The organism is Streptomyces sp. NPDC026515 (assembly GCF_055567595.1).
On the sequence record NZ_JBVHQD010000017.1, the window covers coordinates 114939 to 172609 of the forward strand.

Here is a 57671-nt window from a genome sequence, read left to right on the forward strand (position 1 = left end):
GGGACTGGGGTCCGGGGCGGCCGGCCACCAGCTTGTCGACGGCGACCGCGCCGAGCAGCGACTGCACGCTGCACACCAGCGTGGTGGTGAGCACGGCGGCGACGACGCCGAGCACCGGCCCCTTTGGCAGCCCCGCCAGGGCGTGGCTGCTCCAGGACGGCAGGTCGACCCGGGGCAGGGCGAGTCCGGTGAGCGAGGCGGTCACGGTGGCACCGGCGACGGCCACCAGGGCCGCCGGGACCGTCCGCAACAGGCGGCCGGCTCTGCCGGGGATCCGGGGCCAGCCGAACAGCAGGGCCAGGGTCAGCATGCTCATCGCCACGGCGGCCGGATGCAGGTGCGCCAACTGGGCGGGCAGCGCGCGGACGTTGGCCAGGACCGAACTCTGCGGATTGCCGCCGAGCACGATGTGCAGCTGGGCGACGGCGATGGTGACGCCGATGCCGGCCAGCATGCCGTGCACCACGGCCGGGCTGACCGCGAGCGCGGTGCGTGCCACACGCAGGCAGCCGAGGCCCAGTTGGGCCAGTCCGGCGAGGACGGTGATGCCGCAGGTGGCCTGCCAGCCGTACCGGTGGATCAGATCGGCGGTGACCACGGTCAGGCCGGCGGCCGGGCCGCTGACCTGGAGCGGGCAGCCGCCGAGCCGCCCGACGACCAGTCCGCCGACGGCCGCCGCGACCAGCCCGGCCTGGAGCGGGGCGCCGGTGGCGAGGGCGATGCCGAGGGAGAGCGGCAGCGCGATCAGGAAGACCGAGACGGACGCGGACAGGTCGGCGCCCGCGATCCGCAGGTGGCGGCGCGGGGGCACCGGCGAGCTCGGCGGCCGGTCGGTGCCCTTGGTGGGCTGGGGACTTGTGGCTTCGGCCCGGACTCCGAACCGGGCCGGGCCGAGGTTCTCGGGGTGGGTGGGTACGCAGGCGGATGACATGTTTCCCGTCTCCTCCGGGGCAGCGCGGTCGCGGAACAGGGGGGTCCCCTCGCCAGCGGGCCGGGACATGGCCGCGGTCGTGGGTCACGGCGTGCAGGGGCGGGATGAATCAACACTCGGTAAATGAATCGTAATGCAGAGTAAAGGTCAGGCATGGATTTTCTACGCAAATGGGGCACTTCTTCACCTCCATGGGTGAAGTGAGCAGTTCATCGGCTTGTCGTATTAATCCCTCTCTCGGTCCTATGCGACCTTGACGGCGCTGTCGGCACATATCCGGCACATCGCCATAGAACGCCGTGATCGGCGTTCTGCCGAGAGAAGGAAGAAGGTGGGCGGAATTGGCCGCCACCCAGAGGATCGCCGTCGGCGCCGTGGCCGCGGCCTGTGCCGCGTCGCTGGCGGGTTGCGCGACCGGCACCAACACCAAGGAAGGGGCGCCGGGGCCGCAGAAGGGAGCACCGGCGCCCCAGAGCGTGGTCCGTCTGATCGGTGACGGTTCCACCGCGTACACCGGGGCGCAGCCCCATCTGCCCCGGCCGGAGAAGCTCCAGCCGGGCGAGAAGCCCCCGCAGTTCGTGGTGTTCTCCTGGGACGGCGCGGGCGAGGACAGCCAGAAGCTGTTCTCGCACTTCCGCAAGATCTCCAAGGAGAACAACGCGACCATGACGTACTTCCTCAGCGGCGTCTACATGCTGCCCGAGGAGAAACGTGACCTCTACCGGCCCCCGCAGCACTCGCCCGGCCGTTCCGAGATCGGCTTCAACGACGAGCAGGGCATCACCGACACCGTCAAGCAGCTGCGGCTGGCCTGGCTGGAGGGCAACGAGATCGGCACCCACTTCAACGGGCACTTCTGCGGCCCCGACGGAGGGGTCGGCGAGTGGTCGGTGGCCGAGTGGAAGAGCGAGATCGCCCAGGCCAAGCGGTTCGTGAAGAACTGGAAGACCAACACGGGCATGAAGGACGCGGCGCCTTTGCCCTTCGACTACGACAAGGAGCTCATCGGCGGCCGCACCCCCTGCCTGGAGGGGCAGAAGAACTTCGTGAAGGCGGCGAGCCAGCTGGGCTTCCGCTACGACACCAGCGGTGTCAACGACCAGGTCTGGCCCAAGAAGAAGGAAGGGCTGTGGGACCTGTCGATGCAGCTCGTCCCCTTCCCCGGTCACTCCTTCGAGCAGCTGACCATGGACTACAACTTCATGGTCAACCAGTCCGGCACCTCGACCCAGGGCGATCCCGACAAGTACGACTACTGGGGCGACCAGATGCGTGACGGTCTGATCCAGGGCTTCAACCGGGCCTACAACGGCAACCGCGCGCCGCTCGTCATGGGCAACCACTTCGAGTCCTGGAACGGCGGCACCTACATGCGGGCCATCGACGAGGTCGTCGAGAACGTCTGCAACAAGCCCGAGGTGCGCTGTGTCTCCTTCCGCGAGCTGGCCGACTGGCTGGACGCCCAGGACCCGAAGGTCCTGGCGAGGCTGCGCACTCTGAACGTGGGCGAGGCCCCGCGGCAGGGCTGGGCGTCCTTCCTCTCCGGTCGTCCCGCCCCGGCGCCCAAGGGGGTGCCCGGGGCGCCGGCGGTCAAGCAGTAGGCGGGGACCGGCGCCCTGCCGGCGGAGTGCCCACCTCCGTCAGACGGCAGCCGCCACTCCCTCGCCGAGGACGAAGCCGGGGTCGATCTGCGCCGCCAGGTCGACCCCGGTGCGCTCGTTGCCCCACGACTGGGCGTTCTTCAGGTGGAAGTGCACCATCTGCCGGGTGTAGCGCTCCCAGTCCCGCAGGTCGTACGTGGCGTCAGTGGCGACCTTGAGGGTGCGCAGGGCGCGGGAGTTGGCGTCCTCCAGGAGCTCGAACCGGGGCGGGCGGCCCTTCTCCATGGCGCGCACCCAGTCCGAGTGCCCCACCGTGACCAGCAGGTCGTCCCCGACCTCCGCGCGGAGGAAGTCGATGTCGTCCTGTCCCCGCACCTTGTTGCCGACGACCTTCAGCACGACGCCGAAGTCCCGGGCGTACTCCTTGTACTGGCGGTAGACGGAGACGCCTTTGCGGGTCGGCTCGGCGACGAGGAAGGTGATGTCGAAGCGGGTGAACATGCCGGAGGCGAAGGAGTCCGAACCCGCCGTCATGTCGACCACGACGTACTCGTCGGGGCCGTCGACGAGGTGGTTCAGGAACAGCTCCACCGCTCCGGTCTTGGAGTGGTAGCAGGAGACGCCCAGGTCGGAGTCCGTGAAGGACCCGGTGACCATCAAACGGACGGCGCCGCCGTCGAGTTCCACCGGGCGCGCACAGGCGTCGTACACCGGGTTGGGTTCCCGTACCCGGACCAGCCGCGAACCCTCGCCGGGCGGGGTGGTCTTGATCATCGTCGCGGCGGAGGCGATGCGCGGGTTGTTGCCGCGCAGGTAGTCCTTGATCACGGAGAGCTGTTCGCCCATCGCGGGCAGCGCGGCCGACTGCGACTCGTCGAGGCCGAGCGCGGGACCCAGGTGCTGGTTGATGTCGGCGTCGACGGCGACGACCGGAGCGCCGGCGGCCGCGAGGTGGCGGATGAACAGGGAGGAGAGCGTGGTCTTGCCGCTGCCGCCCTTCCCGACGAAAGCAATTTTCATGTTCACGAAGGGTAGTCGGCTGGTGGCTCTACGTGTCTGGCGAAGTGAAGAAGACCACTCCTTCGTGGAGTGGCGGGCAGTGGGTGCGTAGGGTCGTACTCATGAGTACGACACGTGCGACCGCCGATCCGCTCGCGGCCCTGGGCTCGCTGCCCGGTGTGGCCGAGTCCGTGGAGTCCGTGCGCAAGGCCGTGGACCGGGTGTACGGGCACCGGGTCATGCGGCGCCGCAGCAACGCCGTCACGTCCGAGGCCGCGCTGCGTGGCGCCCGGGGCAGTGCGGCGCTGTCCGGCGCCGACTGGGCGCTGGAGGAGGTCCGGCGGCGTTCCGACTTCGGTGCCGGCGACGCGCGCGTGGTGGGCGCGGCCCTGCGGCTGACCGCCGAGGCGGGCCAACTGCTCTCCATCTGGCGGCAGTCGCCGCTGCGGGTGCTGGCCCGGCTGCACCTGGTGGCGGCCGCGACCGGGGACGACGGGGTGGGCCGGCCGCGCCGGGCCGGTGAGATCGTCGACGAGCCGCTGATCGAGCTGCCGCTGCCGGACGCCGACGAGGTGTCGGGGCGTCTCGACGGCCTCTCCGAGCTGATCATCGCGGGGAGTTCCGCGCCGGCGCTGGTGACGGCCGCCGTGGTGCACGGGGAGTTGCTCGCGCTGCGGCCCTTCACCTCGCACAACGGGCTGATCGCGCGCGCTGCCGAGCGGATCGTGCTGATCGGCAGCGGCCTCGACCCCAAATCGGTCTGCCCCGCCGAGGTCGGCCACGCCGAACTGGGCCGAGCGTCCTATGCGGCGGCCCTCAGCGGCTATGTCTCGGGCACTCCGGACGGCATGGCGGCCTGGATCAAGCACTGCGGGCGGGCGGTCGAGCTCGGCGTCCGGGAGTCGACCGCGGTGTGCGAGGCGCTGCAGCGCGGCGCGGCGTAACGGCGGTGGCGGCCCGGGGAGTCCGCCGCAACGGGTTGCGGCGGTACGAGTTCTCGTACCGCCGCTGGCATGTACACCGGGTTACCAAGCGTCCTCGAAATGTCGCCCATCAGGTCGGGTACTTTGCCCGTCACCTGGTGCGGCTGGCCCGTAATCGACGGGTCGACGTCGCGTGGGTGCTCGGTGTCCATGCTGGGTCCGTGGGGCCAAATGCGTTTTAAAAGGTGATCCTCACGGATGTCCTTCGGTCTCGCGGGCCGCTAACCCCTTTGTACTGCAAGCCCGGAGCAAGCGGAACCCCTGCCTGTAGTTCTTTACTTTTGGGTTCAAAGAGGAACTAAGGATTACTAAAGGGGCACCGATCGGCTGAACGGGCGAAAAAGGAGCTGCTGCGCCGGTTCAGGCGACCGGGTTCCGGCGCCTGCTCGCGTACCAGACCAGACCCGCGGTGGCCGCCGCCGCTCCTATCGCGGCCGCGGCGACCAGCGCCGGACGCGGAGGCGCGGAGATCCGCTGCTTGAGCCGGACCGGGCGGTGGAAGTCCAGGATCGGCCAGCCGCGTGCGAGTGCCTCGCGGCGCAGCGCCCGGTCCGCGTTGACCGCGTGCGGGTGCCCGACCGCCTGGAGCATCGGCAGGTCGGTCGCCGAGTCGCTGTACGCGTAGCTTCGGTCGAGGTCGTACCCCTCGGAGGCGGCCAGTTCCCGGACCGCCTCGGCCTTCGTCGGACCGTAGGCGTAGTACTCCACCTCGCCGGTGTAGCAGCCGTCGTCCCCGACGACCATGCGGGTGGCCACCACCCGGTCGGCGCCCAGCAGTTCGCCGATGGGCTCGACCACCTCGGCGCCCGAGGTGGAGACGATGACGACGTCCCGGCCGGCCCGGTGGTGGGACTCGATGAGGGAGGCGGCCTCGTCGTAGATGATCGGGTCGATCAGGTCGTGCAGGGTCTCGGCGACGATCTCCTTGACCTGCTGGACATTCCAGCCACGGACCAGACCGGACAGGTAGGCGCGGGTGCGCTCCATCTGGTCGTGGTCCATACCGCCGACCAGGAACACGAACTGGGAGTACGCGTTGCGCAGCGCGGCCCTGCGGGTGATCAGACCGCCTTGGTAGAACGACTTGCTGAAGGTGAGCGTGCTCGACTTCGCAATGACCGTCTTGTCCAGGTCAAAGAAGGCCGCTGTGCGGGGCAAGGAGTGGTTTTCCACGTCCCCGAGCATAGGCGCCCACCATTCGGCGTAAGGTGTGGCGCGTGGGTTTGCCTGAGAGGGCTCTCGGGTACACCATGGAAGTCACGGATCGTTCGCGACCGTGCTAACCCGGTCCGGCTCCTCCCCCCCGAGTCGGCCGTGGAGACGACCCCCACTCTCCCCCCCGGTGGGGGTCGTCGCATGTCCGGACGGGTTTTTCCCCTCCTCTCCAGATTCCTCTCCTGGCCCTGAGGCCTTGCCGGGCGGCTGCTGCCGCCCCTTCCGCACACCCATGATCCGTCACGCCGGGTAGCCGTTTCGCTGCTCTGTGGAACTCGCACAGAGCGCAGAACAGGCCTCACCGGTATGGGTGACAGCGATATTCACAGCCGCCGAGTTGTCCACAGTTTTGGACCAAGATCCACACGATTTCCGGGTTCGCTGCACCGTGATTCCAGCGCGCTCCGGCGGCGGCGAGTTCATGGCCGGTTCCGATTGCCGGACGCCAATGGCCGGTTTCTGTCGGCCGCGCATATGGAGGCCGCTCGCCGGTTCTTCACAGGTATGGGAATCGCGTGGCCCCGGAGGCCGCGCGTGAGAACGCAGCCAAGGGGGAAGCTCACGTGGCCGGAACTGTCACCCACGAACCACCGTCCGCCGCCCCGGGACGGCCCGGACGCCCGATGATCGTCACCGAGGACGCCGGACTCCTCGACGACCTGCTGCGCCTGTGCGCGGCGGCCGGTGCCAAACCCGAGGTCCACCACGGGGTACCGGAACGCGGCGGGGGCTGGGAGTCGGCCCCGCTCGTCCTGGTCGGCGACGACGCCGCACGCCGGGTGCGCGGGGCCGCGCGCCGACGCGGGGTGGTGCTGGTCGGACAGGACCAGGACGACCCCGATGTGTGGAAACGGGCCGTGGAGATCGGCGCCGACCACGTCCTGATGCTCCCCGACGGCGAACAGTGGCTCGTGGACCGGATCGCCGACGTCGTCGAGGGCGTGGGCCGCCCGGCCCTCACCGTCGGGGTGATCGGCGGCCGCGGCGGGGCCGGCGCTTCCACGCTGGCCTGCGCGCTCGCCGTCACCTCCGCGCGGGAGGGAGTGCGCACCCTTCTCGTGGACGCGGATCCACTGGGCGGCGGAATCGACGTCCTCCTCGGCGCCGAGTCGGCCGAGGGCCTGCGCTGGCCCGCGTTCGCCGCCTCCCGCGGCCGCCTCGGCAGCGGTGCCCTGGAGGAGTCGCTGCCGGCACTGCACTCGCTGCGGATCCTCAGCTGGGACCGGGGGGACAGTGTGGCGATCCCGCCGCCCGCCGTGCGCGCGGTGCTCGCCGCCGTCCGCAGGCGGGGCGGCACGGTCGTCGTCGACCTGCCGCGCCGCCTGGACGACGAGGTCGCCGAGGTCCTCACCCAGCTGGATCTCGCCGTGCTGGTGGTCCCGGCCGAACTCCGCGCGATCGCGGCGGCGGGCCGGGTCGCGGCCACCGTCGGCATGGTCGTGCGCGATCTGCGGGTGGCGGTGCGGGGCCCGTACGCGCCGGGACTGGACGACCGCGAGGTGGCCCGGCTGCTCGGCCTGCCGCTGGCCGGCGAGGTGCCCGCCGAACCGGGCCTGTCCCGACCGAACCGGAAACCCCCGGGGTCCGCCGCACGCGGACCGTTGGCCCGCTTCTGCAAGGATTTCTGGGAGCGCACGCTCGTCGAGGCGGGTGGCACATGAGGCCCGGCCCCGGGGAGGCGGACGGCCCGGCCCTGCTCGACGGGGTCCGGCGCTGGCTCGCCGAGAGCGGTGCCGAACCGACCCCCGCGCGCGTGGCACAGGCGCTGCGCGCACAGGGCCGGGTGCTCGGCGACGCCGAGGTCCTCGGCGCGGCCGAGCGACTGCGCTCCGAACTGGTCGGCAGCGGCCCCCTGGAACCCCTGCTCGCCGACCCCACGGTCACCGACGTCCTGGTGTCCGCCCCGGACCGGGTCTGGGTGGACCGCGGCGGCGGACTGGAACTGACCCCGGTCGCCTTCCCGGACGCGGCGGCCGTACGACGGCTCGCGCAGCGGCTGGCCGCGGTGGCCGGCCGGCGCCTGGACGACGCCCGGCCCTGGGCGGACGCCCGGCTGCCCGACGGCACCCGCCTGCACGCGGTGCTGCCCCCGGTGGCGGTGGGCTGCACCTGCCTGTCCCTGCGGGTGGTGCGACCGCGGGCGTTCACGCTCGACGAACTGGTGGCGGCCGGGACCGTGCCACCGGGCGGTGACCGGATCCTGCACGCGCTGCTGACGGCCCGGCTCTCGTTCCTCGTCAGCGGCGGCACCGGGACCGGCAAGACGACCCTGCTGAGCGCGCTGCTCGGCCTGGTGGGCGCGGGGGAGCGGATCGTGCTCGCCGAGGACTCGGCGGAGCTCAGGCCCGAACACCCGCACGTCGTGCGGCTGGAGACCAGACCCGCCAACCAGGAGGGCGCCGGCCTGGTCACCCTGGAGGACCTGGTCAGGCAGGCGCTGCGGATGCGCCCCGACCGGCTGGTCGTCGGCGAGGTGCGCGGACCCGAGGTCGTGCACCTGCTGGCCGCGCTCAACACCGGGCACGAGGGCGGCTGCGGCACGGTGCACGCCAACGCGGCGGCGGACGTCCCCGCCCGTCTGGAGGCACTCGGCACGGCCGCCGGGCTCGACCGGGCTGCCCTGCACAGTCAGTTGGCGGCCGCGCTGTCGGTGGTGCTGCACCTCGTACGGGACCGCGCGGGGCGGCGGCGGATCGCCGAGGTGCATGTGCTGGAGCGGGATCCCTCGGGCCTGGTCCGGACGGTACCGGCACTGCGCTGGGGCGCGGAGGCCTTCGTGCGCGAACCGGGGTGGGAGCGGCTGCGGGGACTGCTGCCAAGTGGCGTACGTGATCTGTGAGTCGAAAGGGGTTTGTGTGATGGGTGAGACGACGATCGGCGCGGCCGTGGTGTGCGGCGGGGTCGTGGCGTGGCTCCTCGCGGAACGGCAGCGCGAGGTCCGGCGGGCCCGGCTGTTGCTCGCCGGGGGCGGGGCGGTGTCGGCCGGACCGCTCTCCTGGGAGCGGACGGTCGGGGAGCTGCGGCGGCTGCGCGGCCGTTGGCGGGGCGAGTGGTGGGCCCTGGCCGTCGGCATCGTGCTGGCCCTCGCCGCCGCCTCGGTGCTTCCGGTTCTCGCCGGTGCGGCCGGAGTGCCGGCGCTGCGCCGGCTGCGGCTGGCCCGGCAGGCGGGCCGGGTCCGGCAGGCGCGTGCCGACGCGGTGATCACGTTGTGCGGGGTGCTCGCGGGTGAGGTGCGCGCGGGACGGCAGCCCGGCGAGGCGCTGCTGCGGGCCGCGCGGGACTCCGGCGGACTCGGCGAGGCCCGGGCGGCGGTGGTGGCGGCGGCACGCTTCGGCGGGGACGTGCCCGGCGCGCTCGCGACGGCCGCGGGCCGGCCGGGCGCCGAAGGCCTGCTGGGGCTCGCGGCGTGCTGGCGGGTGGCCGTCGACCAGGGCGCCGGGCTCGCGGCCGGCCTCGACCGCCTGGACGCGGCGCTGCGCGCCGAACGGGACCAGCGGGCCGACCTGCGTGCTCAGTTGTCCGGCGCGCGGGCCACCGCGGTGCTGCTGGCCGCGCTGCCCGCCCTCGGCCTCCTGCTCGGCTCGGCCATGGGCGCCGACCCGCTGCGCGTGCTGCTGCACACCGGGGCCGGACTGGGCTGCCTGGTCGTCGGAGCGGTGTTCGAGGCCGCCGGGGTGTGGTGGGCGGCCCGGATCGTCCGGGGAGCTGAGGCGGCGTGAACGCGGAACTCGTCCACAGGCTGGGGGTGGCGGTCGTGGCGCTGTCGGCCCTGGGGTGGTCGGCGTGGCGGCTGTGGACCGCCCGGCGCAGGCGCTGGGCCCGGCGCAAGGTGGCCGAACTGCTGGGCCTGGAGATGCCGGAGCGGCGGTCCGGCGTCGGTGTGGCCGTCCGCGGTTGGCTGCCGGTGGCCGGCGTGGTGTGCGGCGTTTGGGTGCTGGCCGGTGGGGCCGTTGGAGTGCTGCTGGGCCTGGGCGTCACCGCGGGGCTGTGGCAGTGGCGGCGCCGGGAGGGGGACGCGGGACGGGCGGCGCAGGACGAGGCGTCCCGTGCCGCCCGCCAACTCCCGCTCGCCTCCGAATTGCTGGCCGCCTGCATCGCCGCAGGAGCGGGCCCGGTGGTCGCCGCCCAGGCCGTGGGAGAGGCGCTCGGCGGGCCGGTCGGGGAGGGGCTCGCACGGGGTGCGGCGGAGGTCCGGCTGGGCGGTGAACCGGCCGCCGCCTGGCGGCGGTTGGCGGCACTGCCGGGGGCCGCCGCCCTCGCCCGGCTGCTGGCGCGCGCGGACGAGTCCGGGCTGCCGGCGGCCGCACCGGTCGCACGGCTGGCCGGGGACGCCCGCGCGGAGTGGGCGAGAAACGCGACCGCACGGGCGCGGCGGGCGGCCGTGCTGATCTCCGCGCCGGTGGGGCTGTGTTTCCTGCCCGCCTTCATCGCGGTCGGAGTGCTGCCCGTGGTGATCGGGCTGGCGGGCGGGGTGATGCGAGGGGGTGGTGGATGAAAGCGGCCATACGGGCAGTCGGCGGGATCAGATCACCGGATTCGGAATTCAGAGGAGTCGAGATGTGCGGGAAAATGCGGAAACTGCTGCGCCGGGACGCGGGAATGGTCACGTCCGAGTACGCGATGGGGATCATCGCCGCCGTCGGGTTCGCGGCGGTTCTCTACGCGGTCGTGACGAGCGGGCAGGTCAGTGCGGAGCTCCAGGACATCGTGAAACGAGCCCTCAGTGCGGGTATGTGAACGGCGGCGCGGGGCGGACCACGGGTTCGTGACGGCGGAGGCGGCCGTGGTGCTGCCGGTGCTGGTGACGTTCACGATGGCACTGGTGTGGGGGCTGCTCGTGGTGGCCGACCAGATCCGGTGCGTGGACGCGGCCCGCGCCGGGGCCCGGGCCGCTGCCCGGCAGGACGCCGAGGGCGCGGTGGTCGCCGTGACGGAGGCGGTGGCGCCGGACGGGGCGACGGTCACCGTCGGCCGGGAGGGTGACCAGGTCCGGGTGACGGTGGTGGCGAGGCCGCCGGTGCTCGGCGCGTTGCCGTTCGAGGTGCGGGAGTCGGCGGTGGCGCTGGCGGAGGAGGCGGGGCCGTGAGGAGCCGGTACGCGGATCGGGGGTCGGCCACCGTCTGGAGCCTCGGAGCGATCGCCGTCCTGTGCGTGGTGTTCGGCGTGGTGCTCGGGCTGGGGCAGGCGGTGGTGGTCCGGCACCGTGCGGCCGGCGGCGCCGACATGGCCGCGCTCGCGGCGGCGGACCACTGGGCCGAAGGGGCTGCGGGAGCCTGTGCCCGGGCCGGCCGGGTGGCACGGGCACAGGGTGCGCGGCTGACGCGGTGCGTGATCGTGGGAGACGTCTCGGACGTGTCGGCGGCCTCGGGCGGCGGGCCGTTCACGGCAGAGGTCCGGGCAAGAGCCGGCCCCCGCTGCGTCGTCCTCCCCGGGGACGCGGGGGAGTGCGCGACCGGCCCCCCGGCCGCCCCCGGGCGACCGTCTAGTCCGGTGCCTGGTCGGGTGCCCCCTTCAGCAGCACCGTGAGCAGCCGTACCGCGCCCCGTTTGTGCAAGGGATCGTTCCCGTTCCCGCACTTGGGCGACTGGATGCAGGACGGGCACCCGGCCTCGCACTCGCACGCGGAGATCGCCTCGCGGGTGGCCGTGAGCCACGCGCGGGCCGTGTGGAAGGCGCGCTCCGCGAAGCCGGCGCCGCCCGGGTGGCCGTCGTAGACGAAGACCGTCGGCAGCAGCGTGTCGGGGTGCAGGGGGACCGACACGCCGCCGATGTCCCAGCGGTCGCAGGTCGCGAAGAGCGGCAGCAGGCCGATGGAGGCGTGTTCGGCGGCGTGCAGGGCGCCGCCGAGGATCTCCGGGATGATCCGGGCCTCGTCGAGCTGGTCCTCGGTGACGGTCCACCACACCGCGCGGGTCCGCAGTGTCCGAGGCGGAAGGTCGAGTTTCGTCTCACCCAGTACCTCGCCGGTGATGAGCCGGCGGCGGAGGAAGGAGACCACCTGGTTGGTGACCTCGACGGAGCCGTAGCAGAGGCGGCCGTCGCCCCAGGGGATCTCGGTGTCGGTCTCCAGGACGGAGACGGCCGTGGTGTCGCGGGCGACCGTGGAGTACGGCGGCTCGGCCTGTTCGACCAGGGCGACCGAGTCCTCCAGGTCCAGGGAGCGCACCAGGTAGGTGCGGCCCTGGTGCAGATGGACCGCGCCCTCGTGGACCGTGGAGTGCGCGGCGCTCGCGTCCACCGTGCCCAGCAGCCGCCCCGTGCCCGCCTCGACGATCTGCACCGGGCGGCCGCCCTCGCCGCGGATGTCGGTCAGGTCGGCGGCCCGTTCCCGGCGGGTCCAGTGCCAGGCCCTGGTACGGCGGCGCAGCAGCTTCGCGGCCTCCAGCTGCGGCAGCAGCTCCTCGCACGCGGGACCGAACAGGACGAGGTCGTCCTCGGTGAGCGGGATCTCGGCCGCGGCGGCACACAGATGCGGTGCCAGGACGTACGGATTGTCCGGGTCGAGGACCGTCGACTCCACCGGTTGGTCGAACAGGGCCTCGGGATGATGGACGAGGAACGTGTCCAGCGGGTCGTCGCGTGCCACCAGGACCGCGAGGGCGCCCTGACCGGAGCGGCCCGCGCGGCCCGCCTGCTGCCACACAGAGGCCCTCGTACCCGGATACCCGGCGATCAGTACGGCATCCAGCCCGGAGACGTCCACGCCCAGTTCCAGGGCCGTCGTGGCGGCAAGCCCGAGGAGCTCCCCGGAGTGCAGGGCACGTTCCAGGGCGCGCCGCTCCTCGGGGAGATAGCCGCCGCGGTAGGCCGCGACACGCCGGGCCAGGGAGCGGTCCACCTCGGCCAGCCGTTCCTGGGCGATGAGGGCGATCAGCTCGGCGCCACGCCGGGAGCGGACGAAGGCCACCGAGCGCACGCCCTGCACGGCGAGGTCGGTCAGCAGGTCGGCGGTCTCGGCGGTGGCGGTGCGGCGGACCGGGGCGCCCTTCTCGCCGTGCAGCTCGGTCAGCGGCGGTTCCCAGAGGGCGAAGACCAGCTCGCCGCGCGGGGAGGCGTCGTCAGCGATCTCCACGACCGGCAGGCCGGTGAGCCGGCGGGCGGCGACGGCCGGCTCGGCGGCGGTCGCGGATGCCAGCAGGAAGACCGGGGAGGCGCCGTAGCGGGTGCACAGGCGGCGCAGCCGGCGCAGTACCTGGGCGACGTGAGAGCCGAAGACGCCCCGGTAGGTGTGGCATTCGTCGATGACGACGTACTTCAGCGACCTCAGGAAGGAGGACCAGCGGGCGTGCCCGGGAAGTATCCCGCGGTGCAGCATGTCCGGGTTGGTGAGCACGTAGTTGGCGTACTGGCGGACCCACTCCCGTTCCTCGTACGGGGTGTCGCCGTCGTACACGGCGGGCCGTACGGCGTTGCCCAGCGGTTGTGAAAGTTCCTTCACCGATCGGCACTGATCCGCCGCCAGCGCCTTGGTGGGTGCCAGGTAGAGAGCGGTGGCTCCGCGGCCGTTGGGCGCCTCGGAGCCGTCCAGGAGTGTGGAGAGGACCGGTACCAGATAGGCCAGCGACTTGCCCGAGGCGGTGCCGGTGGCGACCACCACCGAGTCGCCGTCCAGGGCGTGCTCGGCGGCCAGGGCCTGGTGCTCCCACGGATGGTCGATGCCGCATGCCTGAACGGCCGCGACCACCTCTGAGCGAATCCGGTCAGGCCAGACGGCATGCCGACCCGCTCGCGGGGGCAAGTGCTCCGTATGAGTGATGCGCGAAGCCCGGCTCGGCCCGGAGGCGAGCCGGTCCAGGACCGTGCCCGGAGAGAACCCGGACGCGGCCGGAACCGAGGGTCGATCGGATCGGTGATTTATGGCCATCGGGACCGAGTGTGTCACCGGCGTGACGGACAATGGGGCCAAGGCGTCGTGCACGCCTGCCGGTAAGTGATTGAATGCCATCGCGGCTGGCGTACCGTCCCGGGGGCCGCAGGCCGAGGTGTCCCAAGGGGCGACCCGCTCGATAGCAAGGTGCTGGAGGATCCGTGGACCTGTCCCTGTCGACCCGTACCGTCGGCGATCGCACGGTCGTTGAGGTCGGTGGCGAAATCGACGTATATACCGCGCCCAAGCTGCGCGAGCAGCTGGTCGAGCTGGTGAACGACGGGAATTTCCACCTCGTCGTCGACATGGAGGGCGTGGACTTCCTCGACTCCACCGGACTCGGCGTGCTGGTCGGAGGCCTGAAGCGGGTGCGTGCCCATGAGGGCTCGCTGCGCCTGGTCTGCAACCAGGAGCGCATTCTGAAGATCTTCCGTATCACCGGCCTCACCAAGGTGTTCCCGATTCACACCTCGGTCGAGGAAGCGGTGGCGGCCACCGACTGACCCGGGCCGGCCGACGGCTTCCGGACCGCCGATCGGTCCGCGCCGTCCGGTCGGCCTCCGACACGGGCTCGTACGAAGCCGTACGCAAGCCCGTGTCGCCCCCGCCCGCTCGGGCTCGCACAGCCCGTGTCGGCAGCCGCTCACGGGTCGCAGGCCCGGGGCGGACGCAATTCATCGGGGGGCCGGGTTTTCGGCGATCCGGCCCCCTACCGCACGCCTGTAGTTCCGAGGGGGACGTATGGCCACCGTTGAACTCCGCTTCAGCGCGCTGCCCGAGCACGTCCGCACCGCCCGACTGGTGGCGGCGGCGGTGGCACGCAGGGCCGGAGTGGACGAGGCCGTCCTGGACGAGGTCCGGCTGGCCGTCGGCGAGGCCTGTTCCCGCGCTGTCGGACTGCACCAGAGCGTCGGCATCAACGAGCCGGTGCGGGTGGCGCTGATCGAGGACGAGAAACAGTTCTCCATCGAGGTCGGCGACGAGGCACCGCGATCCGTTCCCGTCGACCGGGCGACCGGTGCGGCGCCGGACGCGGACGTGGAGGCAGAGGAGGACGAGATGGGCCTCGCGGTCATCAGCGGTCTCGTCGACGACGTGGAGGTCACCGCCGGAGAGCACGGCGGCCTGATCCGCATGACCTGGCCCACCACCCCGCCCGGGGTCGCGCTCACCTGAGAGTCACCCGATCATGAGAAGGGCCCTGCTCAGCAGGGCCCTTCTTGTTATTTTCCGGCCAATGTCATCCGGTCGCCGAATTCGTGAAAGAATTCACGATCAATGCGCCGGCGGGTCGCCCGATAATTTGATCAAGTGCCGAATAGGCCAGTGGTGATCGTCAATGCTTTTAGGGCGTTACCACTTTCGGGTTCGCCGCCGTGACCTCGATCATTTGCTGAAGAGCACGAGAAGGTCAATTCCGCTTACCGTCCCCTGTTTAGATCACTCGCGGGTACCTAGAATCCGTCCACATCTTGAGCTCAGCCCAAGCGTCAAGGAGGACGAATGGCGGGGCTTCCTACCCCTCATCAGTTCGGTCACCCAACAACCCTCGCGGCCGCGGTCCTGACCGACGACAACCGGGTCCTGGTAGCGGTGATCGCCGTCGTGGCGCTGGCCGCGCTCGTGGTCGCCTGGATCCTGGTGCGCCAGGTACTCGCGGCCGGCGAAGGCACCGACAGCATGAAGAAGATCGCGGCGGCGGTCCAGGAAGGCGCGAACGCCTATCTGGCCCGGCAGCTGCGCACCCTCGGCGTATTCGCCGTCGTGGTGTTCTTCCTGCTTCTGCTGCTGCCCGCGGACGACTGGAACCAACGCGCCGGCCGATCGATCTTCTTCCTGATCGGCGCGGCCTTCTCGGCGGCCACCGGCTATATCGGCATGTGGCTCGCCGTACGCAGCAATGTCCGCGTCGCCGCGGCCGCCCGGGAAGCCACCCCGGCGGAAGGCGAACCGGAAAAGGATCTCACCGCCGTCTCGCACAAAGCCATGAAGATCGCTTTCCGCACGGGCGGCGTGGTCGGCATGTTCACGGTGGGGCTCGGCCTGCTCGGCGCCTCCTGTGTGGTGCTGGTGTACGCGGCCGACGCGCCGAAGGTGCTCGAAGGTTTCGGCCTGGGCGCCGCGCTGATCGCCATGTTCATGCGTGTCGGCGGCGGCATCTTCACCAAGGCCGCCGACGTCGGCGCCGACCTGGTCGGCAAGGTCGAACAGGGCATTCCGGAGGACGACCCGCGCAATGCCGCGACCATCGCCGACAATGTGGGCGACAACGTCGGCGACTGCGCGGGCATGGCGGCCGACCTCTTCGAGTCCTACGCGGTGACCCTGGTCGCCGCGCTGATCCTCGGCAAGGCGGCCTTCGGGGACGCGGGTCTCGCCTTCCCGCTCCTGGTACCGGCCATCGGTGTGCTCACCGCCATGATCGGCATCTTCGCGGTCGCCCCGCGCCGCAGCGACCGCAGCGGCATGAGCGCCATCAACCGCGGCTTCTTCATCTCCGCGGTGATCTCGCTCGCGCTGGTCGCGGTCGCGGTCTTCGTATACCTGCCGGGCACGTACGCCGACCTCGACGGCATCTCCGACGCCGCCATCAAGGCCAAGGACGGCGATCCGCGGATCCTCGCGCTGGTCGCGGTCGCCATCGGCATCCTGCTGGCGGCCGTCATCCAGCAGCTGACCGGCTACTTCACCGAGACCAACCGGCGTCCGGTCATGGACATCGGCAAGTCCTCGCTGACCGGCCCGGCCACCGTGGTCCTCGCGGGGATCTCGGTCGGTCTCGAATCGGCCGTCTACACCGCACTTTTGATCGGCCTCGGCGTCTACGGGGCGTTCCTGCTCGGTGGCACGTCGATCATGCTGGCGCTGTTCGCGGTGGCGCTGGCCGGCACCGGCCTGCTCACCACGGTCGGTGTGATCGTCGCCATGGACACCTTCGGGCCGGTCTCCGACAACGCCCAGGGCATCGCCGAGATGTCCGGCGACGTCGAGGGCGCGGGCGCGCAGGTGCTCACCAACCTGGACGCCGTCGGCAACACCACCAAGGCGATCACCAAGGGCATCGCCATCGCCACCGCCGTGCTGGCGGCGTCGGCGCTCTTCGGGTCGTACCGGGACGCGATCACCACGAACGTGCGGGACGTGGGAGCGAAACTGACCGGCACGGGCGCGCCGTTGACCCTGTCGATGGACATCTCGCAGCCCAACAACCTCGTCGGCCTCATCGCCGGCGCGGCGGTCGTCTTCCTCTTCTCCGGGCTTGCCATCAACGCGGTGTCGAGGTCGGCGGGTTCGGTGGTCTACGAGGTGCGGCGGCAGTTCCGCGAGCACCCCGGGATCATGGACTACACGGAGACGCCCGAGTACGGCAAGGTCGTCGACATCTGCACCAAGGACGCCCTGCGGGAGCTGGCCACGCCGGGACTGCTCGCCGTGATGGCGCCCATCTTCGTCGGGTTCACGCTCGGTGTCGGGGCCCTCGGCTCCTACCTCGCCGGTGCGATCGGCGCGGGCACCCTGATGGCCGTGTTCCTGGCCAACTCCGGCGGCGCCTGGGACAACGCCAAGAAACTCGTCGAGGACGGCCATTACGGCGGCAAGGGCAGTGACGCCCACGCCGCCACGGTGATCGGCGACACGGTCGGCGACCCCTTCAAGGACACCGCGGGACCTGCGATCAACCCGCTGCTCAAGGTCATGAACCTGGTCTCGCTGCTCATCGCACCGGCGGTGATCAAGTTCTCGTACGGTCATGACAAGAGCATCGGCATCCGGATCCTGATCTCGGTCCTCGCCCTGGTCGTGATCGTCGGCGCGGTGTACATCTCCAAGCGGCGCGGCATCGCCGTCGGCGACGACGACGAGGACGGCGCGGAACACGTGGCCAAGTCCGCCGACCCGGCGGTGGTTTCGTAGGCGGCCTTACGACGGCCACCCGGACTCCCGCGCGGGAGCCGGGCCAACGAGCGGGCGGACGGCGCGTGCTGACGCGCCGTCCGCCCGTTTCGCGCGCGAGGGGCGGGCACGGGTTCCCGTGCGCGGCCGGGTGGGGCGGTCACGGTTCCCGCGCGGCCGGGTGCGGATGCGCCCTCAGGCTCCGGGTGTGTGCCTCGTCTCGTCGTGAGCCTTCTCTCTCACGGTGTGAAACCGTCCAAAAGCATAATTAATGGACAGTCTTCATGAGGGTGCTGTCCGGGTGCCGTGTAGATTCCGGGGGCCGAGAGCCATTGAAGGGACCTATCCGGTGAACAAGAAGCTCGCGGCCGCACTGTCCGGCGGTGCGGTACTGGTAGTGGCACTGTCCGGGTGCAGCAGCAACAAGGGGACCGATCCCAAGCTGATCGCCTGGGCCAAGACCGTGTGTGACGCGGTGCCGGCGCAGGACGCGAAGATCAAGGCGGCCAACGCGGCCATCGCGCAGACGGCCTCGGACACCACGAGTTCGCCCGCGACCATCCAGAAGACCGACTCCCAGGCCTTCCAGGACATGTCCGACGGCTACAAGGCGCTCGCCTCGGCCATCGGCAGCGCCGGTGCGCCCCCTGGGATCGACGACGGTGCCAAGCGCCAGCAGGACGTCGTCAAGAACCTCAACAGCCTCTCCGCGTCCTATGCCGACCTGAAGAAGAAGGTCGACGCGCTCGACACCAAGAGCCAGGCGAAGTTCGCCACCGGTCTGCACGACGTCGCCTCCCAGATGGCGGACCTGGAGACGCAGAACAAGAGCGGCACCGCGGCACTGGAGGCCCTGGAGCAGGGCGAGGTCAAGAACGCGATCGCCGAGCAGGCCAGCTGCAAGAAGGTCTCCGTGACGGCTTCCGCGTCGGCCTCGTCGACCGCGAGCTGACCCCACGGGCTCAGGTCAACCCGAGGCGACGGCGACCGCCGCGGGACGCGTGGCGTGCCGGGAGCCGGGTGGTGCCCGGGCGTGCGGGGCGCGCCCGCACGGTGCCGGGAGCCGATGGACGGCGGCCGCCCGCCGGGCCTCGGCCGCCGCGAGCTGAGGCGGTCTCCGAGCGGTGGCGCGGGCCACAATGGAGGGCGTGACTGACTCCGGCCTCGCCACTCTTCCCGCCTCCGACCGACCCGACGTCGCCGCCAGGCTGCGCGCCGCCCTGCTGGGCGCCTCCTTCACCGCCGACGGGCTCCTGGAGCTGCTGGGCGCGCCCGCCTACGCGGCGCTGGCCCGCAGCGAGACGGTGCCCGCGCTCCGGGCCACCCGCGGGGACACGCCACTGGAGACGCTCGTCCGGCTGTTCCTGCTCCAGCAGCCCGTACCGCACGCGCGCGTGGCGGACGTGCTGCCCGTGGACGCCCTCCTGGAGGGTGGCTGGCTGACCCGCGCGGGCGGCGACGAGGTCGCGGCCACCGTCGACGTCCGGCCGTACGGCGGGCCCGACGGCGAGGACTGGTTCATCGTCTCCGACCTCGGCTGCGCGGTAGGCGGTGCCGGCGGCATCGGGCAGCGCCACGAGGGCGTCGTCCTGGGGGTCGGCGGCGCGTCCACGACGCTGGCCGGCATCACTGTCCGTACCCCCGTCTCCGCCGCCCTCGACCTCGGCACCGGCTCCGGCATCCAGGCGCTGCACGCCGCCCAGCACGCCACGCACGTGACGGCGACCGACCTCAACCCGCGCGCGCTGCACGTCACGGCGCTCACGCTGGCACTGTCCGGCGCCCCGGCGGCCGACCTGCGCGAGGGCTCGCTGTTCGAGCCGGTCAAGGACGGGGAGGCGTACGACCTCATCGTGTCCAACCCGCCGTTCGTGATCTCGCCGGGTGCCCGGCTGACGTACCGGGACGGCGGGATGAGCGGGGACGATCTGTGCCGCTCGCTCGTTCAACAGGCCGGGGAGCGGCTGACCGAGGGCGGGTTCGCGCAGTTCCTCGCCAACTGGCAGCACGTCGCGGGGGAGGACTGGCAGGACAGGGTCAGGTCATGGGTGCCGCGCGGGTGCGACGCGTGGATCGTGCAGCGCGAGGTGCAGGACGTCAACCAGTACGCCGAGTTGTGGCTCCGGGACTCCGGCGACCACCGCGGGGACGCGGCGGAGTACCAGGCGCGGTACGACGCGTGGCTCGACGAGTTCGAGGCGCGCAAGGTCAAGGGTGTGGGATTCGGCTGGATCACGCTGCGGAGGACGGCGGCCGCCGTGCCGTCGGTCACGGTGGAGGAGTGGCCGCATCCTATCGAACAGCCGCTCGGTGAGACGATCCGCGCGCACTTCGACCGTCTCGACTATCTCCGTGGGCACGACGACGCGGATCTGCTCGAAGGCCACTTCCGGCTCGCCGTCGAGGTGGTTCAGGAGCAGGTCGGGCTTCCCGGTGCCGAGGATCCGGAGCATGTGGTGCTGCGCCAGCACCGCGGGATGCGGCGCGCGACCAAGGTGGACACCGTGGGTGCCGGGTTCGCCGGGGTGTGCGACGGCTCGTTGAGCGCGGGGCGGATCCTCGACGCCATCGCCCAGCTGATGGGCGAGGACCCGGTGCTGCTGCGCGACCGTACGCCCGCACAGATCCGGCTGCTGGTGGAGCAGGGGTTCCTGGAGCCGGCGGGGTGACGGGGCCGGCGAGCTGACGGAGGGCCGGTGGGCCGGCCGGCCGACGGTCCTCCCGTTCTGCTGAAGGTCCTCCCGGCCTGTCGACGGGCGTCCCGGCCCCACGGACACGCCGGGAAAGGAAAAGGGCCGGAAAAATGTGGCCAGAATGTTCGCCCCGTAGTCACTCGATCGTATGTTCGAAAGGCTGACGGTGCCTCGTTCACCGCGATTTCGCCCGTCGGCCTCCCGCTCGCCGTCCGTCCGTGCCAGTCTCCCCGCGCTGGGCAGTCACGGACGGCAGGGAAGGGGCGCGCGGGTCATGGAGAGCGGACCGGCGATCTTCGCGGGGGCGGTGTTCGCCCTGTTCGGAGGCGCACTGCTGGTGTGGACCGGCATCCGGGTCCGGCGTGGTGAACCCGTCGCCCAGGGTGTGAGTCAGGTCGCATCGGCCACCCTCGCAAGCCTTGCCGCGGTGATCGCGCTGGGCCTCGGCGCGTACTGCCTGACCCGCCTCTGAGCGCCACGTTCCGGTGATCGGAGCATCACGCTCCGGACAGGGCCGGGCGAGTGGCCGGGGACTCCGGGCGGCAGGAATGGCGGTAGTCGGGTTACCGTTCGAGTGGCCGTTGTGGGCTTTTCCCGTTTGACACGGGGGCGGGATGTACCGTCACACTCCGCAGCGTCACCAAGTGAGCGGGCGTCCGTGCCCGTGCCACGGCCCCGGGAGCAAGGCCTGGGGAGGCCCAGCGTCGACCGGAGAGAAGAGCGAAGTTGTCCCCGACCAGCGAGACCGCACAGGGCGGCCGCCGACTCGTCATCGTCGAGTCGCCTGCCAAGGCGAAGACGATCAAGGGCTATCTGGGCCCCGGATACGTCGTCGAAGCGAGCGTCGGGCACATCCGTGACCTTCCCAACGGCGCCGCGGAGGTGCCCGAGAAGTACACCGGTGAGGTCCGCCGCCTCGGCGTGGACGTCGAGCACGACTTCGAGCCGATCTATGTCGTCAACGCAGACAAGAGGGCGCAGGTCAAGAAGCTCAAGGACCTGCTGAAGGACTCCGACGAACTCTTCCTCGCCACCGATGAGGACCGCGAGGGGGAGGCCATCGCCTGGCACCTCCTGGAGGTCCTCAAGCCCAAGGTCCCGGTCAAGCGGATGGTCTTCCACGAGATCACCAAGGACGCGATCCGCGAGGCCGTCGCCAACCCGCGCGACCTGAACCAGCGCATGGTCGACGCCCAGGAGACCCGCCGCATCCTCGACCGCCTCTACGGCTACGAGGTCTCGCCGGTCCTGTGGAAGAAGGTCATGCCGCGCCTGTCGGCCGGCCGTGTCCAGTCCGTGGCGACCCGGCTCGTGGTGGAGCGGGAACGCGACCGCATCGCGTTCCGTTCCGCCGACTACTGGGACCTGACCGGCACCTTCGCGACCGGCCGTGCCGGCGACCCGTCGGACCCGTCGACGCTCGTCGCCCGCCTGCAGGCCGTCGACGGCAGGCGCGTCGCCCAGGGCCGTGACTTCGACTCGCTCGGGCAGCTCAAGACCGCGACCACCCTCCACCTCGACGAGGCGAACGCCCGCGCCCTCGCCGCCGCCCTGGAGAACACCCGGTTCTCGGTCCGCTCGGTCGAGTCCAAGCCGTACCGCCGCTCGCCGTACGCCCCGTTCCGTACGACGACCCTCCAGCAGGAGGCCAGCCGCAAGCTCGGCTTCGGCGCCAAGGCCACCATGCAGGTCGCGCAGAAGCTGTACGAGAACGGCTACATCACCTACATGCGTACCGACTCCACGACGCTGAGCGACACGGCCGTCGCCGCCGCGCGGGCCCAGGTCACGCAGCTGTACGGCGCCGACTACCTGCCCTCCTCCCCCCGCGTGTACACCGGGAAGGTCAAGAACGCCCAGGAGGCGCACGAGGCGATCCGCCCCTCGGGTGATCGTTTCCGCACCCCGGCGGAGACCGGGCTGACCGGCGACCAGTTCAAGCTCTACGAGCTGATCTGGAAGCGGACCGTCGCCTCCCAGATGAAGGACGCGACCGGCAACAGCGTCACCGTGAAGATCGCGGGCACCGCCGCCGACGGCCGGGACGCGGAGTTCAGCGCCTCCGGTAAGACGATCACCTTCCACGGCTTCCTCAAGGCCTACGTCGAGGGCGCCGACGACCCGAACGCGGAGCTGGACGACCGCGAGCGCCGGCTGCCCCAGGTCGGCGAAGGCGACGCGCTCTCCGCCGAGGAGATCACGGTCGACGGGCACTCCACCAAGCCCCCGGCCCGCTACACCGAGGCCTCGCTGGTCAAGGAGCTGGAAGAGCGCGAGATCGGTCGCCCGTCGACGTACGCGTCGATCATCGGCACGATCCTCGACCGCGGCTACGTCTTCAAGAAGGGCACGGCCCTCGTGCCGTCCTTCCTCTCCTTCGCCGTGGTCAACCTGCTGGAGAAGCACTTCGGCCGGCTGGTCGACTACGACTTCACCGCGAGGATGGAGGACGACCTCGACCGCATCGCCGCCGGACAGGCCCAGGCGGTGCCGTGGCTGAAGCGCTTCTACTTCGGAGAGGGCGGTGAGGACACCGCCACGGGCGGCGCGGCCGACGCCGGCAACGGCGACGGGGACCACCTCGGCGGCCTCAAGGAACTGGTGACCGACCTGGGCGCGATCGACGCCCGTGAGGTGTCCTCGTTCCCGGTGGGCAGCGGCATCGTGCTGCGGGTCGGGCGCTACGGCCCGTACATCGAGCGCGGCGAGAAGGACTCCGAGGGCCACCAGCGCGCGGACGTGCCGGAGGACCTGGCACCCGACGAGCTCTCCGTCGAGCTGGCGGAGGAACTGCTCGCCAAGCCGAGCGGTGACTTCGAGCTGGGCGTGGACCCGCAGACGGGCCACCAGATCATCGCCCGTGACGGCCGCTACGGCCCGTACGTCACCGAGGTGCTCCCCGAGGGCACCCCGAAGACCGGCAAGAACGCGGTCAAGCCGCGCACGGCATCACTCTTCAAGTCCATGGCCCTGGACACGGTCACCCTGGCGGACGCGCTCCAGCTGATGTCGCTGCCGCGGGTCGTCGGCGCCGACGCCGACGGCCAGGAGATCACCGCGCAGAACGGACGCTACGGGCCGTACCTGAAGAAGGGCACGGACTCGCGTTCGCTCACCTCCGAGGACCAGCTCTTCACGATCACCCTCGAAGAGGCGCTGGCGATCTACGCCCAGCCCAAGCAGCGGGGCCGGGCCGCCGCCAAGCCGCCGCTGAAGGAGCTGGGCACGGACCCGGTCAGCGAGAAGCCCGTCGTGGTGAAGGACGGCCGTTTCGGTCCGTACGTCACCGACGGGGAGACCAACGCGACCCTGCGCTCTGGCGACAGCGTCGAGGAGATCACCCCGGAGCGCGGCTTCGAACTGCTCGCCGAGAAGCGGGCCAAGGCGCCCGCCAAGAAGACGGCGAAGAAGGCGCCCGCCAAGAAGACGGCTGCCGCCAAGAAGGCCGCGCCCGCCAAGAAGACGGCCGCCAAGAAGACCGCTGCCAAGACGACGACGGCCGCGAAGAAGACGACCGCCAAGAAGGCGACGGCTGCCAAGGCGGCCGCGGAGGACTGAGCCACCCTCAGAACGTCGTACCGGTCACACCGGTCATACCGATTTCTGTCGGCAGATCCGGTTCATATCGGTCACACCGGTTCACGGTGTCTTCGCAACGCACACGCCCCGGCATCAACTTGGTGTCGGGGTGTGCGTACCTGTGGACGGCGCGGCTGCCTGTCGGCGGCTGCCGATAGGCTGAAAGCATGACGCCAGCCGAGCAGCCAACGGCCCCCCGGACAGAACCGGACGACGCACTGGTAGCGGATTCCCGCGAACGCGCCGTCCGCTCGCTGCTGCGCCGACCCGAGCTGAGGCGGTTGTGGAGCGCGCAGCTCGTCAGTGGTGTCGGCGACACGCTGGCCCTCCTCGTGCTTGTCGTGCTCACGCTTCAAGCGGCGATCGTGCAGGGTTCGTTCGGCGGGGGCTACCGCGGTGTGGCGTTCGCGGTGGCGGTCGTCTTCGGCGTGCGCATTCTGGGCACCCTGCTCTTCGGCGCGGTCCTGCTGGGCCCGCTGACCACGCTGACCGCCCAGGACGGCCCGCTGGACCGCCGCTGGACCATGGTCGGAGCCGACGGCCTGCGCGCGATCCTGCTGATCGTCGCCCCCCTGTGGATCGACTGGACGCCGGAGAACGCCCCGGCGGTGCTTCTGGTCACCGCCTTCGTCACCGCGGTCGCCGAGCGTTTCTGGACGGTCTGCCGGGAGAGCGCGGCTCCCGCGCTGCTGCCGGCCCCGCCCCCGGAGGGCGCCACGGTACGGCCGCTGCCGGACCACCTGGACGCGCTGCGCCGCCTGTCGCTGCGGACGACGTTCCTCGCCGTCCCGCTCGCGGCCGCGGCGCTGGTCGTCGCCTCCCTGGTCAACAACCTGCTGGGCACCGGCATCGAGTGGTTCGCCCAGCACCAGGCGGCCCTCGGGTCGTACGTGGCGGCGGGGCTGTTCGCCGCCTCCCTCTCGGTGCTGGTCTACCTGGAGGTGCCCGGCACGCGCACCCCGCGCGCGCGGTCGCCGCTGGAGGGCCTGCGCCGCCCCAAGGCCGGCACCGGCACCGACAGGGGCCGCACCGGCGCCATCCCGTTGCTGGTGACGGCCTGCGCCGCGGTCGCCGGCGCCATCTCCGCCGCGGTCGCCGTCTCCGTGCTGCACGCCAAGGACCTGGGCGGCGGCCCGGTGCTGTACGGCCTGCTGGTGCTCGCGCTGACCGGCGGGGTGGCCGTCGGCATCCGCACCGCGCCCGCGCTGCTGCCGACGCTCTCCCGGCGCCGGCTGCTGTCGCTGGCGATCGCCTTCACCGGTGTCGCGCTGCTGGCCGGCGGTCTGGTCCCGGACGTCACCACCGTGCTGCTGATCGTCGCGCTGGCCGGTGTCGGCGCGGGTGTGGCCGCCAACACCGGGCACACCCTGCTCGACCAGGAGACCGAGGACTACCGCAAGCCGCGGACCACCGAGCACCTGCACGCGGTGGTCCGGGTCGCCATAGCGCTCGGCGCGCTGATCGCCCCCCTGGTGGCCGCCCTGATCGGGCCGCACCGCCTGGAGAACGGCAAGTTCGTGTTCGCGCACGGCGGCGCCGCGTTCACCCTGATGCTGGTCGGCGCGCTGCTGCTGCCGGTGGCCGCGCTGGTGCTGGCCAAGGTCGACGACCGCGCGGGCGTGCCGCTCCGGCACGATCTGCGGGACGCGCTGCTCGGCGGCGACGACCCGGTGCAGGAGCCCACGGCCAACGGCTTCTTCATCGCCCTGGAGGGCGGCGACGGCGCCGGGAAGTCCACCCAGGCCGAGGCCCTCGCCGAGTGGATCCGCGCCAAGGGCCACGAGGTGGTCCTCACCCGCGAGCCCGGTGCCACCCCGGTCGGCAAGCGGCTGCGCTCGATCCTGCTCGACGTCTCCTCGGCCGGACTGTCGCACCGCGCGGAGGCGCTGCTGTACGCCGCCGACCGCGCGGAGCACGTCGACACCGTCGTCCGGCCCGCCCTGGAGCGCGGCGCGGTCGTCATCTCCGACCGCTACATCGACTCCTCCGTCGCCTACCAGGGCGCCGGCCGGGACCTGTCCCCGACCGAGGTCGCCCGCATCAACCGCTGGGCCACCGCCGGACTGGTCCCGCATCTGACGGTCCTGCTGGACGTGGAGCCGGAGGCCGCCCGCGAGCGGTTCACCGAGGCCCCCGACCGGCTGGAGTCGGAGCCCGCCGAGTTCCACGCGCGCGTGCGGGCCGGGTTCCTGACGCTGGCCGCCGCCGACCCCGGCCGCTACCTGGTCGTCGACGCCGGCCAGGAGCCCGAGTCGGTGACCACCGTCATCCGGGCGCGGCTCGACACCGTGCTGCCGCTGTCCGAGGCCGAGGTCAAGGCCGCCGAGGAGGCGCGCAAGGCCGCCGAGGAGGAGGCCCGCCGCAAGGCCGAGGAAGAGGCCGCGCGCAAGGCCGAGGAGGAGCGTCAGGAGCGGGAGCGCCAGGAGCAGCTCGCCAAGCTCCGCGCCGAGGAGGAGGAGCGCAAGCGTCGCGAGCTGGAGGAGGCGCAACGCCGCGAGGCCGAACGGCAGGCGGAGGAGGCCCGGCTGCGTGCCGAGGAGGCACGCCGGCGTGCCGAGGAGGAGCAGGCCCGGCTGCTCGCCGAGGAGCAGGCCCGAGCGGAGGCCGAGGCCCGCCGCAGGGCCGAGGAGGAGCGGCGCCGCCGGCAGGCCGAGGAGGAGGCCCGGCTGCACGCCGAGGCCGAGGAACGGCGCCTGGAGAAGCAGCGTAAGGCCGAGGAAGCCCTGCTCAAGGCCGAGCAGGCGCGGCGTGCGGCGGCGGAGGCGGCGGCCGCGGCCGACGTGGCCGCCCGGGAGTCGGCCGCCCCCCGGCCGACCGCGCCCGGTGTCACACCGGAGGCGACGACCATGCCGACGCCGGTGGTGCGCCCCGACGACGAACCGCCCGCGGCGCCGCAGCGCGCGGCGGACGAGACGGCGGTACTGCGCCCGGTGCGCGCGGACCGCGAGCCCGCGGCCCAGGAGTCCGGGTCCGAGGTGACGGCGCAGCTGCCGCAGCCGCCTGCGGGGGCGTCCGACGAAACGGCCGTGCTGCCTCCGGTGGTACCGGGGGCCGCGGACGAGACGGCGGTCCTGCCGCCCGTGGTGCCCGGCGCCGCCGATGAGACGGCCGTGCTGCCTTCGGTGCGCGACGACGCCACCGCTCCCACGGACGCCCCGGCGGACCGGATGCCGCCCGGTTTCTTCCGGGACGAGCGGGCGGGCGGTCCGGACGGCAACCCCGACGGATCCGAAGGCCGTACGCGCGAGCTGCCGCAGGTGGACGGCGACGGTACGGCCCGGCGGCAGCGCCCCCGGCCCGACTGGGCCGAGGAGACCCCGCTGGACGACCTGCCGTCGCTCGCGGACGAGCTGCTGGGGTCGTACGAGGAAGAGGAGTTCGACGACGAGCGGGGCCGCCGGGGCCGTGGGCGGCGAGGCTGACCCGGCCCCTGAGGCCGGAAGCGCTCGTACGGGGGCGGTACGGGTCGGGACGCCGACCGGTGCCGCCCCCGCCGCCGTGCGGACGTCCGCACGGCGGCGGAGGTGCGCACGGCGGCAGGGGCCCTCCGCCGGCCTGGGGCCTCCCGCCGGCGCGGCCCCGTTGTCAGTGGGCGCCCGCACAATGGAGTCCGGACCACGGAACCGGTGGCCTGCGGATCTGGAAAGAGAATCACGACGTGGCACGGACGGAAGGGCGGCGTGACCCATGACCGTATGGGACGACCTCGTCGGGCAGGAGCGGGTGAGCGAGGTGCTCACCGCCGCCGCCCGGGACGCCGACGCCCTGGTCACCGCCGCCGCGGCTCAGCAGCCGCTGCCGGAGACGTCGAAGATGACGCATGCCTGGCTGTTCACGGGCCCGCCGGGCGCCGGACGGATCCAGGCGGCGCGGTCCTTCGCCGCCGCCCTGCAGTGCGTGAGCCCCGACCGCGCCCTCGGCGGAGCCCCCGGCTGCGGCTTCTGCGACGGCTGTCACACCGCCCTGATCGGCACCCACGCGGACGTCTCCTCGGTCGCGGCCGTCGGCTCCGAGATCCTGGTCAGGGACATGCGTGACACGGTCCGCAAGTCCTACACGGCCCCGGCGACCGGCCGCTGGCAGATCATCCTCGTCGAGGACGCCGAGCGGCTGAACGAGAAGTCGGCCAACGCCGTGCTCAAGGCCGTCGAGGAGCCCGCGCCCCGCACGGTCTGGCTGCTGTGCGCGCCGTCCGTCGAGGACGTGCTGCCCACGATCCGCTCCCGCTGCCGTCACCTGAACCTCAGCACTCCCTCGGTGCAGGCGGTCGCCGACATGCTCGTACGGCGCGAGGGCATCGAGCCCGAGGTGGCCGCGGCGGCCGCCCGCGCCACCCAGGGGCATGTCGACCGGGCCCGCCGGCTGGCCTCGGACCCGGCCGCCCGTGCGCGCCGTGCCGCCGTGCTGAAGCTGCCGCTGCGGCTGGACGAGATCGGCGCGTGCCTGAAGGCCGCCCAGGAGCTGGTCGACGCGGCGGCCGAGGACGCCAAGCAGCTCGCCGAGGAGACGGACGGCAAGGAGACCGAGGAGCTGAAGGCGGCGCTCGGCGCCGCCGAGGGCGGGCGGCTGCCGCGTGGCACGGCGGGCGTGATGAAGGACCTGGAGGACATGCAGAAGCGCCGTCGCACCCGGACCCAGCGGGACAGCCTCGACGTCGCCCTCACCGACCTCATCGGCTTCTACCGCGATGTCCTCGCCCTCCAGCTGGGCTCGCGGGTCGCGATCGCCAACGGGGACGCCGAGGACGCCCTGCAGCGGCTGGCCCGCGCCGGCTCGCCCGAGGCCACGCTCCGCCGGATCGAGGCGATCACGGCCTGCCGGGACGCCCTCGACCGCAATGTGGCGCCGCTGCTCGCGGTGGAGGCGATGACGATGGCGCTCAGAGCGGGCTGAGCGGGCCGAGCTGGGTGAGCGGGCTCGGCACGGTCCCCGGGGAGGTGGGGCCGCCGGTTGACCGGGGTCACCCGTACGAGCCATGGTCAACACGCACCGCACGGAGATCATCTCTCAGCGTTACGCTCGATTGATGCACACCAGGCGAACCCTCCGCCGTATCCGGACCCGGACTCGCGCCGGCGCCCTGACCTCGGTGGCTCTGCTGTCGGCCGCTGCCCTGCTCGTCTCCGCGTGCTCCGCCCCGGACAGCGCGTCGACATCCGCGTCGGCCGGCATCGCCGAGCTGGCCGCCCTGCCCCGGTCGACGCCGTCCGCGCTGGCGCCGTACTACGACCAGAAGCTCAGCTGGCGCAGCTGCGGAGTCCCCGGCTTCCAGTGCGCGACGATGAAGGCCCCGCTCGACTACGGGAAGCCCGGCGCGGGCGACGTCCGGCTGGCGGTCGCCCGGAAGAAGGCCACAGGCAAGACCAAGCCGCTCGGGTCGCTGCTGGTCAACCCGGGCGGCCCGGGCGGCTCGGCGGTGGACTACCTCCAGCAGTACGCCGGCATCGGCTACCCCGCCGAGGTGCGGGCGCGTTACGACATGGTCGCGATGGACCCGCGCGGGGTCGCCCGCAGCGAGCCCGTCGAGTGTCTCGACGGACCGCAGATGGACAGGTTCACCGAGACCGACGTGACACCCGACGACCAGAGGGAGACGGACGAACTGGTCGGGCAGTTCAAGAAGTTCGCCGAGGAGTGCGGGAGGCACTCGGCGGAGCTGCTGCGCCATGTCTCCACCGCCGACTCGGCGCGCGACATGGACATCCTGCGTGCGGTGCTCGGCGACCCGAAGCTGAACTACGTGGGGGCGTCGTACGGCACCTTCCTCGGCGCGACCTACGCGGGGCTGTTCCCCGAGCGGGTCGGGCGGATGGTCCTGGACGGCGCGATCGACCCCTCCCTGTCAGCGCGCCAGATGAACCTGGAGCAGACGGCCGGGTTCGAGACGGCGTTCCAGTCGTTCGCGAAGGACTGCGCGAAACGCACGGACTGTCCGCTGGGCGCGAAGGGCAGCTCGCCCACCGAGATCGCGGACAACCTCGGCACGTTCTTCCGGAAGCTCGACGCACACCCGATCCCGACCGGCGACGCGGACGGCCGCAAGCTCACCGAGTCCCTCGGCACGACCGGGGTGATCGCGGCCATGTACGACCAGGCGGAGTGGGAGCGGCTGCGCGACGCGCTGCACGCGGCGATGAAGGACAACGACGGCGCGGGCCTGCTCGCCCTCTCCGACAGCTACTACGAGCGGGACGCGGACGGCCGGTACTCGAACCTGATGTTCGCCAACGCGGCGGTGAACTGCCTGGACCTGCCGCCCGCCTTCAACGGACCCGAGCAGGTCGACAAGACGCTGCCCGAGTTCGAGAAGGCGTCGCCGGTGTTCGGGGCCAACCTGGCGTGGGCCTCGCTGAACTGCACGTACTGGCCGGTGCGGGCCGCGGGGGAGCCGCATCGCGTCAAGGCGAAGGGCGCCGCCCCGATCGTCGTGGTCGGCACCACCCGTGATCCGGCGACGCCGTACCCCTGGGCCCAGTCCCTGGCCCGCCAGCTCACCTCGGCCCGTCTCCTCACCTACGTCGGCGACGGTCACACCGCGTACGGCCGGGGCAGCACCTGCATCGACTCGGCGATCGACGCCTACCTCCTCAAGGGCACCCCGCCGGCGGAGGGAAAGCGCTGCTCATAGCCCCTGCAGGCGTCCCGGGAGCCGCGCTCCCGGGACGTGTCCTGAGCACCCTCGGAAACTGTGTAGACTTACCGACGTCGCTGATCGCACCATAGTGCGGGCGACGCGCCGCCTTAGCTCAGATGGCCAGAGCAACGCACTCGTAATGCGTAGGTCTCGGGTTCGAATCCCGAAGGCGGCTCTACTGGAAACCCAGCCCAGACAGTCTCTGAGCTGGGTTTTCTCGTTCAGTGGATGCGGCGACGGCGCTGGGCGCGGGCCGCGCGGCTGTCGGCGGTCTCCGTTCCGGCCCTGGTCGCGGTTCCGGCACGGATCGAACCGCCGGACCTTCCCACCGCACACTCGGGCGTTCCCGCAGCCGCGCCGTCGGGCGCCGTCGCGCGCGAGAGCCCGACAGCGTGGGAAGTGACATCAAGTCACCCTCAAATTCACCGCAAGGCGCGGCCATTTCTGGAGTGCCGGAGTACTCGGGACAACTTTTTTATGAACAATGAGGGTTGCCCGTTCGACGCGAGGGTGCCGGAATCGGCTGGATGAGGTGAGGGCATGGCGCAGCCGAGGCTCGCGGTGGCCGTGGTGACGATGGGGAACCGGCCCGACGAAGTCGACGCCCTGCTCAGGTCCGTCGCCAAGCAGGACCTCGCCCCCGACCGCATCGTGATCGTCGGCAACGGCTGCCGGCTCCCCGAGTTCGCGCACCGCCTCGGCCTGCCCGGCGAGGTCACCACAGTCGACGTCGAGGACAACCTCGGCTGCCCCGGCGGTCGCAACGTCGCCCTCGCCCGGCTGCGGATGTTCGGTGACGTGGACGTCGTCGTCGAACTGGACGACGACGGGGTGCTGGTCGACGTCGAGGTGCTCCGGCAGGTCCGGGATCTGTTCGCCGCCGACCCCCGCCTCGGCATCGTCGGCTTCCGCATCGCGGACGAGCAGGGCGCGACCCAGCAGCGGCACGTGCCGCGCGTCGGGAACGCCGACCCGATGCGCGGGGGGTACGTCACCGGTTTCCTCGGTGGCGGGCACGCCCTGCGCATGGCCATGCTCACGGAGACCGGCGACTGGCCCGCCGAGTTCTTCTTCGCGCACGAGGAGACCGACCTGGCCTGGCGGGCCGCCGACGCCGGCTGGAAGATCCTCTACGCGCCCGAGCTGCTCCTCCAGCACCCCCGGACCTCGCCGGCCCGGCATGCCGTCTACTTCCGGGTGACCGCCCGCAACCGGGTCTGGCTGACCCGCCGTCGGCTGCCCCTGCCGCTGATCCCGGTGCATCTGGCCGTGTGGACGCTGATCACCGTCCTGCGTACCCGGTCGCCGGGCGGGCTGCGGGCCTGGTTCGCGGGCTTCGCGGAGGGGATGCGTGAACCTGCCGGCGAGCGGCGGCCGATGCGCTGGCGCACGGTCTGGCGGCTCACCCGGCTCGGCCGCCCACCCGTCATCTGAGTCCGGTGGCTCCGCCGGAGACCGGAAACACGACGAGGGCCCGGTCGTTCACCTCCGCCGACCGGGACCCTCTCGCGTCCCCGGATCCAGGCCTGCGGCGACACTCCCCCGAGTTGCGCGGTGTACACGCGCGCCGTCGGGCCCGGTCCGATACAAAGATCACATCAGGGCTCGCCAACGGATCGCTAACATATGGCCAGCGGTTCTCCTGGAGGTCGCCGACCGGTTGGCGTGAAGCCGTGGTACGCCTCCGGGCACAAGCCGGAAACCCTGCGGGATTCCGGCTCCGACGGCACGGAGAAGGTGGCGGGAACTCGTCCACGACGGGATCGCTTTCCGCCAGAAGCCAGGTCAGGCGCCAGGCAGCGGCGGGCATCCCCGCCGTACGGCGCGGTCGGCCACGACCGTACGGAAGGCGAGGGGCGCGGTGATGCGGCAGTACGAGCTGCGGTTCGGACTGCTGGGAGCTCCGGTGCTGTATCTGCCCGGCGGCGAGGTGCGGCCGATCGGCAGCCCCAAGGTGCGCGCGCTGCTCGCCACGCTCCTCCTGGAGGCGGGGCGGATCGTCTCCGTCGGCTCGGTCAAGGACGCGCTGTGGGGCGGGGCGCCCCCGGTGTCCGCACAGGCCTCGCTGCACAACCACGTCACCCGGCTGCGCCGGCTCCTCGACGACCCGGAGCGGCTGCGCGCGGTACCGCCCGGCTACCTGCTGCGCGTCGACGGCGGTGAGCTGGACGTCGAGGTGTTCGACACGCGGGTGGCGCAGGCGCGCGCGGCACACGGGCGCCGGGAGTGGGCGACGGTGCTGAGCGCGTGCGCCGACGGGCTCGGGCTCTGGCGCGGCAGCCCGCTCTGCGGCCTCCCCGCCGGCTTCGGCGGCTACGCCTTCGTGCAGCGCCTGGAGGAGGCCCGGCTGCTCCTGCTGGAGTGGCGTTACGACGCGGAACTCGCCCTCGGCGGCCCGCGGCTCGGCGGGGTCGTGCCGGAGCTGACGGCGCTGGTCGCGGAGTACCCGCTCCGTGAGGCCTACCACCGTCAGCTGATGCTCGCCCTGCACCGCACCGGCCGCCAGGCCGAGGCCCTCGCCGTCCACCGCGACCTCCGCAACCGGCTGATCGAGGAACTCGGCGTCGAGCCGGGAACGGCCGTACGCGAGGCCCATGTGCGGGTGCTGCGAGGGAGCGACGGGGCGGGGGAGGGCGCGCCGTACCAGGGTGCGAGCGACGGGAGGGCGCCAAGTGCGCAGGCAGGGGGCGGCGGACGGACGGGTTCGGGTGTCTCCGTGACCGAGGCGTCGGGTGACCGGCGGTCGGTGGACGACGGCGGCGACGCCGATGCCGGGGCGGGGTGCCCGCCGGACGACGAGGAGGAGCGGCCCGCCGGCCCCGGTTCTGCGCGCGTCGGGCCCGCGCCCCCCTGCCCGGCCCAACTCCCCGCGCCCCCTGCGTACTTCACCGGACGTGACGTTGTCCGTGAGGAGCTGCGCCGTGCGCTCGTCCCGGCGGCCGCCCCGGCCGTCGCGGTCGTCAGCGGAATGGCCGGTGTCGGCAAGAGCGCCCTCGCGCTCCATGTCGCCCATGATCTGCGGGAACGTTTCCCTGACGGTCAGCTCTACGTCAACCTGCACGGCGCCACCCCGGGCGTACCGCCGCTGGCTCCCGCCCAGGCGCTCGCCGCGCTGCTGCGCGACCTCGGCGCCGACCCCCGGCACATCCCCGAACACCCGGACGCGGCTGCCGCGTTGCTGCGTTCCCTGCTCGCGCCGACCCGCACCCTGCTGTTGTTCGACGACGCCGCGAACGCCGCCCAGGTGCGGCCGCTGCTCCCCGGCGGCCCCGGTTGCGCGGTGATCGTCACCAGCCGTTCGCCGCTGACCGCGCTCGACGGCGCTCGCGGCTTTCCGCTCGGGCCGCTGACCGGCGAGGACAGCGCGGCCCTGTTGCGCACGGTCAGCGGGCGGGCGGAGATCGACGCCGGTCATCCGCTGGTCGGCCTCACCGGCCGGCTGCCGCTCGCCCTGCGGGTGGTCGCCGCCCGGCTGGCCGCGCGCCGCGCCCTCACCCCCGAGGTACTGGCCCGTCAGCTCGCCGCCACCGAGGGCAGGCTGCAGCACCTCGAGTACGACGACCTGAGCGTCCGGCGCTCCCTGGCCGTCGCCCATGACGCCCTCGCCGCCTCCGCGCGCGCACCCGACCGCGACGCCGCCCTCGCCCTGCGCCACGTCGGCGCCCTTGACCTGCCCACCTACGGCGCCCTGCTGGTCGCCCGTCTCACCGGCCTCGACGCGCCCCGCGCCGAGGCCGCCCTGGACCGGCTGGTCGAGGTGGCCCTCCTGGAGGAGACCGCCTACGGCCGCTACACCCCGCACGACCTGGTACGGGACTTCGCCCGGGAACTGGCCGAGGGGACCGACCGCACCGAGGCCGCACTCACCGTCCTGCGCTGGTTCGCCGCCGTCGCGGAGCTGTCCCTCGTCGCCATCCTGGAACCCGGCCTCGAACAGAGCGACCGCCGCCGGCCCACCGTCGCCCAGCCCGCCGAACACCGGCCCTACACCGCCGCCCTGGCCCCCTTCGAGTGTGCCGAGACCGCCTTCGCCTGGGGTGATCGGGAGCTGGAGAACATCGTCGCCCTGGTGGAGCGGTACGCCGAGACCGCCGATCCGCGCATCAGCGCCTACCTCTCCACGCTGGTCCGGCTGCTCTTTCCCTATGTCCTGCGCAGCGGCCGGGTCGCCGAGATGGAGGTGCTCGGCACGGCCGCCCTGGCCGCCGCCCGCCGCCTGGGCGACGAGCCCGCCGAGGCCTATGCCCTGGGCGACCTGGCCGGGCTGCACTTCCTGACCGGCCGCCAGCGGGAGGCCCTCGCGCTGACCGACCAGGCCCTCGCCATCTGGCGGCGGCTGGGCGTGGTGTCCTGGATCCGGCGCAGCCTGAACAACCGCGGCCTGCTCCTGGAGGGGCTCGGACGGTACGACGAGTCGGGCGAGGCGCTGCGGCAGAGCCTGGAGTACTCCCGGCAGCTCAACGACCCCTACGGCGAGGCCGTCACCCACAGCCACCTCGGCAACCTCTACGAGCACACCGACCCCCGCGCCGCCATCGAGCAGCACCGGCGCTCACTGGCGATCGGGGACGCCATCGGCGCCGTCATCGTGCAGCACTCGGCGCGCTGCAACATCGGCTACGCCCATCTCACCCTCGGCGAACCCGCGGCCGCCGCCACGCACTTCGAGGACAGCCTGCGCGTCCTCGGTCAGCACGGTGACTGGCACGGCGAGTCGCAGGCCCGGCTCGGCCTGGTCCGTGCCCTGCGCGGCACCGGCGAAACGGACCGTGCCCAGCGCGAGTGCGCCGAACTCCTGCACCGTGCCGACGCCCGCGCCGACCGCTACAGCGGTGGTCTCGCCCGCCACCAACTCGGTCTGCTCCTGCGCGAGCAGGGCCGTACGAGCGAGGCGCACGACGCCTGGCGCGCGGCCCTGGCCGCCCTGGACGGCACCGACGCGCCCGACGTCCTCGTGGAACTGCGCGAGCTGCTGTCGGCCGGCGACTGATCACTTCGCGTCGGCATAGCACTCCACCACCGCGGTCGTGAACGGGAAGCGGACCGGTGTCCTGCCGAACGTCAGCCGCCCCGCCAGGTCGGCGGCCTCCCGGATCGCCGCCACGACCACCTCGGTCTCCTCCTCGGGACAGTGCACGATCACCTCGTCGTGCTGGAAGAAGACCAGCTCGGCCGCCAGGTCCGCACAGGTCCGGCGCAGCGCCGCGAGCATCAGCAGAGCCCAGTCGGCGGCGCTGCCCTGGACGACGAAGTTACGCGCGAAGCGGCCCCTGGCGCGGGAGTTGGTGGATGCGTATCCCGGCACCCAGCCCTCGGCCGTCTGCCCCTCCGCCTCCTGCTGGGGCATGCCCGCCTCCTCCGCGCCGTCCCCCGCCCCGGCCGCCGGCGGACAGGTCCGGCCCAGCCAGGTCCGCACCAGCCGGCCCTCCTCGCCGGCCCGTGCCGCCTCGTCGACGTACGCCACCGCCCTGGGGAAACGACGTCTGAGCGCGGCCAGGTTCTTCAGGCCGTCGCCGGAGGTCTGGCCGTAGACCGCGCCCAGGACGGCGAGCTTGGCCTGCCCGCGGTCACCGGAGAAGGCGCGGTCGGAGACGGCCTGGTAGAGGTCGGTCTCCCGTCCCGCGACCTCCATGAGCCCGGGGTCGCGGGAGATCGCCGCGAGCACCCGGGGCTCCATCTGGTCGGCGTCGGCGACGACCAGCCGCCAGCCGGGGTCGGCGACCGCCGCCCGCCGGATCACCTTGGGGATCTGCAGGGCGCCCCCGCCGTTGGTCACCCAGCGCCCGGTGACCGTGCCGCCCGCCTGGAACTCGGGCCGGAACCGGCCCTCGCGCACCCAGTCCTGGAGCCAGCTCCAGCCGTGCGCCACCCAGATCCGGTACAGCTTCTTGTAGGCGAGGAGAGGTTCCACCGCCGGGTGGTCGATGCCGGAGATCTCCCAGCGGCGGGTGGACTTCACCCTGATCCCGGACTGGGCGAAGGCCTTGATCACGTCGGCGGGCAGATCCGGGCGGACGCGTCTGCCGAACGCGGCCGACACCTCGTCCGCCAGTTCGGCGAGCCGACGGGGCTCGCCGCCGCCCGCGTACCGCTCGCCGAGCAGTTCACGCAGCACCTCGCGGTGGACCCCGGCGCTCCAGGGCAGGCCCGCGCGGTTCATCTCGGCGGCGATCAGCATGCCCGCCGACTCCGCGGCCGTCAGCAGCCGCATCCGTTCCGGGTGTTCGGTCAGGTCGTGCCGCCGCTGCTGCTCGGCGTAGACCGCGAGGAGTTCGTCGAGCGTCAGGCGGGCGGTGCCCTGTGGCTCGAACAGCGGGGACTGCGCGCCCGGTTCGGCCGAGCGCTGGGGCGGATCGGGCGGTACGGGGCCGCCGCGGAGGCGGGCCAGGGCGGCGGCGGCCGAGTGCGGCTCACCGGACCGTCCCTCGTGGCCCAGCAGGAGCGTCTCGGCGTCCTCGATGTCGTAGCACCGCTCTACTCGCACCCCCGTGGCGAGCAGACGCGGATAGACCTCGGCGGTCGACCGCCACACCCAGCGTGTGACCTCCGGACGGCCCCCGACCGCCGCGGCGAGATCGGACTCCCGCCGCACCGGCCCGGCGGGCAGCCCGTCCGGGCCGAGGGGGGCGACATCCACGCCACCGTCCTCGGCCGGAGCGAGAGCCCACCGGTCGGTCATGCCGCGAGTCTGGCACCCGGCACTGACAATGGCGCTGACCTGGGGGTTCGATCTCTGGGCGGTGGACTTCTCAGCCCGCCGCTCCCTCCCGCGGCTCGCCCGCCGCCTCCGCCTGCGCTGCCGCGCCCGCAGCCTGCGCCGCCGCGTTCTTCTGTTCCAGCAGCAGTCCCAGCACCTTGTGCATGTACTCCTCGGTCGCGGGCTTGGTGATGCCCAGTTCGCTGAGGACGCCCTCGCCGTTCTCGTGCTCCAGGAGGGCCAGCAGCAGGTGCTCGGTGCCGATGTAGTTGTGGCCGAGGCGCAGGGCCTCGCGGAAGGTGAGTTCGAGGGCCTTCTTGGCCTCCGGGCCGTAGGGGATGAGGTCCGGGACGTTCTCGGCGGCGGGCGGGAGGGCGGCCGTCGCCGTCTGGCGCACGGTGTCCAGCAGGACGCCCTGCGCCACGATCGCCTTCGCCCCGATGCCGTCCGGCTCGGCCAGGAGGCCGAGGACCAGGTGCTCGGGCCTGCCCTCGGGGTTGCGTGCCGCGAGCGCCTCGTTGTGGGCCGCCATGACCACGTTCTTCGCCCGCGGGGTGTAGCGGCCGAAGCCCTGGCTGGGGTCGAGGTCGGCCGACTCCTTGGGCACGAAGCGCTTCTGGGCCGCCTGCCGGGTCACGCCCATGCTCTTGCCGATCTCCGTCCAGGACGCGCCCGAGCGCCGGGCCTGGTCGACGAAGTGGCCGATCAGGTGGTCGGCCACGTCGCCCAGGTGATCGGCGGCGATCACCGCGTCCTGGAGCTGGTCGAGGGGTTCGGGGTGAACCGTCTTGATCGCCGCGATGAGGTCGTCGAGGCGTACGGATGCCGTGATGTTCGGGTTGGTCGCCATGTGTCAACCGTAGGTTGACAGTGACGGGATGTCAACCGTCGGTTGACACTTCTCCGGGTCCGTCGAGGCGGCGGGGCGCGGTTGTCCACAGGGTGTGGACGGCCGCCGGCCGCTGTCCGCGCGCGTGGCACGATCGAGGTGTGACCAGCAGTGAATCCAGCACCGTCGACCGAGCCTTCCAGGCCGCCCTGTACGACGGCACCGACTCCGGCCTCGACACGGGCGCGTCCCTCCTCGCGGCCGATTCCGGCGCGGACACGGAACTCGCACGCCGGGGCCGGGAGTTCGTCGCGGCCGCCTGGCGGCGCGGCTGGCAGCCCGCCGACGTCGTACGACTGGTGCGACGCGAACTGGACGACCCGCACGTCCGGCTCGCCGTCGGCCTGATCCGCGAGCAGCGGCCGGACGACCGGCCGCGCGGCCCGCGGTGGCAGGCGCAGCTGGACGCGCTGCCGGACGGCCACGCACGCGTGGGGGACCGTTTCTCGCACTCCACCGCCGTTCTGGAGCTGTACCGGCTCCTGCTGAGGCTGCCCTCCCTGGAGGCTCTCGACGAGTCCGGGCCCCGCGCGGACGCGCACCGGCCGGAGTCGCGCATGCTCACCCGGATCCGCGCGCTGCTCGCCAAGGCCGAGGCGACCGGCTTTCCCGAGGAGGCGGAGGCGCTCAGTGCCAAGGCGCAGGAGCTGATGGCCCGGCACAGCGTCGACGAGGCACTGCTCGCGGCGGGGGCGCCCGCGCCCGACGCGCCCGGAGCCTGCCGGGTCGGGGTCGAGCCGCCCTACGAGCAGGCCAAGGCGGTGCTGCTCGACGCGGTCGCCTCGGCCAACCACTGCCGGGCCGTGTGGAACGAGCCGCTGGCGTTCTCCACGGTCGTCGGCTTCGAGGGGGACCTGGAGGCGGTCGAACTGCTCTACACCTCCCTGCTGGTGCAGGCCACGCACGCGATGACGAAGGCGGAGGCGGCGCAGCGGGCGGGCGGCCGTAAGCGGACCAAGACGTTCCGCCAGTCCTTCCTGGCGGCGTACGCCCACCGCGTCGGCGACCGGCTGACGGCCGCCGCGCGGACGGCCGTCACCAGCACCGAGGCGCCCCAGGACCTGCTCCCGGTCCTGGCCGGCAGGGAGACGGCCGTGACCGACCACATGGAGCGGATGTTCCCGGAGACCACCACGACCCGGCTGCGCGGGGTGAGCGACGAGGCGGGCTGGGCGGAGGGCACGAGAGCGGCGGACCGGGCCCAGGTCCACTCCCGTTCCCCACTGCCTTAGGGCCGGGCGCGGGCCGCTCCGGCCGCCCGGAATCAGTCCCCCGCCTGCTGGAACGCGCCCACCGTCGCGTTCGGCTTGTCCGCGGAGCCGTTGCCCGCCACCGGCCCGTACTTCCAGGGGAAGCTCTCCGTCGCGTCGCCCCCCGGCAGGGACACCGTCATCGACGTGGCCGCGACGCCCGTGCTGTCGCCGTCCTTGCCGCGCACATAGCTGATCGAGAACGTCGCGGAGTCGCCCTTGGCGAGCTTGAGCTTCTCGGACTTGGCGCCCGACAGGGCGGGCACCGTCGCCGACGTGCCGCCCGCCTTCAGCGTGACGCCGGCGAAGCCGTCGAGCGTGCACGGCGCGCTCTGGTTCGTGATGCTCACCGGCACCTCGCCGGTGTCGCCCGCGGCCGGCGCGACGCTCGCGGAGCCGACCTGGACCGAGACCTTGCCCACCTCGCAGGCCGAGCTGTTCTTGCCGCTGGTGCCGCCGTCGCCGTCGTCGCAGGCGGTCAGGGCGAGGGCGGCGGCGAGGGCCGTGACGGTGAGCGGAATGACGCGCATGAGCAGATCCCCATCGAGGTCGTGGCGGTGTCCCAGCATCATCACGCCCCGGCCCGGGTCCCGCGCGGCCGCCCCTGCTCTTGAACGTGTCGCGGCGCGCTCCCGTCGGCCGGTGCGGACCGGTGAAAGTACGACTCAGCCGCCAGGTGTGCCCCTATTGCCCTGGTAAGGGCTACTGTCCCAGGCCTGCCGTAGGCAGTCCCGACGGCAGCTTGCCGCCTTCCGCCTTGGTGTACGTCTCCTCGCCGGTTTTTCCGGACCAGGTGACCTTCATGCCGTTCTTGCTGACCGAGTCGACCATTCCGGTGACCCGGTCCCTGCTGCCGCCTGTGCAGGTGAGGTGGATCATCTGCATCCCGGCCTCCGCACCGGCCGTTCCGCTGCACACGGATCCGCCGGTCTCGAAGAGCCCGGCCTGCTTGCCGGTGATCACAAGAGCGACGATCCTGCCACTGCTCGTGGTGATCCAGCTGCCCTGCAGCGTGTCGGACCTGGCCGTGGTGCCGTCTGCCCCGGAGGTGGCGGTCGCGGCCGCCGACGACGTGCCCGGCGAGGTGGCCGAGGGGTCACCGCCGGAACCGCCGCTGCTGCACGCGGCCAGCGTGAGCGCACCCGCCAGCCCCGCCGCGGCGGCGGCCACGATCCGCACCGCCGGTCGCGCGGCCGGCCGCACGCCGCCCGCGCCCGAAGCCGTCCCCGAGGGGGCCGAACTCGCGGCCGCGGCCCCGGTCGTGTCCGTGTGGGTCGTAGCCGTACTCGCCGTAGCCGTGGTCACCGCAACGCTCCCAACCTCTAGGGGGTCGGCCGCCCGGCCGTCCGGACGACAGCCGCAAGCTACCAGGACTCACCCGGAGGACCTGTGGACACCAGGTAGGCATCTCTTGTGAGCCGCCCCCGCCATGACCCCGCCGTCCTTTCGCTCCGGGACGCGCGCACGCTCGCCGGGCCCGGGCGAACCCCCGTCGGGGCGGACGACCCGTTTCCCGGTCGTCGTCGACGTGCGGGTTCTCCCTGCGACCCGGCGCGGATGCCGTCCGTCCGGTGGTCCGATGCCGTTCCGGTCAATATCGCTCACCGGACCATCACGTGGACGCTGGAACAGGAAGGCCTCGGTACGCGTCTCTTCCTAGTACACGCGGGGTGTGATCCGGACGGCCCGGCGCAGAGGATGGCGCGCAAGATCATGCACGGGCCGGGGCTCGCATGCCTGGGGAGTTCCGGGGCAGACGCTGGAGGAGCTTCGGTAAAGCGGTCGTCAAAGCTGTAACCGCAGGAACACCCCCCGTGCACGTGCATCTGCTCATGCATATGCACGTGAACAGGGTTATGATCCGGTTCAGTTGACCACTGCATCAATGGTCACATCAGCCAGTTAGTGCACCACCGGGGAGCGACCTGTGGACCTCGACGTTGACAGCGTGTACGGGGGGTTTGACGTGTACAACGGCATGGCTGCGACGCAGCTGGACGGAGTGGCCTGGCAGAAGAGCAGGCACAGCAACTCGCAGGGTTCCTGCGTCGAGTTCGCGCGGTTGCCGGGCGGTGACGTGGCGGTACGCAACTCGCGTTTCCCCGACGGTCCGGCGCTCGTCTACACGCGCGCGGAGATCGAGGCGATGCTCCTCGGTGTCAAGGACGGCGAGTTCGACCACCTGATAGTGAGCTGAGACCGGCACGCCCGGAGAGCCCTCGCACATGGACCGCGGAGCGCGGGTGAGGGCACGGTAACGCGCGTAGAAACCCGGCGTCCGAAGGCGCCGGGTTTCCCTATTCGGCGGACTGGAGCCGGAACAGCGCCCAGACCACCTTGCCGCTGAGGGTGCCCGCCAGCGGATGCCAGCCCCAGCTGTCGCTGAAGGATTCGACCAGGAACAGCCCGCGGCCCGACTCCGCCGAGAAGTCCTCGGAGTCCCTGGGCGCGGGGGTGTCGTGGCTCGGGTCGCGCACCGCGCACACCAGCCGCTCGGTCCACCTCATCAGGTGCAGCCGGACGGCCGGAGCCGGCGGAGCGGCGGGGCACTCGGGCTCACCGGGCACTGCGTGCCGCAGGGCGTTGGTGACCAGCTCCGACACGACGAGACAGATGTCGTCGAAGCGCTCGCCCACGTCCCACTGGCCGAGGGTTCTCCGGGTGAACTGCCGGGCCTCGCGCACCGCTTCGTAGCGGGCCGGGAGGGCACAGGAGGCGGCGTCGGACACGGCCGCGGGATCAAGCGGCGGAAGGCCCTGCCGTAATGGCTTGAGCATGGTCGATCCATTCGTCCCCATGCGAGGCACTCCCGGGAATTCGCGGTCGTTGCGATGCAGCGGTGGCGCGGGACCATGTTTTCGGATGCGCACAGCAGATGCAAGGGCAGATGCACGTGCACGCGACCGAATTGGACCCTCCCGTACCGCTTGTTGGCCATTTTTTCCGCCAACTTGCAGCTGTTGGCTCACTACCTGCTTGCAACTTCCTGTGCTTAAACTTTGGCCGCTTTCCGTTTCCGTAACCGGGCGAGTACTGCTCGGAGTGTTTTAGTGGCAGACTGCGGGCCCTGAAGACGGTTGGGGAGGCTGGCGAACGTGAGCGCGGGAGAGCCCGGATCGGTGGTGCGGCGAATGCTGCTCGGCTCGCAACTCAGGCGGCTGCGTGAGGCCCGGGGCATCACCCGCGAGGCCGCGGGGTACTCGATCCGGGCCTCCGAATCGAAGATCAGCCGTATGGAGCTCGGTCGGGTGAGCTTCAAGACGAGGGACGTGGAAGACCTGCTGACGCTGTACGGCATCACGGACGAGGTCGAGCGCGAACAGCTCGTCTCCCTCGCGCGGGAGGCCAACGTGGCGGGGTGGTGGCACAGCTACTCCGACGTCCTGCCGAGCTGGTTCCCCACCTATGTCGGCCTGGAGGGCGCGGCCCATCTGATCCGCGCGTACGAGGTGCAGTTCGTGCACGGCCTGCTGCAGACCGAGGAGTACGCGCGAGCCGTGGTGCGGCGCGGTATGAAAGGTGCCAGCGAGGCCGACGTCGAGCGCCGGGTCACCCTGCGCATGGAGCGGCAGAAGTACCTGGTGGCCGAAAACGCCCCCGACTTCCACATCGTTCTCGACGAGGCCGCCCTGCGTCGGCCCTACGGCAGCCGTGAGGTGATGCGCGGCCAGCTCCAGCATCTCGTCGAGATCTCCGAGCGGTCCAACGTGCGGCTCCAGATCATGCCGTTCAGCTTCGGCGGCCACTCGGGGGAGGGCGGCTCCTTCACGGTCCTGAGCTTCCCGGAGTCCGACCTCTCCGACGTGGTCTACCTGGAGCAGCTCACCAGCGCCCTCTACCTCGACAAGCGCGAGGACGTCGCCCAGTACGAGCTGGCGCTGAAGGAGCTCCAGCAGGACAGCCCCGGACCGGACGAGAGCCGGGACCTGCTGCGCGGACTGCTCCAGCTGTCGTAGACGTGTCGACGAACATGGGGATTACCCTCCGACCTGCCGGAGATCGCCGAACTCGTGTCCCAACCCCCCTGACGCGCAAGTACGATGACGCGTGATCAGACCGTGATGTGGATGTGGATCGGGTGTCTGCATCGACTGCCGACGCAGCAGGGGATCGAGGGATCACATGTCGTCCTACTTCACCGACCTGGCCCAGCAGTACATCGACGGTGAATGGCGCCCGGGGACCGGCTCCTGGGACATCATCGACTTCAACCCGTACGACGGCGAGAAGCTGGCGTCGATCACCATAGCCTCGGTCGATGAGATAGATCAGGCCTACCAGGCCGCCGCGCGCGCCCAGAAGCAGTGGGCCGCCACCAATCCCTACGCCCGCCGTGCCGTCTTCGAGAAGGCCCTGCACCTCATCGAGGAGCGCGAGGCGGAGATCACCGAGGCGATCATCGCCGAGCTCGGCGGCACCCATCTGAAGGCCGGCTTCGAGCTGCACCTCGCCAAGGAGTTCCTGCGCGAGTCGATCCAGTGGTCGCTGCGCCCCGAGGGCCGGATCCTGCCCTCCCCGGTGGACGGCAAGGAGAACCGTGTCTACCGCGTGCCGGTCGGTGTCGTCGGTGTGATCAGCCCCTTCAACTTCCCCTTCCTGCTGTCGGTCAAGTCGGTCGCGCCGGCCCTCGCCCTCGGCAACGCCGTGGTCCTCAAGCCGCACCAGAACACCCCGATCGTCGGCGGCACCCTGGTGGCCAAGCTCTTCGAGGACGCCGGTCTGCCCGGCGGCCTGCTCAACGTCGTCGTCACCGACATCGCGGAGATCGGCGACGCCTTCATCGAGCACCCGGTCCCGAAGGTCATCTCCTTCACCGGCTCCGACAAGGTCGGCCGGCACGTGGCCACCGTCTGCGCCTCGCTCTTCAAGCGCTCGGTGCTCGAACTCGGCGGCAACAGCGCGATCGTGGTCCTCGACGACGCCGACATCGACTACGCGGTCGACGCGGCGGTCTTCAGCCGGTACGTCCATCAGGGCCAGGTCTGCATGGCCGCCAACCGCGTCCTCGTCGACCGCTCGATCGCCGAGGAGTTCACCGAGAAGTTCGTCGCCAAGGTCAGGACGCTCAGGGCCGGTGACCCGCAGGACCCCCGGACCGTCATCGGCCCGCTGATCAACTCCCAGCAGGCGGAGTCGGTTTCGGCCACGGTCGAGCAGGCCCTCGCCGAGGGTGCCACGGCCCTGGTGCACGGCACGGCCACCGACAACCTGGTCGAGCCCTCGGTCCTCACCGGCGTCCCGGCCGACTCCGACCTGCTCCGCCAGGAGGTCTTCGGCCCGGTCGCCTTCCTCATCCCGTTCGACGGCGAGGAGGAGGCCGTACGCATCGTCAACGACACCCCGTACGGCCTCAGCGGCGCCGTCCACACCGGTGACGTCGAGCGCGGCGTGTCCTTCGCCAAGCAGATCGACACCGGCATGTTCCACGTCAACGACGGCACGGTGCACGACGAGCCGGTCGTCCCCTTCGGCGGTGAGAAGCACTCCGGCCTCGGCCGCCTGAACGGCGAGACCACCGTGGACTCCTTCACCACCCTGAAGTGGATCTCGGTCCAGCACGGCCGCAGCGGCTTCCCGTTCTAGCCCACCCCGAACGGCTCGGCCATCACGGGCCCTGTAGGACGCAACCTGTCCTAAAGGGCCCGTAGCTTCGTCGGTGTCAGGACAACAGCACCCAGGAAAGGCGGCCGGCCATGGTCACTCACGTTCCCGCGGAAGCACAGGGCGACGAGCGCGGAGCACTGCTCTCCTTCATCGAGGAGCAGCGCGGCGGCATCCGCCGGGCCCTGCTCGGCCTCACCGACGAGCAGGCGGCGAGCAGGCCCAGCGCGAGCGAGCTGACCCTGGCGGGCCTGCTCAAGCACTGCGCGGAGGTCGAGCAGAGCTGGATCGCCCGTGCCAAGCAGGAGCCGCCGGCGGTCGAGCGCGACCAGTCGAACTGGCACGAGACCTTCCAGCTGGTCGGCGACGAGACGGTGGCCTCGCAACTCGCCTACTGGGAGCAGGTCGCCGCCGAGACGGAGAAGTTCATCCGCTCCGTTCCCAGCCTCGACGACACCTTCCCGCTCCCGCCGCAGCCCTGGTTCCCGCCGGAGGGCCGGGTCTCCATGCGCTGGGTCTGTCTCCACCTGATCCGCGAGACCGCCCGGCACGCGGGCCACGCCGACATCGTCCGCGAGTCCCTGGACGGGAAGACGGCGTTCGAACTGGTGGCCCTGGAGCAGGCCTCCTAGCGCAGGCCCTGGACACGTCCGGCGGCCCCGGAAGGGGCCTGCCGGCCGCTTCTAGTGGTGGAAGCTGGTGGCCGCGTCCTTGTCCCTGATCAACGGGTGCGGCTGCCGGCGCAGTTCGGGCAGCAGCCGGGTCAGGTCCTCCAGGAACAGCTCGGCCAGGTCCTTGGAGAAGCCGTTGCGGCACACCACCCGCAGTACGGACAGGTCCTCCCGGTTCGCCGGGAAGGTGTACGCCGGCACCAGCCAGCCGCTCTCGCGCAGCCGCCGGGAGACGTCGAAGACGTCGTACGACGTCACGTGGTCGGCGGTGGTGAAGGCGAAGACGGGGAGTTCGTCGCCCCGGGTGAGCAGCCGGAAGTCGCCGAGTGTCTCGATGCGTGCGGCGAGCCCGGTGGCCACCTCCCGCGAGGCCTGCTGCACCGCGCGGTAGCCGTCCCGGCCGAGCCGCAGGAACGTGTAGTACTGGGCCACCACCTGGGCGCCGGGGCGGGAGAAGTTGAGGGCGAAGGTGGGCATGTCGCCGCCCAGGTAGTTGACCCGGAAGACCAGTTCCTCGGGCAGCGCCTCCTTGTCGCGCCACAGCGCCCAGCCGACGCCCGGGTAGACCAGGCCGTACTTGTGCCCCGAGGTGTTGATCGACGCCACCCGCGGCAGCCGGAAGTCCCACACCAGGTCCTCGTCGAGGAAGGGCGCGATCATCCCGCCGGACGCGGCGTCGACGTGCACCGGGACGTCGACGCCGGTGCGCTCCTGGAGGGCGTCCAGGGCGGCGCAGAGGTCGGCGATCGGCTCGTAGGACCCGTCGAAGGTGGAGCCGAGGATGCCGACCACCCCGATGGTGTTCTCGTCGCACAGCTCGGCGGCGGCCTGCGGGTCCAGGTGGTAGCGGTCGCCCTCCATGGGGACGTACCGCGGCTCCACCTCCCAGAAGTTGCAGAACTTCTCCCAGCAGACCTGGACGTTGATGCCCATGATCAGGTTCGGCCGGGCGGTTCCGGGATAGCGGTCGGTGTTCCGCTTCGCCCAGCGGCGTTTCATCGCCATTCCGGCCAGCATGCAGGCCTCGCTGGAGCCGGTCGTCGAACACCCGATGGTGCCGGCCGGGTCGGGCGCGTTCCACAGGTCGGCGAGCATCGCCACACAGCGCCGCTCCAGCTCGGCGGTGCGCGGGTACTCGTCCTTGTCGATCATGTTCTTGTCGTCGCACTCCGCCATCAGGACACCGGCCTGCGGCTCCATCCAGGTGGTGACGAAAGTGGCCAGATTCAGCCGGGCGTTGCCGTCCAGCATCAACTCGTCGTGCACCAGCTGGTAGGCGGTCGAGGGCGGCAGCGGGCCGTCCGGGAGCCGGTGCGTGGGCGGGGCCTCGTCCATACCGGCTACCGGGTTCGCCTCCCCGAAGAACGGGTTGACGGACATGGGGCGCTCGTGGTGTTTCCCGGATCCTTTGTGGAGCGGCATGACAGGTGCCTCCTAGAGCGATTTCACAGGGTTCAGCGCAGGGCCGTGCCGTCCGCCCCCAGCTGCATCCTCGGGCGTCCGGTCACCAGCAGCCAGGCGGGCAGCGAGGCGATGCACAACAAGGTGATGATCGAGGGCGAAGCCACCAGCACGGAGGCCGTGAACAGACTCACCCAGCCCTGTCTGGTGATCGCCAACAGCATGCCCAGCACGCCTGCCGCCACGCCCACCGAGGGGTGGACGGCGGGCACCAGGGCGTGGGCGCACAGCCCGAGGGCGGCGCCGATGAAAACCGACGGAAAGATCCGGCCACCGCGGAAGCCGCAGGTGGCGGCGACCACGAACGCGGCGAGCTTGACGACCGCCATCACGGCGTACTGGCCGGCCGACCAGCCCGCGGGGTCCTTCGCCAGTTCCGCGACCTCGTCCAGCCCCTTGAAGAGCGTCAGATGGCCGCCCAGGGCGCCCAGCAGGCCCAGGACCACACCGCCGGCCGGCAGGGCCACCATGGGGTGCCCCAGGCGCCGGAAGGCCCCGTGGACGTACGGGAAGGCGAGGACGGCGAGCATGCCGAGCAGCGCCGCCACGGGGGCGATCGCCAGGGCCGAGAGCAGGTCGGGCCAGCGCAGCCGGCCGATGGCGGGCAGCCCGAGATCAAGGGTCGGGTGGTCCACCAGGGCGGTCGTCATCGCGCCGGCCCCCGCGGCCATCAGTGGCCCGAAGAGGTTGTCCCACAGAGCCCCCTTCAGCGGCTTCCCGGCCAGCGCCTCGGAGATCACCAGGGCCGCCGCCACCGGCGTCCCGAACAGCGCGCCGAGTGTCGCCGCGTCGGCCAGCGCGGGCCACAGCGAACCCGGCATGCGGGGCATCGCCAGGCGCCCCAGCCACAGCGCCAGCCCCACGTTCACGGCGATGATCGGGTTCTCGGGACCGAGGCTCGGCCCGCCGGCCAGCATCAGCACGGTCGCCAGCAGCAGACCCGGCAGGACGGCGGGCGGCAGCGCCACGGCCTCCAGGCCCAGGGTGGCCGGATCGGGCCCCGCGTGCCCGGGCGCCTTCCACACCACCAGCCCGACCGCGACACCGGTCGCGGTCAGCATCACCAGCATCCACAGCACCGAGTACCGGCCGATGCCGAGCGCGTTTGGCAGGTTGTTCCAGAGCACGTGCTGCAACCGCTCCGCCAGCGAGCTCACCAGCAGGTACAGCAGGCTGCTGCCGACGCCGACGACCAGGGCGGGCAGGATCAGCGGCAGCAGGGCGCGCGCGGGGGCCGAGGGCGGGGTGGGGAGCGCCTGCCGCGCGGTGTCCTGGGCCACGGGCCCACCATAAGCGGGCACATCGGGCCCAACATCCCGAAAGAAGTCGGGCCCGGAGCCCCCGAACGCAACGGACTTGCACCTCACGTGACGTGAGGACCCAAGGTGGAGCACGGAAAGGAGCGGAAGTGAGCTACTCCGTCGGACAGGTCGCCCGGTTCGCCGGCGTCACCGTGCGCACGCTGCACCACTACGACGAGATCGGCCTGCTGGTCCCGGGCGAGCGGAGCCCCGCCGGGCACCGGCGCTACGGCGAGGCCGACCTCGACCGGCTGCAGCGGGTCCTGTTCTACCGGGAGCTCGGCTTCCCGCTCGACGAGGTCGCGGCGCTGCTCGACGATCCGGACGCGGACCAGCGCGCGCACCTGCGCCGCCGGCACGACCTGCTGACCGCCCGGATCGAGAAACTGCGCAGGATGGCCGCGGCCGTGGAACACGCCATGGAGGCACGCAGGATGGGCATCAACCTCACCCCCGAGGAACGCTTCGAGGTCTTCGGCGACAAGGACCCGGAGCGGTACGCCGAGGAGGCCGAGCAGCGCTGGGGCGGCACCGAGGCCTACGCCGAGTCGCAGCGCCGGGCCGCCCGCTACACGAAGGCCGACTGGCAGCGCATGAAGGCCGAGGCCGACGAATGGGGCGAGCGTTACGCCGCCCTGGTGAACGGGGCCGAGCCGCCGGCCGGCGCACCGGCCATGGACATGGCCGAGGAACACCGGCGGCACATCTCGTCCTGGTTCTACGACTGCCCGTACGAGATGCACCGCGCTCTCGCCGGCATGTACGTGTCCGACGAGCGCTTCAAGGCGTTCTACGACTCGATGGCCCCGGGCCTGGCCGAACACCTGAAGGCGGCGATCGAGGCGAACGCGGCACGCCGCACGACGTGACCCGGTGTCCGTCCAGGCCCTGGCCGGGGGGCGGGTCCTAGCTAGTCCTGCCTGTCGACGACGACCGCCGTGCCGTACGCGCACACCTCGGTGCCCGCGTCCGCAGCCTCGGTCACGTCGAACCGGAAGGCCAGCACGGCGTTGGCGCCACGCGCGCGTGCCTGTTCCACCAGCCGCTCCATCGCCTGGGTGCGGGTCTGGACGAGTGTCTTCGTCAGGCCCTTCAGCTCTCCGCCGATCATCGACTTCAGACCCGCGCCGATCTGGCTGCCCAGGTGCCGGGAGCGCACGGTCAGCCCGAAGACCTCGCCGAGGACCTCCCGCACCCGGTATCCGGGCAGATCGTTCGTGGTGACCACCAGCACGTCGGGCTCGGGCCCCTGACCGCCGCCGTATTCTTCGATACCCATGTCCACAGCTGTTCCCCAGGCGAGGCACAGTGCATCCAGGTTCCACCGGTGGAACCTGGGGCGGACACATTGCGTTGATAGCTTTGTGCGGCCGCACAAGGAACCCGCTGTGCCTTCACCCCACAGGAGCCCGGAACCGTGACGACCGGAACCGCGATGACGCTGGCCCTCGGCCCGAGCTGGCTGGACCCGAACAAACTTCTCGACTCGTTCGGCATCTGGGGCCTGCTCCTGGTGGTCTTCGCCGAGTCCGGCCTGCTCATCGGCTTCTTCCTGCCCGGTGACTCGCTCCTGTTCACCTGCGGTCTGCTGATCACCTCCCACCAGATGGACTTCCCGCTGTGGGGCGCGATCGCCCTGATCTGCATCGCCGCGATCCTCGGCGACCAGGCGGGCTACATGTTCGGCAAGAAGGTCGGCCCGTCGCTCTTCAACCGCCCGAACTCCCGCCTCTTCAAGCGGGAGAACGTCGAGAAGGCGCACGAGTTCTTCGAGAAGCACGGCCCGAAGTCGCTGATCCTGGCCCGCTTCGTCCCGGTGATCCGTACGTTCACGCCGATCATCGCCGGCGTCAGCGGCATGGCCTACCGCTCGTTCCTGGTGTTCAACGTCATCGGCGGTGTCCTGTGGGGAGCCGGTGTCACCCTGCTCGGCTCCTGGCTGGGCGGGATCGACGTCGTCAAGAACAACATCGAGGCGATACTGATCCTGATCGTCCTCGTCTCGGTGATCCCGATCGCCATCGAGTTCCTGCGGGCCCGCTCGAAAGGCAAGAAGGCGACGCCGGCGCCGCAGCCGCTCCAGCAGCACCCCGCCCCGCCGATGATGGACGACGCGACGACCCAGCTCCGCAGGATCGAGCCGGCGTACACCCCGCAGCAGCCCCAGCAGCAGTACGGCCAGCAGCCGCAGCCGCAGCCGCAGCCTCAGCAGCAGTACGGCCAGCAGCACCCGTACTACGACCAGAACGGTTACGACCAGAACGGTTACGACCAGAACGGCTACGGCCAGCAGTACAACCCGTACGCCGAGGACCACTACCGAGCACCGTGAGCGCAGCACCGGCTGCTTTTGGGGGCGCGGGGAACTGCGCGACGAGTCACGACGGAGCCGCAGTGGCCGTCTCTGCCCGAGCCTCCTCGTGAACGGCCGCTCAGAACCCCCGCGTCCGCTTCGCCGCCCGCCGCTTCCGGGCGGAGCCCACCCGCAGCCCCAACCGTGAGATCTCCGACCCCAGGTTGACCCCGATGGCGATGGCCATGGCGAGCGACGCCGCCTTGGCCAGCGACACCAGCCCCTTGTCGACCTCGTTCTGGGCCATCGACAGCAGCCCGAAGTAGGTCGCCGACCCCGGCAGCAGGGGCCCGATCGCCGCGGTCGTGTAGGGCAGCGCGGAAGCGAACCGGTACCGCGACAGCAACTGTCCGAACAGTCCCACCAGCCCGGCGGCCGCGGCCGTGGAGGCGACCGGTGAGATCCCCCCGGCGTAGTGCATCGCGCCGTAGACGCACCAGGCCACACCGCCGTTGAGGGTCACGGCCAGCACGGTGGATCGTTCCTGCTGGAGCAGCACGGCGAAGGTCAGTGACAGCACCATCGACGCGGCGATCTGCAGCAGCGGCCGCTCGGAGCCGGGCAGCGTCGCGTCGGGATTGAGCCGGCCGCCCAGCTTCACGCCGAAGTACAGGATCGTCAGCACCCCGATGACGATGCCGACGAAGAAGTACATGACCTCGAGCAGCCGCGCGGAGGCGGTGATGTAGAAGCCGGTGAGCCCGTCCTGGACGCCCGCGACCAGGGCCCGCCCGGGCAGCAGTGCGAAGAGTCCACCGGTGACGACGGCGGACGCCGCGACGTCGACGTGGGCGAGCGCGAAGGCGACCCCGATCGCGGCCGGCGGCATCGCCGCGATCATGAACTGGTAGAACTCCGGCAGCCCCCGCCCCGCGCACAGCCACGCCAGCCGGTCGCCGAGCATCGCGCCGATCGCGGCCGCCACGAAGACCAGGACGTCACCGCCGACGAGTACCGAGGCAGCCCCGGCGAGCAGCCCGCTCGCGCCGGTGAGGGCCCAGCCGGGGTAGGGGTGCCGGTTACGGCGGATCTCCGCGAGCCGTCGGTAGGCCTCCTCCAGGGAGACATGGGTCTCGGGGTCGGTGAGGTCGTCCACGAGCCGGAAGACGGCGGACAGACGCGTGTAGTCGGTCCCGCGCCGCCGCACCGTCCGGGACGCCGTCACGGGGTCGTCGACAAGCGAGGGCTGATAGGAGATCGCCAGCAGCGTGAAGGTGACGCCGGGCTCGCAGCGGTCGAGTCCGTACGACCGGCAGACCGCGAACATCGCGGCCTCCACGTCCTCCGCGCCCTCACCGCCCGCCAGCAGCAACTCCCCGATACGCAGCGTCAGGTCGAGCACGCGCGGAACGGCGGGCCCGTCCTCCTCGGTCTTCTGCACAGGTTCCGGGGCCGGCCGCTCGGCCACCGGCATGCGCAGCATCGTGCGCATCCGGTCCTGCCAGGGCGCGTCCTTGACGAGACTGACCGTCGGGAACCCGGAGGCGGGCGTGAAGGCGGTGACGTCGTGGGCGCTGTAGGCGCTCGGCATGCTGAACGCAGAGCCCTCCGGCTCGCCGGCCGCCGGCTGCGGCGTCGCCAGCCCCTTCGGCACCGCGAACTCGGACGTGGTCTCGGGCTCGACACCGGCCTCGGGGACCGCGATGCCCGCCGGAAGGGCGAACTCGGACGTGATCTCCGGGTCGTACCGCGCCTCGTCCGACCGGGGCTTGCGGTCCTCCTCCTCCGTCACCGTCGTAACGCTCCCTGAACGACAACTTCACGTACGCCTCAGTATGCGCGTGACCACGCAGCGGCCACAAAAACCTGCCCACCGGGCCGGCGGACATGCGGCGGGCAGGCGAGCGGATATTGAAAAACGGGCCCCACGCGTGCGTGCGGCCCGTTTTTCGTGTGCGGACTGGCTCAGTGACCGCCCTGCTCCTTGAAGCGCTTGTACGACCGCTCGATCTCCACCTCGGCGTCGACCCGGCCCACCCAGTTGGCGCCCTCGACGGACTTGCCGGGCTCCAGGTCCTTGTAGACCTCGAAGAAGTGCTGGATCTCCAGGCGGTCGAACTCCGACACGTGGTGGATGTCGCGCAGGTGCTCCACGCGCGGGTCGGTGGCCGGGACGCACAGCAGCTTGTCGTCGCCGCCGGCCTCGTCGGTCATCCGGAACATGCCGATGGCGCGGCACTTGATGAGGCAGCCCGGGAACGTCGGCTCGTCAAGAATGACCAGAGCGTCCAGCGGGTCGCCGTCCTCGCCGAGGGTGTTCTCGACGAATCCGTAGTCGGTCGGGTAGGCGGTCGAGGTGAAGAGGCGACGGTCCAGGCGGATCCGACCGGTCTCGTGGTCCACCTCGTACTTGTTCCGCGAACCCTTCGGGATCTCGATCGTGACGTCGAACTCCACCGGTGGCTCCTCCATGATCAACACATAGTTCTGGTGGTTAAGTGTCCCTCACGCTGGTGTGTGATCGCGAAAGGGGCTGGTGGTCGTGCCAGAGCTGAGGCCTTGGCAGTCCGCGAAACCGCGTGTGCGGAAGATCGCGGGCGCCGTGCAACCGGGTCTGGCACGCGTGGTGGCTGCCACGAAACCGCAGGTCAAGCGGTTTGCGCGAGCAGTCGGGCCGCGGCTTGCGCGCATCACGCGTGCGAGCGGAACCCGGCCGGCCGGTCCGGCCCGCCCCCCTCGTCCCTCGAGTCTCAGGACCTGGCAGTACACCGCGGGCGCCGCCACGGCCGGGCTCGCGCTGGCCGCCGGCGCGGTGACCGCGGCGGGCCCCTGGGACGCCAACGGTCAGCGTACGGCCGAGCGGGACCGGGCCGCCGCCCCGGAACGGGCGGGTGGCGCAGATCACGGCTCCGACACCGCCAAGGGGGAGCCCAGCCCCGCACCCAGCGCCGGATCCGTCCTGACGGGCCTGGGCGCCGCCACCAACACCGTGAAGTCGGCGCCGAGCGGAGAGCCGGCCGGGATCACCGGAACGGCCGTCACGGACCTCCTGGGCCCCCTCCTGGACGTCTCCGCGCTCGGCGGCACCCACACCGCCGTGGTCGTGGACGTGGCCACCGGCAGACGTCTGTACGGCACCGCCGCCGACACGGCCCTCACCCCCGCCTCCACCACCAAGATCGCCACCGCCGTCGCGGCTCTGTCCGCCCTCGGCCCCGACCATCGCATCACCACGCGCGTGGCCCTCGAACCCGGCACCCGGGAGGTCGTCCTGGTCGGGGGCGGCGACCCGACCCTGACCGCCCGCAGGAAGGCGGACGGCTGGGCCAGCCTGCGCGTGCTCGCCACCGAGACGGCGAAATCGCTGACCGCGCGGGGCATCAAGCAGATCACGCTCTCGTACGACACGACCCTCTACAGCGGCCCCGACCTGCACCCCATCGGTGTCAACGACAACCTCGCGCGCGTGAGCCCCCTGATGGCCGACGAGGCCCGGACCGACGGCTCCGCCGAGGGCCCGGTGACCCGGGTGGGCGACCCCGCGGCCGACGCCGCGCAGAAGTTCGCCGGCTTCCTGACGGAGGCCGGCATCAAGACCTCCTCGCACGGCACCTCCAAGGCGGGCAGCCGGGCCGAGACCCTCGCCACCGTCTCCTCGCCCCCGCTGTCCGCGATCGTCGAGCGCATGCTGACCAACAGCGACAACGACATCGCCGAAGCACTGGCCCGCCAGACGGCGCTGGCGAGCGGCGGGCCGGCCAGCTTCGCCGGGGGAGCGGACGCGATCCGCGCCCAACTGGCCGCACTGGGCCTGCCGATGACCGGCGCCGGCTTCCACGACGGCAGCGGCCTGAACCGGGACGACCGGCTGACGGCGAACCTGCTCACCGCCCTGCTCGTCAAGGCCGCCGACGCGGACCGGCCGGGTCTGCGTCCGGTCCTCACCGGACTGCCCGTGGCGGGTTTCACGGGCACCCTGAGCACCCGGTACACGGACGGCGCGGCAGGCGTCGTACGCGCGAAGACCGGCACCCTGACCGGGGTCAACACCCTCGCGGGCACCGTCGTGGACAAGGACGGCCGTCTGCTGGCGTTCGCCTTCCTCGCGGCGGACACCACGAGTCCGCAGGAGGCCCAGGAGGCGCTGGACCGGACGGCGACGGCACTGGCGGGGCTGTGAACCACGTCCGCGCAAGCCCCGAACCCCGCCCCACCGCACAAGTCACGCCAACCTCACCAACCTCCACGGCCTGCCCCAAGTGGGAGCGCTAACGTACGGTTGACGCATGACGAGCATCGGTGGCGCTGCTTCTTCTGGGATGGTCGACTGGAATCTCGCGGTGGCGACCGCGACCCGGCTCGTGCGGCCGGGACCCGAGGTGAGCCGCGACGAGGCCCGGGTCATCGTCGCGGAGCTGCGGCGGCACGCGAAGGCCTCGGAGGAACATGTCCGGGGCTTCACTCGTATGGGGAGCGACGACATCCACGACACCCCCGTCCTGGTGGTGGACCGCCCTGGCTGGGTGAAGGCCAACGTCGCCGGGTTCCGCGAGCTCCTCAAGCCGCTGCTGGACAAGATGCAGGAACGACGGGCCGCAAGTCCCGGCGGTGCGGTCCTCGGTGCGGTCGGCGGCAAGGTCACCGGCGTGGAACTCGGCATGCTGCTGTCGTTCCTGTCGTCGCGGGTGCTCGGCCAGTACGAGACCTTCGCCCCCGCCTCCCGCGACCTTCCCGCGGACGAGCACGGCGGCGGACGGCTGCTGCTCGTCGCCCCGAACATCGTGCACGTCGAGCGCGAACTCGACGTACAGCCCCATGACTTCCGCCTGTGGGTGTGCCTGCACGAGGAGACGCACCGCACCCAGTTCTCGGCGGTGCCCTGGCTGCGCGCCCATCTGGAGGGCGAGATCCAGGCGTTCCTCTCGGAGACCGACGTCGACCCGATGACCGTCCTCGAACGCGTCCGGGACGCCGCCCAGTCGCTCGCCGGCGGTCGCCCCGAGACCGAGGAGGACGACGGCGGACGGTCGTTCGTCGAACTGGTGCAGACCCCGGCCCAGCGCGAGATCCTCGGCCGGCTCACCGCCGTCATGTCCCTGCTGGAGGGCCACGCCGACTTCGTCATGGACGGGGTCGGGCCCGCGGTCGTGCCGACCGTCGCCGAGATCCGCGAGAAGTTCCAGCAGCGACGGGCCAAGGGCGCCTCCCGGCTGGACATGACCCTGCGCAAACTGCTCGGCCTGGACGCCAAGCTGCGGCAGTACCGGGACGGCGAGCGGTTCGTGCGGGCCGTCGTCGAACAGGTCGGCATGGACGGCTTCAACCGGGTGTGGACCTCCCCGAACACCCTGCCGACGAAGGCCGAGATCGCCAAACCGGCGGACTGGGTCGCACGGGTGCATCGCAAGGCCGAGTCGTGAACGCGCGAGGGCGTGGTGAATCGGGTCCTGCCCGCGGCAGGCGAACGCCCCTCCAATCACCCGTCCGAGGGACCGTGAGCGATGGGTAGGCGTGCGATGCTCGGGGAACGGCCCGTTTCTGTCACCATCGACACACTCTGAGTGACCGATCTCGGGTTACAACCCCCGAAAACTTCATGAAGGGAACCGGACATGGGTCCCCATCCTGCGGTCGCGGCGATACGCCTGGCGGTCCGCCGCGTCCTCCACGACATCCTCACCGACAGCAGTTGCCACAGCCGTACCACCGGTGAACACGCCGGTGGGCGCATTGTCGCGCGCCTCACGCGCCCCGTCGGAGACATCCCGGAACAGTCACCGAACGAGCGGCCCCCCTCCCCGCTCGTCCTCGTGGCGTGCTCCGGCGGTGCCGACTCGATGGCGCTCGCCTCCGCCCTCGCCTTCGAGGCACCCAAACTCGGCGTGCGCGCGGGCGGCGTCACCGTCGACCACGGCCTCCAGCCCGGCTCCGACCTGCGGGCCGAGGAAGTCGTCGTCCGGCTGCGCGAACTCGGCCTGGACCCGGTCGAGTCGATCCCCGTGACCGTCGGCCGCGAGGGCGGCCCCGAGGCCGCCGCCCGGGACGCCCGGTACGCCGCCCTGGACGCCGCCGCCGAGCGGCACGGCGCCACCGCGGTCCTGCTCGGCCACACCAGGGACGACCAAGCCGAAACCGTCCTGCTGGGCCTCGCCCGCGGCTCGGGCATCCGCTCCCTGTCCGGAATGGCCGCGGTCTCGGGGGCCGGCGGCCGTTACCGACGCCCGTTCCTCCAGCTCGACCGGCAGACCGCCCGCAAGGCCTGCATGGCGCAGTCCCTGCAGGTCTGGGACGACCCGCACAACGCGGACCCGGCCTACACCCGCTCCCGGCTCCGCCACGAGGGCCTGCCCGCCCTGGAGAAGGCCCTGGGCAAAGGTGTCGTCGAGGCTCTCGCCCGCACCGCCCAGCTCTCCCGCGACGACGCCGACGCCCTCGACACCTGGGCCAGACAGGCCGAGGCCTCCGTACGGGACGCCGCGGGTCTGCTGGAGTGCGCGAAGCTGTACGCCCTGCCACCCGCCGTCCGCCGCCGGATCCTGCGCCGGGCGGCCATCGAGGCGGGCGCACCGGCCGGTTCGCTCTTCGCCCGGCACATCGAGGAAGTCGACCGGCTGATCACCGGCTGGCGCGGTCAGGGAGTGATCAATCTCCCTGGCAAGGTCGTCGCCCAGCGGCAGGGTGGCAGACTGGTTATCCGGCAAGGCTGAATCCGCACCCTCCGGGGTCCGGGCTCCGCCGGTGGGACGACCGAAAGTGATGCGGGTGGACGCGAAAGACATGGGTGCCGATCTCCAGCGGGTACTCATCACCAAGGAAGAGATCGACGCGAAGCTGGTCGAGCTGGCCGCGAAGATCGACGCGGAGTACGCGGGCAAGGACCTGCTCATCGTCGGCGTCCTCAAGGGCGCCGTGATGGTCATGGCTGATCTCGCCCGGGCGCTGTCCACCCCCGTCACCATGGACTGGATGGCCGTGTCCTCCTACGGCGCGGGCACCCAGTCCTCCGGTGTGGTGCGGATCCTCAAGGACCTCGACACCGACATCAAGGGCAAGCACGTCCTGATCGTCGAGGACATCATCGACTCCGGACTGACCCTGTCCTGGCTGATCAA

The 57671-nt window shown here is 71.7% G+C and carries 46 protein-coding genes and 1 tRNA gene (2 of these 47 cut by a window edge); 33 read left to right on the forward strand and 14 right to left on the reverse strand.

The genetic code is table 11. The annotated features are described in order from the left end of the window. Positions 1-931, reverse strand: the start of a protein-coding gene (locus ACZ4O3_RS31290) for a SulP family inorganic anion transporter (RefSeq protein ID WP_467725423.1). 1469 nt of this gene lie to the left of the window's left edge; only the first 931 of its 2400 coding nucleotides appear in the window; its start codon is at positions 929-931; the stop codon falls past the left edge of the window. A gap of 341 nt (positions 932-1272) precedes the next feature. Between ACZ4O3_RS31290 and ACZ4O3_RS31295 the strand changes: the two genes are divergently transcribed. Further along, positions 1273-2532 carry a polysaccharide deacetylase family protein gene (locus ACZ4O3_RS31295; RefSeq protein WP_362725674.1) on the forward strand — a complete coding sequence of 420 codons (1260 nt, stop codon included), beginning with the start codon at positions 1273-1275 and terminating at the stop codon, positions 2530-2532. Between the two features lie 39 nt (positions 2533-2571). On the opposite strand, the gene ACZ4O3_RS31300 is transcribed toward ACZ4O3_RS31295, so the two are convergent. Further along, positions 2572-3552 carry an ATP-binding protein gene (locus ACZ4O3_RS31300; RefSeq protein WP_362725677.1) on the reverse strand — a complete coding sequence of 327 codons (981 nt, stop codon included), beginning with the start codon at positions 3550-3552 and terminating at the stop codon, positions 2572-2574. Positions 3553-3653: 101 nt separating this feature from the next. Here ACZ4O3_RS31300 and ACZ4O3_RS31305 point away from each other — a divergent pair, with 101 nt between their 5' ends. After that, positions 3654-4475 carry a Fic family protein gene (locus tag ACZ4O3_RS31305; RefSeq protein ID WP_467725425.1) on the forward strand — a complete coding sequence of 274 codons (822 nt, stop codon included), beginning with the start codon at positions 3654-3656 and terminating at the stop codon, positions 4473-4475. 399 nt (positions 4476-4874) lie between these two features. On the opposite strand, the gene ACZ4O3_RS31310 is transcribed toward ACZ4O3_RS31305, so the two are convergent. Further along, positions 4875-5699, reverse strand: a complete 825-nt coding sequence (locus tag ACZ4O3_RS31310; protein ID WP_362725683.1) for an HAD family hydrolase — start codon at positions 5697-5699, stop codon at positions 4875-4877. Positions 5700-6292: 593 nt separating this feature from the next. Between ACZ4O3_RS31310 and ssd the strand changes: the two genes are divergently transcribed. From ssd to ACZ4O3_RS31345, 7 genes are all read left to right on the forward strand, one after another. Continuing rightward, entirely contained in the window at positions 6293-7390 is a 1098-nt protein-coding gene (gene ssd / locus ACZ4O3_RS31315; protein ID WP_467725426.1) for a septum site-determining protein Ssd, read from the forward strand. Further along, a complete protein-coding gene (locus ACZ4O3_RS31320) occupies positions 7387-8568 on the forward strand; it encodes a TadA family conjugal transfer-associated ATPase (RefSeq protein ID WP_384997106.1) in 1182 nt (393 codons plus the stop codon). Before ssd ends, ACZ4O3_RS31320 begins: the two co-directional genes overlap by 4 nt. A 19-nt stretch (positions 8569-8587) precedes the next feature. Further along, positions 8588-9448, forward strand: a complete 861-nt coding sequence (locus ACZ4O3_RS31325) for a type II secretion system F family protein (RefSeq protein WP_467725428.1) — start codon at positions 8588-8590, stop codon at positions 9446-9448. Further along, positions 9445-10224 (forward strand): type II secretion system F family protein, encoded by a 780-nt coding sequence (locus tag ACZ4O3_RS31330; RefSeq protein ID WP_467725430.1) that lies wholly within the window; start codon positions 9445-9447, stop codon positions 10222-10224. The genes ACZ4O3_RS31325 and ACZ4O3_RS31330 overlap by 4 nt, the downstream gene beginning before the upstream one ends. Before the next feature lie 62 nt (positions 10225-10286). After that, a complete protein-coding gene (locus tag ACZ4O3_RS31335; RefSeq protein ID WP_362723319.1) occupies positions 10287-10466 on the forward strand; it encodes a DUF4244 domain-containing protein in 180 nt (59 codons plus the stop codon). 28 nt (positions 10467-10494) lie between these two features. After that, a complete protein-coding gene (locus ACZ4O3_RS31340; RefSeq protein WP_362723316.1) occupies positions 10495-10815 on the forward strand; it encodes a TadE family type IV pilus minor pilin in 321 nt (106 codons plus the stop codon). Beyond that, positions 10812-11255 (forward strand): Rv3654c family TadE-like protein, encoded by a 444-nt coding sequence (locus tag ACZ4O3_RS31345; RefSeq protein ID WP_362723313.1) that lies wholly within the window; start codon positions 10812-10814, stop codon positions 11253-11255. Before ACZ4O3_RS31340 ends, ACZ4O3_RS31345 begins: the two co-directional genes overlap by 4 nt. Here the strand turns inward: ACZ4O3_RS31345 and ACZ4O3_RS31350 are convergent. Next, positions 11212-13674 (reverse strand): DEAD/DEAH box helicase, encoded by a 2463-nt coding sequence (locus ACZ4O3_RS31350; RefSeq protein WP_362723310.1) that lies wholly within the window; start codon positions 13672-13674, stop codon positions 11212-11214. The genes ACZ4O3_RS31345 and ACZ4O3_RS31350 overlap by 44 nt on opposite strands. Before the next feature lie 83 nt (positions 13675-13757). Between ACZ4O3_RS31350 and bldG the strand changes: the two genes are divergently transcribed. The 13 genes from bldG (at position 13758) to ACZ4O3_RS31415 (ending at position 35386) form a co-directional block, all read left to right on the forward strand. Further along, complete coding sequence (gene bldG / locus ACZ4O3_RS31355) at positions 13758-14099, forward strand: anti-sigma factor antagonist BldG (RefSeq protein ID WP_010986038.1); 342 nt, start codon at positions 13758-13760, stop codon at positions 14097-14099. 238 nt (positions 14100-14337) lie between these two features. Further along, positions 14338-14772, forward strand: a complete 435-nt coding sequence (locus tag ACZ4O3_RS31360; RefSeq protein WP_362723307.1) for an ATP-binding protein — start codon at positions 14338-14340, stop codon at positions 14770-14772. Positions 14773-15099: 327 nt separating this feature from the next. Next, positions 15100-17511: a sodium-translocating pyrophosphatase gene (locus ACZ4O3_RS31365; protein WP_362723304.1), complete on the forward strand. Its 2412-nt coding sequence runs from the start codon at positions 15100-15102 to the stop codon at positions 17509-17511. Positions 17512-17839: 328 nt separating this feature from the next. Next, a complete protein-coding gene (locus ACZ4O3_RS31370; protein ID WP_362733060.1) occupies positions 17840-18442 on the forward strand; it encodes a small secreted protein in 603 nt (200 codons plus the stop codon). 187 nt (positions 18443-18629) lie between these two features. Continuing rightward, the gene (locus tag ACZ4O3_RS31375; protein ID WP_467725433.1) at positions 18630-20159 is read left to right on the forward strand and encodes a DUF7059 domain-containing protein; all 1530 of its coding nucleotides are present in this window, start codon (positions 18630-18632) and stop codon (positions 20157-20159) included. Positions 20160-20457: 298 nt separating this feature from the next. Continuing rightward, a complete protein-coding gene (locus tag ACZ4O3_RS31380; protein ID WP_351747218.1) occupies positions 20458-20655 on the forward strand; it encodes a hypothetical protein in 198 nt (65 codons plus the stop codon). Positions 20656-20909: 254 nt separating this feature from the next. Beyond that, positions 20910-23741, forward strand: coding sequence for a type I DNA topoisomerase (topA, locus tag ACZ4O3_RS31385; protein WP_467725435.1), 2832 nt, complete (start codon positions 20910-20912; stop codon positions 23739-23741). A 188-nt stretch (positions 23742-23929) separates the two neighbouring features. Then, entirely contained in the window at positions 23930-27184 is a 3255-nt protein-coding gene (tmk, locus tag ACZ4O3_RS31390) for a dTMP kinase (protein WP_467725436.1), read from the forward strand. 265 nt (positions 27185-27449) lie between these two features. Continuing rightward, complete coding sequence (locus ACZ4O3_RS31395) at positions 27450-28655, forward strand: DNA polymerase III subunit delta' (RefSeq protein ID WP_384997126.1); 1206 nt, start codon at positions 27450-27452, stop codon at positions 28653-28655. Between the two features lie 133 nt (positions 28656-28788). After that, the gene (locus tag ACZ4O3_RS31400) at positions 28789-30390 is read left to right on the forward strand and encodes an alpha/beta hydrolase (protein WP_467725439.1); all 1602 of its coding nucleotides are present in this window, start codon (positions 28789-28791) and stop codon (positions 30388-30390) included. Between the two features lie 107 nt (positions 30391-30497). Further along, positions 30498-30571, forward strand: a tRNA-Thr gene (locus tag ACZ4O3_RS31405). A 365-nt stretch (positions 30572-30936) separates the two neighbouring features. Continuing rightward, positions 30937-31830 (forward strand): glycosyltransferase family 2 protein, encoded by an 894-nt coding sequence (locus tag ACZ4O3_RS31410; protein ID WP_362725843.1) that lies wholly within the window; start codon positions 30937-30939, stop codon positions 31828-31830. Between the two features lie 430 nt (positions 31831-32260). Continuing rightward, positions 32261-35386 carry an AfsR/SARP family transcriptional regulator gene (locus ACZ4O3_RS31415; protein ID WP_467725441.1) on the forward strand — a complete coding sequence of 1042 codons (3126 nt, stop codon included), beginning with the start codon at positions 32261-32263 and terminating at the stop codon, positions 35384-35386. Here the strand turns inward: ACZ4O3_RS31415 and ACZ4O3_RS31420 are convergent, their stop codons facing one another. Then, on the reverse strand, positions 35387-37075 hold the full coding sequence (locus tag ACZ4O3_RS31420) for a bifunctional 3'-5' exonuclease/DNA polymerase (RefSeq protein WP_467725442.1): 1689 nt from the start codon (positions 37073-37075) through the stop codon (positions 35387-35389). A 70-nt stretch (positions 37076-37145) separates the two neighbouring features. After that, a complete protein-coding gene (locus ACZ4O3_RS31425) occupies positions 37146-37943 on the reverse strand; it encodes a Clp protease N-terminal domain-containing protein (RefSeq protein WP_467725443.1) in 798 nt (265 codons plus the stop codon). A gap of 140 nt (positions 37944-38083) precedes the next feature. Between ACZ4O3_RS31425 and ACZ4O3_RS31430 the strand changes: the two genes are divergently transcribed. Then, positions 38084-39214, forward strand: a complete 1131-nt coding sequence (locus ACZ4O3_RS31430; protein WP_467725445.1) for a DUF2786 domain-containing protein — start codon at positions 38084-38086, stop codon at positions 39212-39214. A 32-nt stretch (positions 39215-39246) separates the two neighbouring features. On the opposite strand, the gene ACZ4O3_RS31435 is transcribed toward ACZ4O3_RS31430, so the two are convergent. Together ACZ4O3_RS31435 and ACZ4O3_RS31440 are read right to left on the reverse strand one after the other, a co-directional pair. Continuing rightward, complete coding sequence (locus ACZ4O3_RS31435; RefSeq protein WP_362732187.1) at positions 39247-39762, reverse strand: DUF4232 domain-containing protein; 516 nt, start codon at positions 39760-39762, stop codon at positions 39247-39249. Positions 39763-39934: 172 nt separating this feature from the next. Then, positions 39935-40435 (reverse strand): hypothetical protein, encoded by a 501-nt coding sequence (locus tag ACZ4O3_RS31440; RefSeq protein WP_467725511.1) that lies wholly within the window; start codon positions 40433-40435, stop codon positions 39935-39937. Positions 40436-41159: 724 nt separating this feature from the next. Here ACZ4O3_RS31440 and ACZ4O3_RS31445 point away from each other — a divergent pair. Beyond that, positions 41160-41429 (forward strand): DUF397 domain-containing protein, encoded by a 270-nt coding sequence (locus ACZ4O3_RS31445; protein ID WP_362717341.1) that lies wholly within the window; start codon positions 41160-41162, stop codon positions 41427-41429. A 100-nt stretch (positions 41430-41529) separates the two neighbouring features. Here ACZ4O3_RS31445 and ACZ4O3_RS31450 read toward each other — a convergent pair whose 3' ends face one another. Next, complete coding sequence (locus ACZ4O3_RS31450; protein WP_362717344.1) at positions 41530-42030, reverse strand: ATP-binding protein; 501 nt, start codon at positions 42028-42030, stop codon at positions 41530-41532. Between the two features lie 333 nt (positions 42031-42363). On the opposite strand from ACZ4O3_RS31450, the gene ACZ4O3_RS31455 reads away from it, so the two are divergent. The 3 genes from ACZ4O3_RS31455 to ACZ4O3_RS31465 all read left to right on the forward strand — a co-directional run bounded on the left by ACZ4O3_RS31455 (position 42364) and on the right by ACZ4O3_RS31465 (position 45465). Then, positions 42364-43188, forward strand: a complete 825-nt coding sequence (locus tag ACZ4O3_RS31455; protein ID WP_362717369.1) for a helix-turn-helix domain-containing protein — start codon at positions 42364-42366, stop codon at positions 43186-43188. Between the two features lie 166 nt (positions 43189-43354). After that, complete coding sequence (locus ACZ4O3_RS31460) at positions 43355-44815, forward strand: aldehyde dehydrogenase family protein (RefSeq protein WP_467725448.1); 1461 nt, start codon at positions 43355-43357, stop codon at positions 44813-44815. Positions 44816-44925: 110 nt separating this feature from the next. Further along, the gene (locus ACZ4O3_RS31465) at positions 44926-45465 is read left to right on the forward strand and encodes a DinB family protein (RefSeq protein WP_362717350.1); all 540 of its coding nucleotides are present in this window, start codon (positions 44926-44928) and stop codon (positions 45463-45465) included. A 51-nt stretch (positions 45466-45516) separates the two neighbouring features. Here ACZ4O3_RS31465 and ACZ4O3_RS31470 read toward each other — a convergent pair whose 3' ends face one another. After that, a complete protein-coding gene (locus tag ACZ4O3_RS31470; RefSeq protein WP_467725450.1) occupies positions 45517-46926 on the reverse strand; it encodes a glutamate decarboxylase in 1410 nt (469 codons plus the stop codon). Between the two features lie 32 nt (positions 46927-46958). Continuing rightward, entirely contained in the window at positions 46959-48245 is a 1287-nt protein-coding gene (locus tag ACZ4O3_RS31475; protein WP_362717356.1) for an ion channel protein, read from the reverse strand. A 128-nt stretch (positions 48246-48373) separates the two neighbouring features. Between ACZ4O3_RS31475 and ACZ4O3_RS31480 the strand changes: the two genes are divergently transcribed. Next, positions 48374-49135 carry a MerR family transcriptional regulator gene (locus ACZ4O3_RS31480; protein WP_384997151.1) on the forward strand — a complete coding sequence of 254 codons (762 nt, stop codon included), beginning with the start codon at positions 48374-48376 and terminating at the stop codon, positions 49133-49135. A gap of 41 nt (positions 49136-49176) precedes the next feature. On the opposite strand, the gene ACZ4O3_RS31485 is transcribed toward ACZ4O3_RS31480, so the two are convergent. Then, on the reverse strand, positions 49177-49545 hold the full coding sequence (locus tag ACZ4O3_RS31485; protein ID WP_362717362.1) for a YbjQ family protein: 369 nt from the start codon (positions 49543-49545) through the stop codon (positions 49177-49179). Between the two features lie 156 nt (positions 49546-49701). Between ACZ4O3_RS31485 and ACZ4O3_RS31490 the strand changes: the two genes are divergently transcribed. Next, positions 49702-50598 (forward strand): DedA family protein, encoded by an 897-nt coding sequence (locus ACZ4O3_RS31490; RefSeq protein WP_467725512.1) that lies wholly within the window; start codon positions 49702-49704, stop codon positions 50596-50598. Positions 50599-50698: 100 nt separating this feature from the next. Here the strand turns inward: ACZ4O3_RS31490 and ACZ4O3_RS31495 are convergent, their stop codons facing one another. Together ACZ4O3_RS31495 and ACZ4O3_RS31500 are read right to left on the reverse strand one after the other, a co-directional pair. Continuing rightward, the gene (locus tag ACZ4O3_RS31495) at positions 50699-52351 is read right to left on the reverse strand and encodes a threonine/serine exporter family protein (protein WP_467725453.1); all 1653 of its coding nucleotides are present in this window, start codon (positions 52349-52351) and stop codon (positions 50699-50701) included. Between the two features lie 173 nt (positions 52352-52524). Further along, entirely contained in the window at positions 52525-53016 is a 492-nt protein-coding gene (locus ACZ4O3_RS31500; RefSeq protein WP_115906709.1) for an inorganic diphosphatase, read from the reverse strand. 79 nt (positions 53017-53095) lie between these two features. Between ACZ4O3_RS31500 and dacB the strand changes: the two genes are divergently transcribed. The 4 genes from dacB to hpt form a co-directional block, all read left to right on the forward strand. Continuing rightward, the gene (gene dacB, locus ACZ4O3_RS31505) at positions 53096-54739 is read left to right on the forward strand and encodes a D-alanyl-D-alanine carboxypeptidase/D-alanyl-D-alanine endopeptidase (protein WP_467725455.1); all 1644 of its coding nucleotides are present in this window, start codon (positions 53096-53098) and stop codon (positions 54737-54739) included. A gap of 106 nt (positions 54740-54845) precedes the next feature. After that, positions 54846-55979, forward strand: a complete 1134-nt coding sequence (locus ACZ4O3_RS31510) for a zinc-dependent metalloprotease (RefSeq protein WP_362719410.1) — start codon at positions 54846-54848, stop codon at positions 55977-55979. Between the two features lie 192 nt (positions 55980-56171). Next, complete coding sequence (gene tilS / locus ACZ4O3_RS31515; RefSeq protein ID WP_362719413.1) at positions 56172-57266, forward strand: tRNA lysidine(34) synthetase TilS; 1095 nt, start codon at positions 56172-56174, stop codon at positions 57264-57266. A gap of 49 nt (positions 57267-57315) precedes the next feature. Beyond that, on the forward strand, positions 57316-57671 hold the 5' portion of the coding sequence (hpt, locus tag ACZ4O3_RS31520; protein WP_360492421.1) for a hypoxanthine phosphoribosyltransferase. It continues 205 nt past the right edge of the window; 356 of the gene's 561 nt are visible here — the first part of the coding sequence; it begins with the start codon at positions 57316-57318; its stop codon lies off the right edge, out of view.

Coding starts and splice junctions, on each gene's coding strand:
- ACZ4O3_RS31510 (WP_362719410.1), top strand. CDS start 54,846: ATGACGAGCATCGGTGGCGCTGCTTCTTCTGGGATGGTCGACTGGAAT.
- ACZ4O3_RS31310 (WP_362725683.1), bottom strand. CDS start 5,699: ATGCTCGGGGACGTGGAAAACCACTCCTTGCCCCGCACAGCGGCCTTC.
- ACZ4O3_RS31360 (WP_362723307.1), top strand. CDS start 14,338: ATGGCCACCGTTGAACTCCGCTTCAGCGCGCTGCCCGAGCACGTCCGC.
- ACZ4O3_RS31435 (WP_362732187.1), bottom strand. CDS start 39,762: ATGCGCGTCATTCCGCTCACCGTCACGGCCCTCGCCGCCGCCCTCGCC.
- ACZ4O3_RS31415 (WP_467725441.1), top strand. CDS start 32,261: ATGCGGCAGTACGAGCTGCGGTTCGGACTGCTGGGAGCTCCGGTGCTG.
- ACZ4O3_RS31485 (WP_362717362.1), bottom strand. CDS start 49,545: ATGGGTATCGAAGAATACGGCGGCGGTCAGGGGCCCGAGCCCGACGTG.
- tmk (WP_467725436.1), top strand. CDS start 23,930: ATGACGCCAGCCGAGCAGCCAACGGCCCCCCGGACAGAACCGGACGAC.
- ACZ4O3_RS31490 (WP_467725512.1), top strand. CDS start 49,702: ATGACGCTGGCCCTCGGCCCGAGCTGGCTGGACCCGAACAAACTTCTC.
- ACZ4O3_RS31455 (WP_362717369.1), top strand. CDS start 42,364: ATGCTGCTCGGCTCGCAACTCAGGCGGCTGCGTGAGGCCCGGGGCATC.
- ACZ4O3_RS31425 (WP_467725443.1), bottom strand. CDS start 37,943: ATGGCGACCAACCCGAACATCACGGCATCCGTACGCCTCGACGACCTC.
- ACZ4O3_RS31320 (WP_384997106.1), top strand. CDS start 7,387: ATGAGGCCCGGCCCCGGGGAGGCGGACGGCCCGGCCCTGCTCGACGGG.
- ACZ4O3_RS31470 (WP_467725450.1), bottom strand. CDS start 46,926: ATGCCGCTCCACAAAGGATCCGGGAAACACCACGAGCGCCCCATGTCC.
- ACZ4O3_RS31375 (WP_467725433.1), top strand. CDS start 18,630: ATGGAGGGCGTGACTGACTCCGGCCTCGCCACTCTTCCCGCCTCCGAC.
- tilS (WP_362719413.1), top strand. CDS start 56,172: ATGGGTCCCCATCCTGCGGTCGCGGCGATACGCCTGGCGGTCCGCCGC.
- ACZ4O3_RS31380 (WP_351747218.1), top strand. CDS start 20,458: ATGGAGAGCGGACCGGCGATCTTCGCGGGGGCGGTGTTCGCCCTGTTC.
- ACZ4O3_RS31335 (WP_362723319.1), top strand. CDS start 10,287: ATGTGCGGGAAAATGCGGAAACTGCTGCGCCGGGACGCGGGAATGGTC.
- ACZ4O3_RS31450 (WP_362717344.1), bottom strand. CDS start 42,030: ATGGGGACGAATGGATCGACCATGCTCAAGCCATTACGGCAGGGCCTT.
- ACZ4O3_RS31325 (WP_467725428.1), top strand. CDS start 8,588: ATGGGTGAGACGACGATCGGCGCGGCCGTGGTGTGCGGCGGGGTCGTG.
- ACZ4O3_RS31305 (WP_467725425.1), top strand. CDS start 3,654: ATGAGTACGACACGTGCGACCGCCGATCCGCTCGCGGCCCTGGGCTCG.
- ACZ4O3_RS31465 (WP_362717350.1), top strand. CDS start 44,926: ATGGTCACTCACGTTCCCGCGGAAGCACAGGGCGACGAGCGCGGAGCA.
- ACZ4O3_RS31460 (WP_467725448.1), top strand. CDS start 43,355: ATGTCGTCCTACTTCACCGACCTGGCCCAGCAGTACATCGACGGTGAA.
- ACZ4O3_RS31400 (WP_467725439.1), top strand. CDS start 28,789: ATGCACACCAGGCGAACCCTCCGCCGTATCCGGACCCGGACTCGCGCC.
- ACZ4O3_RS31410 (WP_362725843.1), top strand. CDS start 30,937: ATGGCGCAGCCGAGGCTCGCGGTGGCCGTGGTGACGATGGGGAACCGG.
- ACZ4O3_RS31300 (WP_362725677.1), bottom strand. CDS start 3,552: ATGAAAATTGCTTTCGTCGGGAAGGGCGGCAGCGGCAAGACCACGCTC.
- ACZ4O3_RS31350 (WP_362723310.1), bottom strand. CDS start 13,674: ATGGCATTCAATCACTTACCGGCAGGCGTGCACGACGCCTTGGCCCCA.
- ACZ4O3_RS31395 (WP_384997126.1), top strand. CDS start 27,450: ATGACCGTATGGGACGACCTCGTCGGGCAGGAGCGGGTGAGCGAGGTG.
- ACZ4O3_RS31420 (WP_467725442.1), bottom strand. CDS start 37,075: ATGACCGACCGGTGGGCTCTCGCTCCGGCCGAGGACGGTGGCGTGGAT.
- ACZ4O3_RS31365 (WP_362723304.1), top strand. CDS start 15,100: ATGGCGGGGCTTCCTACCCCTCATCAGTTCGGTCACCCAACAACCCTC.